This is a genomic window from Muricoccus harenae (assembly GCF_009848505.1).
Taxonomy (GTDB): domain Bacteria; phylum Pseudomonadota; class Alphaproteobacteria; order Acetobacterales; family Acetobacteraceae; genus Roseomonas; species Roseomonas harenae.
This window is the reverse complement of the sequence record NZ_WWDL01000035.1, coordinates 1-53,717: the sequence shown is the minus strand read 5'-3', so window position 1 is coordinate 53,717 and position 53,717 is coordinate 1. Positions and strand designations below refer to the sequence as shown.

Annotated in this window: 50 protein-coding genes, 1 tRNA gene and 1 pseudogene; 30 read left to right on the top strand and 22 right to left on the bottom strand. The window is 69.4% G+C overall.

What is annotated here, in order from left to right:
• Positions 1 to 112: 112 nt before the first annotated feature.
• Positions 113 to 496 (bottom strand): annotated as a pseudogene (locus GSE44_RS21110) (transcription-repair coupling factor); the annotation flags it as partial.
• Positions 497 to 802: an FAD assembly factor SdhE gene (locus GSE44_RS21105; protein WP_159350805.1), complete on the bottom strand. Its 306-nt coding sequence runs from the start codon at positions 800 to 802 to the stop codon at positions 497 to 499.
• A 58-nt stretch (positions 803 to 860) separates the two neighbouring features.
• On the opposite strand from GSE44_RS21105, the gene recG reads away from it, so the two are divergent.
• The 6 genes from recG (at position 861) to GSE44_RS21075 (ending at position 7,885) form a co-directional block, all read left to right on the top strand.
• Positions 861 to 2,936: an ATP-dependent DNA helicase RecG gene (gene recG / locus GSE44_RS21100; RefSeq protein WP_159350804.1), complete on the top strand. Its 2,076-nt coding sequence runs from the start codon at positions 861 to 863 to the stop codon at positions 2,934 to 2,936.
• Positions 2,937 to 3,047: 111 nt separating this feature from the next.
• Positions 3,048 to 3,773: an ABC transporter ATP-binding protein gene (locus GSE44_RS21095; protein WP_235925024.1), complete on the top strand. Its 726-nt coding sequence runs from the start codon at positions 3,048 to 3,050 to the stop codon at positions 3,771 to 3,773.
• On the top strand, positions 3,773 to 4,504 hold the full coding sequence (locus GSE44_RS21090) for an ABC transporter permease (protein ID WP_159350802.1): 732 nt from the start codon (positions 3,773 to 3,775) through the stop codon (positions 4,502 to 4,504). The genes GSE44_RS21095 and GSE44_RS21090 overlap by 1 nt, the downstream gene beginning before the upstream one ends.
• 3 nt (positions 4,505 to 4,507) lie before the next feature.
• Positions 4,508 to 6,442, top strand: coding sequence for a GldG family protein (locus GSE44_RS21085; protein WP_235925022.1), 1,935 nt, complete (start codon positions 4,508 to 4,510; stop codon positions 6,440 to 6,442).
• Between the two features lie 4 nt (positions 6,443 to 6,446).
• Positions 6,447 to 7,454: a DUF4340 domain-containing protein gene (locus tag GSE44_RS21080; RefSeq protein ID WP_235925020.1), complete on the top strand. Its 1,008-nt coding sequence runs from the start codon at positions 6,447 to 6,449 to the stop codon at positions 7,452 to 7,454.
• Positions 7,451 to 7,885, top strand: coding sequence for an NUDIX hydrolase (locus GSE44_RS21075; protein ID WP_235925018.1), 435 nt, complete (start codon positions 7,451 to 7,453; stop codon positions 7,883 to 7,885). The genes GSE44_RS21080 and GSE44_RS21075 overlap by 4 nt, the downstream gene beginning before the upstream one ends.
• Before the next feature lie 312 nt (positions 7,886 to 8,197).
• On the opposite strand, the gene msrP is transcribed toward GSE44_RS21075, so the two are convergent.
• The 4 genes from msrP to GSE44_RS21055 all read right to left on the bottom strand — a co-directional run bounded on the left by msrP (position 8,198) and on the right by GSE44_RS21055 (position 12,828).
• Complete coding sequence (gene msrP, locus GSE44_RS21070; RefSeq protein WP_159350800.1) at positions 8,198 to 9,133, bottom strand: protein-methionine-sulfoxide reductase catalytic subunit MsrP; 936 nt, start codon at positions 9,131 to 9,133, stop codon at positions 8,198 to 8,200.
• A gap of 62 nt (positions 9,134 to 9,195) precedes the next feature.
• Entirely contained in the window at positions 9,196 to 10,185 is a 990-nt protein-coding gene (locus tag GSE44_RS21065; protein ID WP_159350799.1) for a Bug family tripartite tricarboxylate transporter substrate binding protein, read from the bottom strand.
• A gap of 97 nt (positions 10,186 to 10,282) precedes the next feature.
• Positions 10,283 to 11,767, bottom strand: coding sequence for a glycosyltransferase family 39 protein (locus tag GSE44_RS21060; RefSeq protein WP_235925017.1), 1,485 nt, complete (start codon positions 11,765 to 11,767; stop codon positions 10,283 to 10,285).
• A complete protein-coding gene (locus GSE44_RS21055) occupies positions 11,722 to 12,828 on the bottom strand; it encodes a glycosyltransferase (protein ID WP_159350798.1) in 1,107 nt (368 codons plus the stop codon). The genes GSE44_RS21060 and GSE44_RS21055 overlap by 46 nt, the downstream gene beginning before the upstream one ends.
• Positions 12,829 to 12,999: 171 nt before the next feature.
• On the opposite strand from GSE44_RS21055, the gene GSE44_RS21050 reads away from it, so the two are divergent.
• The 5 genes from GSE44_RS21050 (at position 13,000) to GSE44_RS21030 (ending at position 18,884) form a co-directional block, all read left to right on the top strand.
• Positions 13,000 to 13,776: a sulfite exporter TauE/SafE family protein gene (locus GSE44_RS21050; RefSeq protein ID WP_159350797.1), complete on the top strand. Its 777-nt coding sequence runs from the start codon at positions 13,000 to 13,002 to the stop codon at positions 13,774 to 13,776.
• Positions 13,773 to 15,539 carry a chloride channel protein gene (locus GSE44_RS21045; protein WP_159350796.1) on the top strand — a complete coding sequence of 589 codons (1,767 nt, stop codon included), beginning with the start codon at positions 13,773 to 13,775 and terminating at the stop codon, positions 15,537 to 15,539. Before GSE44_RS21050 ends, GSE44_RS21045 begins: the two co-directional genes overlap by 4 nt.
• 113 nt (positions 15,540 to 15,652) lie before the next feature.
• Entirely contained in the window at positions 15,653 to 17,275 is a 1,623-nt protein-coding gene (locus GSE44_RS21040; protein ID WP_201306164.1) for an ABC transporter substrate-binding protein, read from the top strand.
• Positions 17,272 to 18,690 (top strand): amidase, encoded by a 1,419-nt coding sequence (locus GSE44_RS21035; protein ID WP_159350795.1) that lies wholly within the window; start codon positions 17,272 to 17,274, stop codon positions 18,688 to 18,690. Before GSE44_RS21040 ends, GSE44_RS21035 begins: the two co-directional genes overlap by 4 nt.
• Positions 18,687 to 18,884, top strand: a complete 198-nt coding sequence (locus tag GSE44_RS21030; protein ID WP_159350794.1) for a hypothetical protein — start codon at positions 18,687 to 18,689, stop codon at positions 18,882 to 18,884. The genes GSE44_RS21035 and GSE44_RS21030 overlap by 4 nt, the downstream gene beginning before the upstream one ends.
• A 53-nt stretch (positions 18,885 to 18,937) precedes the next feature.
• Here GSE44_RS21030 and GSE44_RS21025 read toward each other — a convergent pair whose 3' ends face one another.
• From GSE44_RS21025 to ssb, 7 genes are all read right to left on the bottom strand, one after another.
• Positions 18,938 to 19,162: a WGxxGxxG family protein gene (locus GSE44_RS21025; protein WP_159350793.1), complete on the bottom strand. Its 225-nt coding sequence runs from the start codon at positions 19,160 to 19,162 to the stop codon at positions 18,938 to 18,940.
• A 158-nt stretch (positions 19,163 to 19,320) separates the two neighbouring features.
• A complete protein-coding gene (locus GSE44_RS21020; protein WP_159350792.1) occupies positions 19,321 to 19,665 on the bottom strand; it encodes a hypothetical protein in 345 nt (114 codons plus the stop codon).
• Positions 19,666 to 19,957: 292 nt separating this feature from the next.
• Positions 19,958 to 20,033: transfer RNA gene (locus GSE44_RS21015), tRNA-Lys, on the bottom strand.
• A gap of 48 nt (positions 20,034 to 20,081) precedes the next feature.
• The gene (locus GSE44_RS21010) at positions 20,082 to 20,600 is read right to left on the bottom strand and encodes a peptidylprolyl isomerase (RefSeq protein WP_235925015.1); all 519 of its coding nucleotides are present in this window, start codon (positions 20,598 to 20,600) and stop codon (positions 20,082 to 20,084) included.
• Between the two features lie 148 nt (positions 20,601 to 20,748).
• Positions 20,749 to 21,255: a pantetheine-phosphate adenylyltransferase gene (gene coaD, locus GSE44_RS21005; protein ID WP_159350790.1), complete on the bottom strand. Its 507-nt coding sequence runs from the start codon at positions 21,253 to 21,255 to the stop codon at positions 20,749 to 20,751.
• Positions 21,248 to 24,004 (bottom strand): DNA gyrase subunit A, encoded by a 2,757-nt coding sequence (gene gyrA / locus GSE44_RS21000; RefSeq protein ID WP_268893678.1) that lies wholly within the window; start codon positions 24,002 to 24,004, stop codon positions 21,248 to 21,250. Before gyrA ends, coaD begins: the two co-directional genes overlap by 8 nt.
• Positions 24,005 to 24,024: 20 nt before the next feature.
• A complete protein-coding gene (ssb, locus tag GSE44_RS20995; RefSeq protein WP_159350789.1) occupies positions 24,025 to 24,561 on the bottom strand; it encodes a single-stranded DNA-binding protein in 537 nt (178 codons plus the stop codon).
• 337 nt (positions 24,562 to 24,898) lie between these two features.
• On the opposite strand from ssb, the gene uvrA reads away from it, so the two are divergent.
• Positions 24,899 to 27,775 (top strand): excinuclease ABC subunit UvrA, encoded by a 2,877-nt coding sequence (gene uvrA, locus GSE44_RS20990; protein ID WP_159350812.1) that lies wholly within the window; start codon positions 24,899 to 24,901, stop codon positions 27,773 to 27,775.
• Between the two features lie 24 nt (positions 27,776 to 27,799).
• Here the strand turns inward: uvrA and GSE44_RS20985 are convergent, their stop codons facing one another.
• Positions 27,800 to 28,585, bottom strand: coding sequence for a squalene/phytoene synthase family protein (locus GSE44_RS20985; RefSeq protein WP_159350788.1), 786 nt, complete (start codon positions 28,583 to 28,585; stop codon positions 27,800 to 27,802).
• Between the two features lie 132 nt (positions 28,586 to 28,717).
• On the opposite strand from GSE44_RS20985, the gene GSE44_RS20980 reads away from it, so the two are divergent.
• Positions 28,718 to 29,353: a superoxide dismutase gene (locus tag GSE44_RS20980; RefSeq protein WP_159350787.1), complete on the top strand. Its 636-nt coding sequence runs from the start codon at positions 28,718 to 28,720 to the stop codon at positions 29,351 to 29,353.
• A 107-nt stretch (positions 29,354 to 29,460) separates the two neighbouring features.
• Here GSE44_RS20980 and yajC read toward each other — a convergent pair whose 3' ends face one another.
• Complete coding sequence (gene yajC / locus GSE44_RS20975) at positions 29,461 to 29,805, bottom strand: preprotein translocase subunit YajC (RefSeq protein WP_159350786.1); 345 nt, start codon at positions 29,803 to 29,805, stop codon at positions 29,461 to 29,463.
• Positions 29,806 to 29,898: 93 nt separating this feature from the next.
• Here yajC and GSE44_RS20970 point away from each other — a divergent pair, with 93 nt between their 5' ends.
• Both GSE44_RS20970 and GSE44_RS20965 read left to right on the top strand, forming a co-directional pair.
• Positions 29,899 to 30,750, top strand: coding sequence for an ATP-binding protein (locus GSE44_RS20970; protein ID WP_159350785.1), 852 nt, complete (start codon positions 29,899 to 29,901; stop codon positions 30,748 to 30,750).
• Complete coding sequence (locus GSE44_RS20965; protein WP_235925013.1) at positions 30,747 to 31,730, top strand: MBL fold metallo-hydrolase; 984 nt, start codon at positions 30,747 to 30,749, stop codon at positions 31,728 to 31,730. The genes GSE44_RS20970 and GSE44_RS20965 overlap by 4 nt, the downstream gene beginning before the upstream one ends.
• Before the next feature lie 32 nt (positions 31,731 to 31,762).
• On the opposite strand, the gene GSE44_RS20960 is transcribed toward GSE44_RS20965, so the two are convergent.
• From GSE44_RS20960 to prpB, 3 genes are read right to left on the bottom strand one after another with little or no spacing between them, the layout of a single operon-like run.
• Positions 31,763 to 32,185 (bottom strand): SRPBCC family protein, encoded by a 423-nt coding sequence (locus GSE44_RS20960; RefSeq protein WP_159350784.1) that lies wholly within the window; start codon positions 32,183 to 32,185, stop codon positions 31,763 to 31,765.
• A 46-nt stretch (positions 32,186 to 32,231) separates the two neighbouring features.
• On the bottom strand, positions 32,232 to 32,711 hold the full coding sequence (locus GSE44_RS20955; protein WP_159350783.1) for a DUF192 domain-containing protein: 480 nt from the start codon (positions 32,709 to 32,711) through the stop codon (positions 32,232 to 32,234).
• Complete coding sequence (prpB, locus tag GSE44_RS20950; RefSeq protein ID WP_159350782.1) at positions 32,708 to 33,628, bottom strand: methylisocitrate lyase; 921 nt, start codon at positions 33,626 to 33,628, stop codon at positions 32,708 to 32,710. Before prpB ends, GSE44_RS20955 begins: the two co-directional genes overlap by 4 nt.
• A gap of 213 nt (positions 33,629 to 33,841) precedes the next feature.
• On the opposite strand from prpB, the gene GSE44_RS20945 reads away from it, so the two are divergent.
• From GSE44_RS20945 to GSE44_RS20920, 6 genes are read left to right on the top strand one after another with little or no spacing between them, the layout of a single operon-like run.
• Positions 33,842 to 34,507 carry a CoxG family protein gene (locus tag GSE44_RS20945; protein ID WP_159350781.1) on the top strand — a complete coding sequence of 222 codons (666 nt, stop codon included), beginning with the start codon at positions 33,842 to 33,844 and terminating at the stop codon, positions 34,505 to 34,507.
• A complete protein-coding gene (locus GSE44_RS20940) occupies positions 34,500 to 35,420 on the top strand; it encodes an AAA family ATPase (protein ID WP_201306163.1) in 921 nt (306 codons plus the stop codon). The genes GSE44_RS20945 and GSE44_RS20940 overlap by 8 nt, the downstream gene beginning before the upstream one ends.
• A gap of 13 nt (positions 35,421 to 35,433) precedes the next feature.
• A complete protein-coding gene (locus tag GSE44_RS20935; protein ID WP_235925012.1) occupies positions 35,434 to 36,603 on the top strand; it encodes a vWA domain-containing protein in 1,170 nt (389 codons plus the stop codon).
• Positions 36,600 to 36,920: an XdhC family protein gene (locus GSE44_RS20930; protein ID WP_159350779.1), complete on the top strand. Its 321-nt coding sequence runs from the start codon at positions 36,600 to 36,602 to the stop codon at positions 36,918 to 36,920. Before GSE44_RS20935 ends, GSE44_RS20930 begins: the two co-directional genes overlap by 4 nt.
• Entirely contained in the window at positions 36,917 to 37,615 is a 699-nt protein-coding gene (locus GSE44_RS20925) for an XdhC family protein (protein ID WP_201306162.1), read from the top strand. Before GSE44_RS20930 ends, GSE44_RS20925 begins: the two co-directional genes overlap by 4 nt.
• A complete protein-coding gene (locus GSE44_RS20920) occupies positions 37,612 to 39,234 on the top strand; it encodes an NTP transferase domain-containing protein (protein WP_159350778.1) in 1,623 nt (540 codons plus the stop codon). Before GSE44_RS20925 ends, GSE44_RS20920 begins: the two co-directional genes overlap by 4 nt.
• Positions 39,235 to 39,245: 11 nt before the next feature.
• Here GSE44_RS20920 and GSE44_RS20915 read toward each other — a convergent pair whose 3' ends face one another.
• Entirely contained in the window at positions 39,246 to 40,517 is a 1,272-nt protein-coding gene (locus GSE44_RS20915; protein ID WP_159350777.1) for an amidase, read from the bottom strand.
• Between GSE44_RS20915 and GSE44_RS20910 the strand changes: the two genes are divergently transcribed.
• The 6 genes from GSE44_RS20910 to GSE44_RS20885 all read left to right on the top strand — a co-directional run bounded on the left by GSE44_RS20910 (position 40,510) and on the right by GSE44_RS20885 (position 45,240).
• A complete protein-coding gene (locus GSE44_RS20910; RefSeq protein WP_235925011.1) occupies positions 40,510 to 41,064 on the top strand; it encodes a hypothetical protein in 555 nt (184 codons plus the stop codon). The genes GSE44_RS20915 and GSE44_RS20910 overlap by 8 nt on opposite strands.
• Positions 41,061 to 41,423: a hypothetical protein gene (locus GSE44_RS20905; protein WP_159350776.1), complete on the top strand. Its 363-nt coding sequence runs from the start codon at positions 41,061 to 41,063 to the stop codon at positions 41,421 to 41,423. The genes GSE44_RS20910 and GSE44_RS20905 overlap by 4 nt, the downstream gene beginning before the upstream one ends.
• Before the next feature lie 7 nt (positions 41,424 to 41,430).
• Positions 41,431 to 42,696, top strand: coding sequence for an MFS transporter (locus GSE44_RS20900; protein WP_235925010.1), 1,266 nt, complete (start codon positions 41,431 to 41,433; stop codon positions 42,694 to 42,696).
• On the top strand, positions 42,696 to 43,673 hold the full coding sequence (locus GSE44_RS20895) for a Gfo/Idh/MocA family protein (protein ID WP_235925009.1): 978 nt from the start codon (positions 42,696 to 42,698) through the stop codon (positions 43,671 to 43,673). Before GSE44_RS20900 ends, GSE44_RS20895 begins: the two co-directional genes overlap by 1 nt.
• 105 nt (positions 43,674 to 43,778) lie before the next feature.
• Positions 43,779 to 44,129 carry a RidA family protein gene (locus GSE44_RS20890; protein ID WP_159350774.1) on the top strand — a complete coding sequence of 117 codons (351 nt, stop codon included), beginning with the start codon at positions 43,779 to 43,781 and terminating at the stop codon, positions 44,127 to 44,129.
• Positions 44,130 to 44,673: 544 nt separating this feature from the next.
• Entirely contained in the window at positions 44,674 to 45,240 is a 567-nt protein-coding gene (locus GSE44_RS20885) for a CHAP domain-containing protein (RefSeq protein WP_235925008.1), read from the top strand.
• Between the two features lie 112 nt (positions 45,241 to 45,352).
• Here GSE44_RS20885 and GSE44_RS20880 read toward each other — a convergent pair whose 3' ends face one another.
• The 3 genes from GSE44_RS20880 to GSE44_RS20870 form a co-directional block, all read right to left on the bottom strand.
• Entirely contained in the window at positions 45,353 to 46,753 is a 1,401-nt protein-coding gene (locus GSE44_RS20880; RefSeq protein WP_159350773.1) for a PleD family two-component system response regulator, read from the bottom strand.
• Positions 46,754 to 46,964: 211 nt separating this feature from the next.
• Positions 46,965 to 47,663: a glutathione binding-like protein gene (locus tag GSE44_RS20875; RefSeq protein WP_159350772.1), complete on the bottom strand. Its 699-nt coding sequence runs from the start codon at positions 47,661 to 47,663 to the stop codon at positions 46,965 to 46,967.
• Positions 47,664 to 47,768: 105 nt separating this feature from the next.
• Positions 47,769 to 48,953, bottom strand: a complete 1,185-nt coding sequence (locus GSE44_RS20870; protein ID WP_159350771.1) for a pyridoxal-phosphate-dependent aminotransferase family protein — start codon at positions 48,951 to 48,953, stop codon at positions 47,769 to 47,771.
• A gap of 141 nt (positions 48,954 to 49,094) precedes the next feature.
• Here GSE44_RS20870 and GSE44_RS20865 point away from each other — a divergent pair, with 141 nt between their 5' ends.
• From GSE44_RS20865 to GSE44_RS20855, 3 genes are all read left to right on the top strand, one after another.
• Positions 49,095 to 52,019: an FAD-binding and (Fe-S)-binding domain-containing protein gene (locus GSE44_RS20865; RefSeq protein WP_159350770.1), complete on the top strand. Its 2,925-nt coding sequence runs from the start codon at positions 49,095 to 49,097 to the stop codon at positions 52,017 to 52,019.
• Positions 52,016 to 52,582: a DUF924 family protein gene (locus GSE44_RS20860; protein ID WP_159350769.1), complete on the top strand. Its 567-nt coding sequence runs from the start codon at positions 52,016 to 52,018 to the stop codon at positions 52,580 to 52,582. Before GSE44_RS20865 ends, GSE44_RS20860 begins: the two co-directional genes overlap by 4 nt.
• Positions 52,583 to 52,738: 156 nt before the next feature.
• On the top strand, positions 52,739 to 53,717 hold a 979-nt coding region (locus tag GSE44_RS20855; RefSeq protein ID WP_159350768.1), incomplete at its 3' end, for an OmpA family protein.

Here is a 53,717-nt window from a genome sequence, read left to right as displayed (position 1 = left end):
TCATCGGGTCCTCGGCCGGTCAGGGGTGGGAGCGTCGCAACTCCACCCTAGCCGCCAGGTCCGATGGCCACCCAAGCCCTAAATCCCGGCCGAAACCGGATTTTCCACCACCTCCGCGGACGTTACCCATGGTTGCCCCGGCGAAGACCGCGCGCGGCGGCACCTTCTGCACCAGCGCATTGACCGTGGTCAGCACGATGCGCGGGCGACTGGCGGTCTCCATCAGCCGGGTCAGGGTCGCCACGCGCTCGGCGATGATTTCGGGATTGGGCGAGACGCGGTCGTAGGGAAGGCAGTCCCAGGCCGGGAAGGTCAGGACCTCGGCGTCGGGGGCCAGGAAGGCCAGGGCATCAGCCATGCGCTGCATCCGGGCGTCGTCCCGGCAGACATGCAGGACGCCTTCCGATCCCTCCGCCCGCCGGCGGGCCAGCAGCAGCCCGTCATATCCCTCGGGCGCGCCGTAGACGTCCAGACCGCGACTCTTCACCAGGGCCATTCAGGATTTCCGCATGTCTTGGGGAAGCCCCGCGCCCGGGACCGCGCTGGCCTCCAGCAGGCGCAGCATCATGGGGGATTGCAGCTCCCCCGGCACGGTGCGGCGGCCGGAGAGCCAGTCCGCCAGGTCGACATCGGGCAGTTCCAGGATTTCCTCAACCTCGTCCAACTCCTGCTCGGAGAAGGTCTCAATCCTGTCCGAGACGAAGCCTCCAACCAGCAGGTCTGTCTCCTTCGTGCCGCGATGACGCGCCCGGAAGAGCAAACGCCGCCGCCGAGGGGAAAGTTCGTCCGGTTGGTTATCCATCGCGCGGGGCCCGTTCGGTATTCGTTCGTGCGGTGCCATATAACCCCCACGCCGAATCATGCCAGCCCAGCCCGACTATCTCCTCCCCCTCCTTTCGCCAATCGACAGCCTTCCGGAGGCTGCGGGCAAGGCGCGCCATCTGGCCGACGCCGCCGGGCCGCGCGTGCTCGACCTGCTGTTTCACCTGCCGGAGCGATATGTGGACCGCAGGCGCGTCACCCGGCTGGCGGATGCCGCCGATGGAGACGTCGCCACCGTGCCCCTGCTGGTGGAGGCGGTTGTCGCCCCCCGGAACCCGTCGCAGCCCTGGGTGGTGAAATGCCTGAGCGAGCGCTCGATGCTCGACCTGGTCTATTTCCTCCGCGCCCGCTGGGTCGGCCCCTGGCTGCACCGCACCTTCCCCGAAGGCGCCGCGCGCACCGTGTCCGGCCGGGTCCGCCGCTATGGTCCGCGCTGGCAGATGGACGCGCCCGAATTCGTGTCCCCGCCTGACATCATCCCCGCCATCCAACCGGTCTGGCCACTGGTGAAGGGGCTGGGGCCGAAGGACGTCCAGAAGGCCATGGGCGCCGCCCTGGCTCGCCTGGCCCCCATGCCCGAATGGCAGGACCCCACCCATCTCCGCCGCCGCCGCTGGCCAGGCTTCGCGGAGGCGCTGCGCTGCCTGCAGGTCCCGGAAGCCCTCCCGCCTCCCGAGGCAACCGACCGCCTGGCCTATGACGAATTGCTGGCCGGCCAGATCGCCATCGGCCTGGTCCGACGTGCGGTGCTGGAGCGGCCTGGGCGATCTCTCCAGGCCGACGGCGCTCTGCGGGAGCGCGCCCTGGCCGCCTTCGGCCATGAGCCCACCCCCGCCCAGCGCCAGGCCATCGCCGAAATCGATGCGGACCTCGCGGCCCCTCGGCGGATGCTCCGCCTGCTCCAGGGGGATGTCGGCAGCGGCAAGACGCTGGTGGCGCTCATGGCCATGCTTCGCGCCGTAGAGGCCGGGGCACAGGCCGCCATCATGGCGCCCACCGAAATGCTGGCCCGTCAGCACCTCCGCACCTTCCAGCGCCTGGCCGGGGCGGCCGGGGTGGAATGCGCCCTGCTCGCCGGCAGCGTGAAGGGCAAGGAACGTTCCCGGGTGCTGCGACGGTTGGCCGACGGGTCCCTCTCCCTGGCCGTCGGCACCCATGCCCTGTTCCAGGAGGGCGTCCAGTTCCGCGACCTCGCCTTGGTGGTGGTAGATGAGCAGCACCGCTTCGGCGTCGCCCAGCGCCTGATGCTCACCGAGAAGGGCACCGAGACAGATGTGCTGGTGATGACGGCCACCCCCATCCCCCGCACCCTGCTTCTCACCCAGTGGGGCGAGATGGCTGTCTCCCGGCTGGAAGGCCGGCCGGCGGGTCGCAAGCCCATTGTCACGCGAATCGTCAGCCGGGACCGCCGGGAGGAGGTGCTGGCCGCTCTTCGCCGCGCCTTCGCCAGTGGCAACCGGGCCTATTGGGTGGTGCGTGCCATCGAGGATGGCGAGGCCCACGACAATGTGGCCGCCGAGACCACCTTCGCGCAGCTGAAGGAGGTGTTCGGCGAAACCGTCCGCCTCGCCCATGGCGCGCAGAGCCTGGACGTCCGCGAGGCGGCCCTGGGCGACTTCGCCGCCGGCCGCGCGCAACTCCTGGTCGCCACCACGGTGGTGGAGGTGGGCGTGGACGTGCCTGAGGCAACCATCATGATCATCGAACAGGCCGAGCGCTTCGGCCTCTCCGCGCTCCACCAGCTTCGTGGCCGCGTGGGGCGGGGCAGCGCGCAATCCTATTGCCTGCTGCTCCCATCGGCGGAGCTGCTGGAGGGGGAAAAGCGCCGCCTGGCCGTCATCCGCGATACGGAGGATGGCTTCGTGATCGCCGATGCCGATCTTGACTTTCGCGGCGGCGGCGATGCGCTGGGAACCCGCCAGGCGGGCCAGATCGGCCGCCGAATCGCGGACCCTCAGCGCCATGGCGGCTTAGTGCGCGTAGCTCATCAGGAAGCGGAGCTGCTGCTTGAGAAGGACCCGGAGCTTGTCGCGACCGAGCGCGGCCGCGCCGCGCGCAACCTTCTGGGCCTTTTCGACCACGATCTGAGCCTGAAGCCCCTCGCGGCCGGGTAGCTTCTGTAATTTCCCCGCCCCGGGTCTTGCGCGCCCCCCATCCCCGCCGTAACCCGGCTGCGCGGGGGCGCCCGGTCCCCCGATCTGTTCACCCCGGGGGGGGATTTGACCGTGGACGCCGCTCACATCGAGATCGACCGCCTGACCAAGCGTTTCGGCGCCTTCACCGCCGTTGACGACGTGTCCTTCACCGTCCGCGCCGGCGAGGTGCTGGGCTTCCTCGGCCCCAACGGCGCGGGCAAGTCCACCACGATGAAGATGCTCGCCGGCTTCGTGACGCCGAGCGCCGGCACCGCCCGCATCATGGGCGAAGACGTGGTGGACCGCCCGGTAGCCGCCAAGCGCCATCTCGGCTTCCTGCCCGAGGGCGCCCCGACCTATCCGGAAATGACCGTGCAGGGCTTCCTCGGCTTCACCGCCCGCGCGCGCGGCTATCGCGGCAGCGAGGCCGGGGACCGCGTGCATGACGCCATGCGCATGACCTCGCTGGAGGAGGTGCGGCTCCAGCCCATCGAGACGCTGTCCAAGGGCTTCAAGCGCCGCGTGGGCCTCGCCCAGGCGCTGCTGCACGATCCGCCCGTCCTGGTTCTGGACGAGCCGACCGACGGCCTCGACCCGAACCAGAAGCACGAGGTCCGCAATCTCATCGCGCGCATGGCGCCGAGCAAGGCCATGATCATCTCGACCCATATCCTCGAAGAGGTCGGCGCGGTCTGCACCCGCGCCATCGTCATCGCGCGGGGCCGCGTGATCGCGGATGCGACGCCGGCCGAGCTCGCCGCCCGCGGACCGGACCTCGACACCGTGTTCCGCGAGCTGACCCGGGAGGCCGCTTGATGGGCGGTACCATGACTGTCGCCCGGCGCGAGCTGGCGGCCTATTTCTCCACCCCTGTGGCCTATGTGTTCATCGTCATCTTCCTGGTGATGTCGGGCGCCCTGACCTTCACACTCGGAGGCTTCTTCGCCCGCTCTACGGCGGACCTGCAGCCCTTCTTCGCCTTCGTACCCTGGCTGTTCCTACTCCTCGTGCCCGCCATCACCATGCGGCTCTGGGCCGAGGAACGGCGCCTGGGGACGATCGAGCTGCTGCTGACCCTGCCCATCGCACAATGGCAGGCGGTGCTGGGCAAGTTCCTCGCGGCCTGGGCCTTCTGCGCCATCGCCCTGGCCCTCACCTTCCCTCTGGTCCTCACCGTCAACGTGCTGGGCGACCCGGACAACGGCGTGATCGCGGCTGGCTATCTCGGCTGCCTGATGGTGGCTGGCTCCTACCTCGCTATCGGCGCCGCCATCTCGGCGCTGACGAAGAACCAGGTGATCGCCTTCGTCCTCTCCGTCGCCGTCTGCTTCCTCTTCGCTGCGGCCGGATCGCCGGTCGTCACCGAATTCCTCAGCCGCAACCTGCCGGTGATGGCTGAGGTCGCGCGCGGCATTTCCGTCACTGACCGGCTGGCCGCATTTTCGCGTGGCGTGATCTCCCTGCGCGACGTGATTTTCTTCGCCAGCTTCATCGGCGTTTGGCTTTTCGCCAATGCCATCGCCGTCGACCTGCGGAAGGCGGACTGAACCGTGAGCGACGTGACCATGCTTCCCAAGCCGCGCAGCCGCGGCACCTGGCTTTCCATCGGCGTCCTCCTCGCCGTCGTCGCCCTGGCGGTTGGCGTCAACCTGCTGGCGGACCGTTTCCTCTCCCGCGCCCGCATCGACCTGACGGAGCAGCGCCTCTACACCTTGTCCGAGGGCACGCGGCATGAGATCGCCAGCCTCCGCGACCCGATCACCCTCCGCCTCTTCTACTCCCGCCGCCTAGGCGCCGCCGTGCCGGTCTTCGGCGCCTATGCCGACCGCGTGCGGGAGATGCTGCGGGAATATGTCTCCCTCTCCAACGGCAAGATCCGGCTGGAGATCCTGGACCCCGAGCCCTTCTCCGAGACCGAGGACCGCGCCCTTGCCTATGGGCTGCAGGGCGTGCCGCTCGATAATGCGGGCGAGCAGGTCTATTTTGGCCTTGCCGGCGTGAACCTGCTGGATGACGAGCGCACGATTCCCTTCTTTCAGCCGGACCGCGAGCGCTTCCTCGAATACGACCTGACGCGCCTCGTGCACGAGCTGTCGAACCCGACGCGCCCCGTGCTCGGCGTGCTCTCCTCCCTGCCGCTGAATGGCGACCCGCGCGCGATGATGATGCGCGTGCCGGGTGCCGGGCAGCCTTTCCAGGTAATGACGCAGCTTCGGCAGTTCTTCACCGTGAAGGACGTAGCGGCGGATGCGCAGACCATCCCCACCGACGTGCAGGTGCTGCTGGTCGCCCATGCCCAGAACCTTCCTGACGCGACGCTTTACGCGATCGACCAGTTCGTCATGCGCGGCGGCAAGCTGCTGGCCCTGACGGACCCGCACAGCGAAAGCCAGGCCTCGCGCCCGGACCCCACCGGCCGCCCGCCCGCCTCCACCTCCTCGAACCTGGACCGGCTGTTCAACGCCTGGGGCATCGAAGCGCCCTCGGACAAGGTGGTGGTGGACCAGCGCGGCGCTTGGCGCGTGCGCGCCGGGCCGAACGACCGCGTGCAGGGCGTGGACTATCTCGCCTGGTTCAGCGCCCAGGGCGACAGCCTGAACCGCACCGACGTGGCCAGCGCCGAGTTGTCCCAGGTCACCTTCGCCTCGGCGGGCGAGTTGCGGAAGCGCGAAGGCGCGGCCATCGAGCTGACGCCACTCCTCACCACCTCACCGCAATCCGCGCTGATCGACGCCGCGCGCGTCCGCGAGACGCCGGATCCCGCGCGAATCCTCGCCGAGTTCAAGGCGGATGATCAGCGCCGTATGCTGCTGGCGCGGGTGCGCGGCGTGCTGAACACGGCATTCCCCGAAGGACCGCCGGCCCTGCCCGAAGGCGTGCAACGCGCAGACGGCCTCCCTGCCCATATGGCGAGCACCAATGGCCCTGCGAATCTCGTCATCGGCAATGACGCGGACATCCTGGAGGACCGCTTCTGGGTCCGCATGCAGGACTTCTTCGGCCAGCAGGTGGCGACGCCGACCAGCGACAATGGTGCGCTGGTGACCAACTTGGCGGATACGCTGGCCGGCGGCGACTCCCTCATCTCGCTGCGCTCCCGCGGTGAGAGCCTGCGGCCCTTCACCCTGGTCGATTCCATGCGCAGCGATGCCGAGGCCCGCTATCGCCAGACGGAGCGCGGGCTGACGGAGCGGCTTCAGGCCACTGAGCGCCGGTTGCGCGAGCTGCGCCAAGGCCCCGGCGGCAACAACGCCCAGACCGTCATCACTCCCGAGCAGCGCGCCGAGATCGATGCCGCCCGTACCGAGATCGTCCGCACGCGCCAGCAACTCCGCAGCGTGCAGCGCGAGTTGCGCCAGGGGATCGAGGGGCTGGAGACCTGGCTCCGCATCCTCAACATCGCGCTCGTTCCGGCGTTGATCACGGCCTTCGCCATCGGCTTGGCTGTGCTGCGCAGCCGCCGCCGCGCGGCCGCCCGGGGGTGACGGCATGCCGCTGAACCGACGCCATCTCATCATTCTCGGCGGCAGTGCCGTTATCGTGGCGGGCGCCGCCGCTCTGCTGGTGCCGCAGGACGGCGCGCCCCCGCCGCCATCCCAGGCGCCCCTCGCCTTCCCCGCCCTCGCCGGCCGGCTGCAGGCGGCGCAACGCATCGAACTACGCCAGGGCGGACAGAGTCTGGCGCTCCAGCGTGGCCCTGGCGATGTCTGGACCCTGCCCGCCAAGGGCGGCTACCCCGCGCGCGGCGAGCGTGTGCGCGAGTTGCTGGTCGGGCTGACCGAGCTGCGCCTCGCCGAGCGCCGCACCGCCGATCCCGAATCCCTCTCCCGCCTTGGGTTGGACGAACCCGGCGCGCCCGGTTCCACCGCCCTCCTCCTGCGCGTGCTGGATGGTGCCGGCGTGGCGCTGGCTGAGCTGGTCATCGGCCGCCGCCGCACGCGCACCCAGGGTGGCGTCCCGGAGAGCGCTTATGTTCGCCTTCCTGCCGAGAACCAGTCCTTTCTCGCCGAGGGCCGTATCCCCGTGGATGCCGATGCCCAACTCTGGATTGATCGCGAGATCGCCAACATCCCCAATGAGCGGGTCCTTCGCGTCATCGCCGTCCGCGACGGCAATACGGTGGAGCTGCTGCGCGAGGACGGCCCGGACGGGCGGCTGCGCATCGTCCTACCCGGCGATGCGCCACCAGCCGATGACGTTTCGTTGGATGAGGTTGGCCGCGCGCTGGAAGGGCTCACCCTTCTCGATGTCCGCACCGCAGCAGAGGCGCCTGGCGAGCCAGCGGGTGAGGGCCGCTTCATCCTCACCGACAACCTCATCGTCACCGCCCGCATGCGCAGCGCCGGCGGCGATGTCTGGATGACCCTTGAGGCCACTGGCGGCGACGAAGCAGCGCGGCTCGCTGCCCGCTGGCGCGGCTGGGCCTATCAGGTCGGCGCATGGAAGCTGCCGGCCTTCGCACCCAGCCTCGAGACGCTGCGGAAGCGGGAAGGTTGAGCAGTCGCGAATACCCCGACCGGCCCTGGATCGGAATCGGGTGTCTCGCCTTCCGCGGCGATGATGTGCTGCTGGTGCGCCGCGCTCGCCCGCCGCGGCAGGGCGAGTGGTCGATCCCCGGTGGCGCGCAGATGCTCGGCGAACCAGCCGAGGCCGCGGCGCGGCGCGAGTTGCTGGAGGAAACGGGCGTTGAGGTCGGGCCGCTCATCCTTGCCGCTTGCGTCGACGCGCTGCAACGGGACGCGACCGGAGCAATTCGCTTCCACTACACGATCATCGACTACGCGGCTCGCTGGGTTTCCGGTGAACCGACGCCTGGAGACGACGCGACCGAGGCGCGCTTCTTCGCGCCGAATGAGCTCCAACTCCTCGGGTTGTGGGACGAAGCGCTGCGCGTGATCGCCGAGGCACGGCGCCGCCTCTCGGAATAAGTGGCGTAACCGCCTTGGCGGAATGCATTTGCCCCCTCACGCCCTTGCACCGGATCCGTAACGGACCGCGACGTAAAACGCAGATGAGGGTTCATCAGGATGAACCGCTTCACCAAGCCCCTGGCTGCCTTCGCCGCGTCGTCGCCATCGCCAATCCCTCTGCCGCGCAACAGGCCAGCTATTGCGACGGCAAGCAGAAGGCCGATTCCTTGTACAGCGACTTGAAGTCCAATGGCCGCACTGGCGGCGTCGAGTATCACGTCAAGTTCCAGAGACAGGACCCGCCCACGACGCCGGGCGGGCCTTTCGGCATCAGTAGTAGATCCGTTGGTTCTCCATGCCGGCATATAGCGAGGCGACGAATTCGCCATAGCCGTTGAAGATCCGTGTCGGCACCCGCTCATTGCTGCCCAGCAGGCGCTCGCTTGCCTGGCTCCAGCGCGGATGCGCCACCTCCGGGTTCACATTCGCCCAGAAGCCGTATTCGCTCGATTGGAGCTTCTCCCAGTAGCCGACTGGCTGCTCCGCCTGGAAGGTGACGCGCACGACGGACTTCGAGGCCTTGAAGCCGTACTTCCAGGGGAAGAGCACGCGAAGCGGCGCGCCGTTCTGGGGCGGAAGCGGCTTGCCGTACATGCCAGTTGCCATGAAGGCCAGCTCGTTCCGGGCTTCCGCGATTGTGCAGCCATCCGAATAGGGCCAGGGATACCAGGACTGGCGCAACCCCGGCATGGTGTCGCGCTGCGCCGCCGTCTCGAAGACGACAAATTTCGCTTCCGGCTTCGGCGCCGCGAGCCGCACGAGCTCAGACATGGGGAAGCCGGTCCAGGGCACTGTCATTGCCCAGGCCTCGACGCAGCGGTGCCGCAGCACCCGCTCCTCCAGGCTCACCTGTTTCAGCAGGTCCTCCAGCGCCAGCTCGCGCGGCTGTTCCACCAGCCCGTCGAAGCGGACGGACCAGGGGCTGACCTTTAACCGGGCGGCGGCCGAAGCGACGCTCTTGGAACTGCCGAACTCGTAGTAGTTGTTGTAGTTCGTTGCATCTCGCTCGGGCGTCGTTTCACGCCCCGGCTGGAAGCGCGTGTTGCGCATGGCGGGCGCGGCCGCTTGCGCGAAGGCTGGCGGCGCCAGGGCGCCGGCGGCCAGGATCGCCCCGGCCCCCAGCGCAGCCCGTCGGCCCATCACGGCCGATTCCGGCGTTGCTGCGCTCTCCGGCAATTCCCAGCCGCGGCGAATACGGATCAGCATGTCGGCCTCCGAGGACGTCTCTGGCAACTCGTGCGCCTGGGGCGCGATTCAAGCCCGTCCCCTCACCGCCCCAGCCGCAATTCCGCGCGCTGCACAATGCCGCGGAACTTCGCCAGCTCTCCGTGCAGGAAAGCCCGTGTCGCCTCAGGCGTGGTGGCGGGAGACGGATCGACGCCGGCAGCCGCCAGCCGCTCTCGCACCGGCCCTTCCGCAAGCGCTGCATTAGCGGCCGCGTTCAGCGCCGCCAGCACCGGCGCCGGCAGGCCGCGGGGCGCCAGCAGCACGTTCCAGGTAGTGACGTCGAAGCCCGGCGCGACTGTTTCGTGGAGAGTCGGCATATTGGGGAAGAGCGGGTGGCGCTCCTTGGAGGTCACCGCCAGGCCGCGCGACAGCCCGTCCCGCAGATGCGGCGCGGAGGAGGCAAGCACCTCGAAGGAATAGGCCACCTCGCCCTTGGCCAGGGCCTCCATCACGGCGGAGCCGCCGCGATAGGGCACATGCTCCGCCTCCATCCGCCCCACCTCGATTTTCAGGTATTCGCCTGTCAGGTGCCCGACGCCGCCCACGCCGGAGGTGGCCCAGGACAGTGCCCCCGGCCGCGCGCGCACGGCGGCGACGAGATCTGCGATCGTCCGGTGCGGTGAGGCAGCCGGCACCACAACCACGAGCGGCCCGCCCCCGACCACCGCAATCGGTGTGAAATCCCCAACCGGGTCATAGGGCATCTGCGAGGGAAGCGCCGCCGGATTGGTTGCATGGGAGGAGGCAGTACCCAGAAGCAGGGTGTAGCCATCGGCCGGGCGCTGACGCACCCATTCGCTGCCCACCGCACCGCCCGCCCCCGCGCGGTTCTCCACGATCATGCGCGCGTTCGGGCCGAGATGCGGTGCCATCCGCTCCGCCAGCACGCGCCCAGCGATGTCGGTGGAACCGCCGGCCAGGAAGGGGACCACGAGGGAAACTGGCCGGTCCGCCACCCAGCTCCCGCCTTGGGCGAAGGCCGGAAGGGCCGGGGCAAGGGTAGCGGCAGCAAGCAGGGCGCGGCGGCGCATAGGCGAAATCCTCCATCATCGCCCTTCTGCCAGGTAGGCGGGGCGGACGGAGAAAGTGTGCCAGCGTGGCTGCCCATTTGGCCAGCCGGGCCACAGGCTATCGCGGCCGGGGCAGGACCGCGGAGGGTTGGTTCTCAGCGGGTGTCTGCACGTGGAACACCCGATAGCGCTCGGCTTCCACCCCGCCCCGCGAGCGCACGATCTCGCCAGCCGGCTCGGCTCCTGGCCAGAGCGACGGACCCTCCCCCCGCCGCAGGCTGCGCAACATCAGGCCGCGCTGGCCGAGCGCGGGTTCCGGCAGGGTAAAGAGATCCCAGCGGTCGCTGATTCCGATCACCGTGACGCCCGGCGGCAGGTGCAGGGCCAACTCGGCGGCCAGCCCGTATTCCTCGGCCGCGATGAAGCTGGCTCCTTCCCGGATGCGTGCTGCCTCGGCCTCCCGTGCCAGCGCATTCCAGCCGCCGAGCCGCGCAAGGGTGATATCGAGGGAGCGCGGCAGGGGCAGCGGCGCGAACCCCGCCTGCAGAAAGACGATGAGCGTCATGCCCGCGCCGATGGCGGCGCCGATCCTCTGCCAGCGCATCGCCGTGAAGGCCGCCGCCGCGATGCAGGCTGCCGGATAGAGCACCGCCGGCCAGTTCCCCTGCACCCGGCTTCCGGTCGCCTGCCAGACGAAAAGGAGCGCTGCCGGAAGTGTCAGCGCCGCGAGCAGCCCGGCCGCCGAGTCCGATCGCCGCGCCCAGGCCAGCGCTGCCAGTCCCGCGCCGCCTGCGCAGAGCACCAGCAGCACTGGCGAGGCAAGGGCCAACTGCCCGCCCACCAGCTCCCCCAGGAAGCGCAACTCCACATCGTCGCCCGCACCGGCGCGACCGCCCTGCTTGGCGAAGGAGGCCCAACCATGCCCGGCGTTCCAGGCGACCACCGGCAGGAAGACGAGCGCCGCCAGTGCCCCACCAGCAAAGAGTCGCCAATCACGCCACCAGCGGCGCGCGGCGGGGTCCACCAGCAGCCAGAGAACCAGCCCGGCGCCGAAAAGCGCCGCCGTATATTTCGAGAGCAGCGCGCATCCGGCCAGGACACCAACAGCTAGCCACCACCAGCCCCGTCCTGATGCATGCAGCCGCGCCACCGCCCAGAGGGCAAGGCACCAGAAGACGAAAAGCGGCGTGTCCGGCGTCATCAGCACCGCGCCCGCATTGGTCAGCGGCATGGCATTCAGCAGCAGCGCCGCCCAGCGGCCAGGCCGAAGCCGCGGCATCAGCGCATCCCCAGCCCCTGCCACAGCCAGCGAGGCGAAGGCCAAGCCGATAGGCCCGAGCAACCGGATACCAAAGGCACCATCCCCCGCCAGCGCCGTCCCCGCCGCGATCCACAGCGCCACCATTGGCGGATGGTCGAGATAGCCGGGCTGAAGGTTCCTCCCCCAGACCCAGTAATAGGCCTCGTCCGGCGTCAGCGGCAGCAAGGCCGCCGCGCCGAGGCGGAGCGCCGTCAGCAGCAGCAGGGCAAGGAGCCAGGGATTCGCGAGCCGCGGATTCACCGGCCGCGCCAGACCAAAGTGGAGGAGACGGCGTAGTTCCACACCACTGTCATCAGCGCCCCGGCTGCGCCCGCCAGGCCCCAGCCGGCCAGCCCTTCCCGCACCAGCAGCCCCGCAACGCCGACATTCGCCGCCGCCCCGATGCCGCAGACGACGTAGAACAGGATCAGCCCGCGCGCGAGCCGCCCGCCGCGCAACCGCATGTCGCGATAGGTGATGCGGTTGTTCAGCAGGAAGTTCACAGTCATCGCTGCGAAGGTGGCCGCCCATTGCGCGGTCACGAAATGCACGTCCGGCAGGCGGGAGGCGAGGCCAAGCACCGCCAGATGCACCAGGATGCCGATGCCACCCACGGCGGCAAAGGCAAGAAAGCGCAGAGGCAGCCAACCGCCGAGTGCCTTGTCCAGCAGCAACCCGAGGAATTCGAGCAGCACGGTGGTGTCGAGCTTCGACTCGCCCGCAAGTCGCGGCTGGAAGCGATAGGGCACCTCCGCCACGCGCAGCGGCCGCCCGGCCGAGAGCAGCACATCCAGCAGGATCTTGAAGCCGCGGGCGGAAAGCCGCGGCGCGACCGCCTCGAACAGGATCCGCGGCATCAGGAAGAAGCCGCTCATCGGGTCGCGCACCGGAGTCGACAGGAGAAGCGCGGCCATCCGGGTGCCCGCGTCGCTCACGGCCGCGCGGGCGGCGGAGAAGCCGTTCGTGGCGTCGCCGCCCTCGACATGTCGGCTGCCTACCGCCACCTCCGCCCCGCCGCGCACTGCCTCCAGCATCGCCGGCAGGATGGTTTCGTCGTGCTGCAGGTCGCCGTCGATCACGGCGACATAGGCGGCCGAGGAGGAGAGCGCGCCCTCCGTCACGGCCGAAGCCAGGCCCCTCCGCCCGATCCGCCGAAGCCCCCGCACCCGTGGATCCCGGGCCGCGATCTGCCGCACGCGGGCGGTGGTGCCGTCCGGGCTGTCATCGTCAACGAAGACGACCTCCCAAGCGATCCCCTGCAGCGCGGCATCGAGCCGCTTCACCATTGGGGCGACATTCGCCGCCTCGTTGTAGCAGGGCACGATCACCGTCAGCTCGGCGGGGAGTGCCGCGGGCAGCGCCATCGGTCGCCCGTCTGGCGGCATGGCGGTCGGTTCGGCGGGGGTGGGTTGGGCCGGCACGGCGGCGGCTTAACCCGCGCCGCCCCCGGCAGGAAGGGGGGCGAAAGGCGGCCCTCCCCTTCCACGGCCGGGAGGATCGGCGTAGCGCATCCGCTTTCCCCGGCGGAGCCATGGATGCCCGACAGTCTCCTCGCGCTGGACATGCCTTCCCTGGCCATGCTGGGCCCCGCCGTCGCCATCGTCGCCTTCTCCGCCGTCTTCCGGGGCTTTACCGGTTTCGGATTCGCGGTAATCGCCGTGCCCCTGCTCAGCCTCGCCCTACCCCCCTTGCTGGCGGTGGCTGTTTCGGCGGGATTGCAACTTCTCGGCGGGCTCATGGATGTGCGAAGCGTGGCGCCGCACTGCCACTGGAGCTCGGTGCGCTGGCTGGCGGCGGGTGCGCTGCTTGCCTCCCCGCTCGGCACACTCCTGCTTGCCTGGCTGCCGCCCGACATCGCGCGGCTGGTCCTGGCCGCGGCCTGCGGCGTGGCCGTGGCAGCCCTGGCCGCCGGGGTGGGCTTCCGTGGCCTGCCCGGCCGCGCGGCGACAGTGGCGACCGGCGCGCTCGCCGGCCTCTTCAACGGGCTTGCGGCCATGCCGGGCCCGCCGGCCCTCGCTTATTACCTGGCCACGCCACTTTCGACCGTGCAGGTGCGGGCCTCGCTGATGGTCTTCTTCCTCTTCGCCTCCACCCTTTCCTTCACCAGCCTCGTCCTCATCGGCGCAGTGGGCGGGCGGGAGCTGCTGCTGGTGCTCGCCGGAATGCCGCTGATGCTCGGCGGCTCCCGGATCGGCGCCGCCCTGTTCCGCCGCGCCGGCGGCGCGCATCGTGGAATATCCCTCGCCACGCTTGCCGTCGTCGCGGTGGTCACGGCGGCGCGTGGGCTGTCGGGGCTGTTCGGCGGGCCATGAACGCCGTTCCACCCCCATACCGGCACCTCATCCGCCGTCTCGGCGTGATCCGCGGGTGGGTGCGCGGAACCGAGCCGGGGCTGGTCGCCCTGGCAACGCTCATCGGGGTGTTGGCCGGCCTGCTCGCCGCGGCGATGAGCGGTGTGGCCCTGGCGATGCACATGGCGCTCTTCGGGAACGAACTGGGCTACGGGCTGAGCGCCATCCGGAATGTCGATCCCCTCCGGGTCCTCCTGCTCCCGGCCGCGGGCGGCCTCCTGCTCGGCCTCGTCAACTTCGCCCTCGCACGCTGGCACCGGCGAACCCCGGTTGACCCGATCGAGGCGAATGCCCTGCATGGCGGGCGCATGGCGCTGCAGGATGGGGCGGTGGTGGCCGGGCAGAACCTCATCTCAAACGGCTTCGGCGCTTCGGTCGGGCTGGAGGCAGGCTACACCCAGGTCGCCGGCGGGGTGGCCTCGCGGATCGGGATCCTGTTCGGCCTCCGGCGGGGTGACCTGCGGGTGCTGGTGGGTTGCGGCGCGGCCGGCGCCATCGCGGCCGCCTTCGACGCGCCGCTGACCGGCGCCTTCTATGCCTTTGAGCTGGTGATTGGCACCTATGCCATCGCCAGCCTGGCGCCGGTGGTCGCGAGCGCAGTCGCCGCCACGCTGGTCGCCCGCGCGTTGCATGGGCAGACCTATCTGGTGGAACCGGGCGGCGTCGCGCCACCGGATTTTCAGGGCTACGTGCTGGCGCTTCTGCTCAGCCTGCTCTGCGCCCTGGCGGCCATCGCCCTCATGCGGGGCGTCGGCACCATCGAGGCCGGGATCAAGCGGCTCATGCCCTGGTCCTGCCTGCGCCCGGCCCTCGGGGGACTGGCGGTCGGCCTCCTGGCGATGCAATCGGCCGGCGTGCTCTCAGCCGGACATGGCGCGCTCCATCTCGCCTTCAACACCGAGGGCGCGGCGCAGGCGGCACTGCTGCTCCTGCTGCTGAAGGCGGTGGCCTCGGCCATCTCGCTCGCAGCCGGGTTCCGCGGCGGGCTGTTCTTCGCCTCGCTGCTGCTCGGCGCCCTGTTGGGCAAGGTCTTTGCGGCCAGCCTGGGGATGCTGGGAATGGGGTTGGTGGATCCCCTCTTCCTCGCCGTGGTGGGCATGAGCGCCTTCGGCACCGCGGTCATCGGCGCGCCGCTGGCCATGACCTTCCTGGCGCTGGAGAGCACGGGCAGCTTTCAAGTGGCGAGCGCCGTGCTCGCGGCGGTCGCCATCTCCGGCATGACGGTGCGGCGCCTCTTTGGCTACTCCTTCGCCACCTGGCGCTTCCATCTGCGCGGCGAAGCCATCCGTTCGGCCCATGACGTGGGCTGGCTGCGGGAGCTCACCGTCGGCCGGCTCATGCGCCGCGACGTCCGCACGGTGCGGGCCGACACGTCGCTCAACGTCTTCCGCCGCGACTTCCCGCTCGGCTCCACGGAGCGGGTGATCGTCCTCGACGAGTCCGGGCGCTATGCGGGAATGGTGATCGTGCCCGAGGCGCATGCCGCTGGGCCGGAGGTGGAGGCGATCGCGGCACTGCTGCGCCATCCGGACGGCGCGCTGCTTCCCGCCATGAACGCCAAGGAAGCCATGGCGGCCTTCGACATGGCTGAGACGGAAGCGCTCGCCGTGATCGACAACGCAGAAGGCCGGAGGGTCATCGGAATGTTGACGGCCAGCCATGTCCTGCGGCGCTATGGCGAGGAACTGGACAAGCGGCGCCAGGAGGAGGTCGGCCTCGCCTGAGGCGGACCGCTCCTTCGGTCTCAGGGCTCCCGTTCCCGGGGCACGGCGCTTGCTCCCGGCCGTTCCTATCCGCCGCCGCACCTCGCGGCCGCGCCCGTGGAGGACGATCCGACGTGAGCACCACACGATTCCTCGTTGCCGGCCTGATGGTCATGGGACTGCTGGCCTCGAAGCCCTTGGGCGCACAGCCGGCGCCGTCCGCCGGCAAGGTGCTGCGGATCGCCATGACGGCCTCCGACGTGCCGACCACAAGCGGCATGCCGAACAACGGCTACGAAGGGCTGCGCTTCCTCGGCTATCCGGTCTTCGAGAGCCTCGCCCTCTGGGATCTTTCGCGCGCCGATGTTCTGGCGGAACTCCGCCCTGGCCTTGCCGAGCGCTGGGAGCAGGACCCGTCCGATGCGAAGAAGTGGCGCTTCCACCTCCGCCAGGGCGTCCGCTTTCATGACGGCACAACTTTCGACGCCGATGCCGTAATCTGGAACCTGGACCGCTTCTTCCGCGACGGCGCGCCGCAGGCGGAGCCGGCGGGTGCCGCCATCGTGCGCGGCCGCGTCTCGGGCGTCGCAAGCTACCGCAAGATCGACGACCGGACGGTCGAGATCGAGACGGCGCGCCCGATTTCCTACTTCCCCTATCTCACGGTCTACATCCTTTTCGCCTCGCCCAAGTCCTTTGAGGAAGGCGGGCGCGACTGGGGGCGGGTCGCCGCGAGTGGCGCGGCGGGCACCGGCCCCTTCCGCATCACACGCTTCACGCCGCGCCAAAGCGTCGAGCTTTCCCGCAACGACAACTACTGGGACACGGCACGCCGCGCCAAGGTGGACCGGGTGCTGCTGCTGCCGATCCCGGAGGCGAACACGCGCCTTGCTGCGCTGCGCTCGGGCCAGGTGGACTGGATCGAGGTGCCGCCCCCCGATGGTGTGCAGCCGCTGCGCCAGGCGGGCTTCAACATCGTGACAAACTCCTACCCGCATGTCTGGCCCTGGGTCTTCGCCGCCGGCAAGGCTGGCAGCCCAGTGGCGGATGTGCGCGTGCGGCAGGCACTGAACTACTGCATCGACCGTGACGGGCTCGTGGCCTTGCTTAATGGCACGGCGGAACCCTCGGTCGGCTTCTACAACAAGTCCAACCCGCTTTTCGGCCGTCCGCAGAACGCCTATCGGCTGGATCCCGCGCGCGGCAAGGCACTGCTCGCCGAAGCCGGCTACGGCCCGCAGCGCCCACTGCGGCTGACGGTGGGCATCTCCACCTCCGGTTCCGGCCAGATGCTGCCGCAGCCGATGAACGAGGCGCTGCAGGAATCCCTGCGCGAGCATTGCGGCGTGCAGGTGGAGTTCCGCGTTGTCGAATGGAACACTCTGCTAGGCGGGCTCCGCGCCTCGCCGGATCAGCCCGGCTGGCTCGGCGCCGATGCGCTGAACATCTCGCTCGTCTCCTCGGATCCGTCGCAGATGGCGCGCTGGTTCCTTGGCGCGAATGTCTCGCCACGCGGGTCCAATTCGGGCCACTGGGTCGACCCGGCCTTCGATGCTGCCTTCACGGAGGTGGAGACGGCCACCGATCCGCAGGCGGTGAGCGCGGCCGTCACCCGCGCGCATGAACGCCTGGTGGATGGCGCCCCCTGGCTCTACGTCGTGCATGACCTCAACCCACGCGCGATGAGCCGCCGCGTGCGCGGCTTCGTCTCGGCCCAGTCCTGGTTCCAGGACCTGACGACGGTGGACCTCCAGTGAGCGCCCTGCACGACCTCAGCCTTGCCAAGCTTTCGCGGCGCATCGCCTCGCGCGCCCTGTCGCCGGTTGATCTGTTGGAATCCTGCATCGCGCGGATCAAGGCGCTGGATGGCGGGCTGAACAGCGTGCTCCTCCTGCTGGAGGAACGCGCGATGGCCGAGGCGCGGGCGGCCGAGGCGGAGATCGCCGCCGGCAATTACCGCGGGCCGCTGCATGGCATCCCGATCGGGCTGAAGGACATCTATGAGACGGCCGGCATCCGCACCACGGCGCATTCGGCCGTGCTGCGGGACCATGTGCCGGCCGAGGACGCGACCACTGTGCGCCTCCTACGCGAGGCGGGGGCAGTGATCCCGGCGAAGCTCGCCACCTGGGAATTCGCCATTGGAGGTACCTCCTTCGACCTCCCCTGGCCTCCGGCGCGCAATCCCTGGGACCGAAGACTCGATCCCACCGGCTCCTCCTCCGGCTCCGCGGTTGCAGTGGCGGCCGGGATGCTGCCGGGCGCCATGGGCTCCGATACCGGAGGCTCCATCCGAAATCCCGCATCCTGGTGCGGCATTGCAGGGCACAAGCCGACCTATGGGCTGGTTAGCCGCAAAGGGGTGCTGCCGCTTTCCTGGTCGCTCGACCACGCGGGGCCGATGGCTTGGACCGCCGAGGACTGCGCCCTGATGATGGGTGTCCTGGCTGGTCATGACCCCGAGGATCCGGCCAGCGCCCAGGTGCCCGTCCCCGATTTCGCGGGGGCCATCGCGGAGGGCCGGCGGCACGGCCTCTCCGGCCTTCGCATCGGCGTGGTGCGGCACTTCTTCGAGCGGGACGTGCCATGCACGCCCCCGGTGCTGGCCGCCATGGAGGACTCGATCCTGGCCATGCGCGAGCTGGGTGCGGAGCTGCGCGACGTGACCCTACCCGCCTATGGAGACTATGCCGCACCGGGCAACATCATTGCCCGGGCGGAATCCTGGGCAGTCCACGACGCATGGCTCACCGAGGATGCGTCGCGCTACGGCTCTTATGGCCGCCGCCGCCTTGCTTCCGGCGCCTTCATCACGGCCAGCGACTACCTGCACGCGCAGCGCCGCCGTGCCGTGCTGATTGCACGCACGCTGGAGGCGATGGAGGGGCTGGACGCCATCGTCTTCCCCACTGCCCGAGGTACGGCCGAGCCCATGGGTGTGGACACGGTCGGCCCGAACGGGCCGCCCGCCTTCTTCGCGCGCGTTTTCAACCTGGCGGGCGGGCCTGCCCTCTCGGTCTGCAACGGCTTCTCGCCCGAGGGCTTGCCTGTCGGGCTGCAAATCGCTGGGCGGCCCTTCGCGGACCATCTGGTGCTGCGCATCGGGGATGCGGTGGAGCGGGCGCTCGGCACCCGCATGCGCCGCCCGGTGCTCGAGGAGGTGACGGCATGAGTGGGAAGCCGCCAATTGATCGCACTGCCATTGAACAACGGCTCCGCAGCCGTGGCCTGCGGATGCCCGACGAAGATCTCGAGCCCTTCGCCGAACTTGTGGCGATGCTCGATGCGGCAGCCGAGGCGGTGCGGGCGCCACTGCCGGTCGCGGCCGAGCCAGCGAATGTGCTGATGCTGCCGCGGACGAGCTAGGAGCAGTGGCAGGGCGAGTGAGGGACCACCACTCGATGGCCCCTCACGGGCGCTCAATGACGGTCGAGCGTCGTATCCCGGCCCTTGCGCATGAACAGCGGCGCGAGCCCGGCCAGGCCGAGGAGCCCGATCCAACCCCAGTTCCCGCGGCCCTCGTCGCGTGTGGCAGGCGCCGTCGTTCCGGTTGTTCCTGTTCCGGTACCCGTGCCCGTCTGGGCCATGACAGGTGTTGCCGCGACAGCTGTGAGAAGCGCTGCCGCACAAAGTGTGCTTCGCATGTTGTCCATTCCTGTTGCTTCCCGGTTTGCCCGGGCTCCGCTCCAAACGTGGCTGGGCTGCGGATGTTGCGGTGTTGCCGGTACACCTGTGACATCCAGGGCTATGGTGTTGCTGAAGTGCAGCGTCGCGAAGAGCCATCCGGGGGCCAGCAGAAGCACTACCCGCGGCGCCGGGCGCGAACGTCCTGCGAACCTGCGCCTATTTCGGCCCAGAGGCGCGTGCACTCCGCGCCCATCGCGAGCATTCGGGACGAGTAGAAGATCGGGCCCAGAAGCATCAGCCCGGCAAAGGCCGCGACCATACCCTCCCAGGAGCCGCAGGACGCGTGGCGGGGACCAGCAAGTTCGGAACTTTGCCTGAAATGCAGTCTGCCATCCGCATCACGCAGGGCCAGCACCGGCTGCTCGGACGTGGCCAGGTACTCCTGCCGAAGCCCGTCCAGCACAGCTGCCGCCGGGCTGGACTGGTGGGCACCGAAGCCGATGACGACAATCCTGCCCATCCCACCACCCCTTTTCCAGCCCGGCCGTCGCAGGCACTTGTTCCAAGGTGGAAACGTGGGCGGTCGATAGGAGGTTCCCTTTTCAGGAGGGCTCTTCGCTCCTGTGCCTTCAAGGCCACTCGGCACGATGCCGCACCCGCCGCGGGCCTCTGGAAAGACTGGGGCGGATCGCGAGGCGTGGATGACAAGGTCTGAATGCCTGCCGCCGGCAAGAATGGCCGGGCGGCAGTGCCCGGGTTACCGGTCGCCGCCATAAAGTCCGGAAATTATGGCTAGTAACTATAGGGGGTGGTGGTGCGCCCGGTGGGGCTCGAACCCACGACCCCAAGATTAAAAGTCTCGTGCTCTACCGACTGAGCTACAGGCGCGCGCCACCCGACCTATGGGAAGCGCGCGCCCCTGCTGTCAAGCCGGGTTCAGGCTTGGCTGGCCGGACGCATCTTCACGATGCGGTCCGGGTTCTGGACCACGCCGCTGCTGCCGGCGCCGCGCTTGATCTTGTCCACCAGGTCCATGCCGCCCGTCACCCGCCCCCAGATCGTGTACTGGCCGTCCAGGCTCGGATAGGGGCCGAACATGATGAAGAACTGGCTGTTCGCGCTGTTCGGGCTCTGGGTACGCGCCATGCCGCAGACGCCGCGCAGGAAGCGGGCCTTGGCCGGCGGGGAGAACTCGGCGGGCAGGTCTGGCAGCTGGCTGCCGCCCGTGCCGGTGCCGGTCGGGTCGCCACCCTGGGCCATGAAGCCCTCGATCACCCGGTGGAAGGGGGTGTTGTCGTAGAAGCCCTGGGAGGAGAGCGCCTTGATGCGCTCCACATGCTTTGGCGCAAGGTCGGGGCGCAGCTCGATGGTCACCCGCCCGTCCTTCAGGTCCAGGTAGAGGGTGTTCTCGGGATTGGCCTGGGCCTCAGCCTCGTTGGTGGTGGCGTCGCTCATCATGACTCCCGTGGCGGTCGCGATCGATGTGGAGAGAAGGGTCCGGCGCCGCATGGCGGATGACTCCCGGTTCTTGGCACACGATTCGCGTCCCGGCCCGCGTGGCCCGGGACGATCGCGTGCCGGTGGCGACTGCCCGCTGGCCGATTCAGACCTTGGGGCGGACGCGGGCGAGCGTGCGCTCGAGCGTCAATTGAGGCACGAAGCTGGAAATGTCTCCCCCCAGCTGCGCGATCTCCTTCACGAAGCGCGAAGAAATGAACTGGTTCCTCTCGCTCGCCATGAGGAAGACGGTCTCAACGCCCGAGTCCAGGCGGCGGTTCATGCCCGCCATCTGGATCTCGTAGTCGAAGTCCGACACCGCCCGCAGGCCGCGGACGATCATCCCGGCCTTGTGCTGCCGCGCCAGCGTCACCAGCAGCCCCTCGAAAGGCGCCACCTCGATCACGGCGCCGGTCTCGGCGGCAATTGCATCCGTTTCCGCACGGACCAGCTCGACCCGCTCCTCGATCGGGAAGATCGGGCCCTTTCCGGCATTGGTGGCAACGCCGATCACCAACCGATCCAGTAGGCGAGCCGCCCGCTGGATCACGTCCAGATGCCCGTTCGTCACCGGGTCGAAGGTACCCGGATAAACCCCGATCCGCTCAGGCATCGATGGCGCTTCCGTCATCAACGACGGGGAAGCAGGAGGTCACCCGCTCGTCCTGGTCCAGCCGGAACAGAGTCACGCCCGTGGCCTGGCGGCCCATGATGCGCACCTGATCGGCTGGAAGCCGTATCAGGCGACCACCATCGGTCACCAGCATCACGTCGTCGCCCGGCCGCACCGGGAAGGTGGCGACCACCGCCCGGCCCTTGCGGCCGCCGAGCCCGATGCTCGCGATCCCCTGCCCGCCCCGGCCGCTGCGGCGGTACTCGTAGGCCGAGCTACGCTTGCCGAAGCCGGCATCGGTGACGACGAGCAGGATTTCCTCGGCCCGCTCCATCTCCTCCGCACGCTCCGCGCTCAGCGCCACCTCCTCGGCGGCTTCCTCGCCGTCCTCGGCGGCTGGCGCTTCAGATGTCTCGTCGCCGTTCTCGCCCCCATTCTCGCTCTGGGTGCGGCGCTTCGCGGCAGCGAGCTTCATATAGGCTGCGCGCTCGCCCGGCGTGGCCGGGACATTGCGCAGGACAGAGAGCGCGATCACCGCATCGCCCTTGCCCACCAGCCTAATGCCGCGCACGCCAGTGGAGTCGCGGCCCGCGAAGACGCGCAGCACCCCCTCTTCTGCCGTGAAGCGGATGGCGCGGCCGAGTCGGGTCGCCAGCAGGATGTCGTCGCCCTCGCGGCAGGTCTGCACACCCACCAGGCTGTCGCCCTCGTCCAGCTTCATGGCGATGAGGCCGGCGGCGCGGACATTGCGGAAGTCGGACAGCTTGTTGCGCCGGACATTGCCGCATTCCGTCGCGAAGACGAGATGCAGGTTCTCCCACAGGCTCTCGTCCTGCGGCAGCGGCAGCACGGCCGTGACCGTCTCGCCATCCTGCAGCTGCAGCAGCTGCCGCAGCGAGCGCCCGCGCGCCGTCGGCCCGGCTTCCGGCAGGCGCCACACCTTCTCGCGGAAGGCGATGCCGCGGCTGGTGAAGAACAGCACGTGCTGATGCGTATGCGCGTTGAAGCTGCGGATGACGACATCGTCCTCCCGCGTACCCGCCGCGCTGCGGCCGCGCCCGCCGCGGTTCTGGGCGCGGAAGGTCTCCAGCGGAGTGCGCTTCACATAGCCATCGCGGGTCAGCGTCACGACCATCAGGCCCGGCTCGATCAGGCTTTCGTCGTCCTGGTCGGCCACATTGTCCAGGATGTCGGTCAGGCGCTTGGTCGCGATCTGCGCGCGCACCTCCGCCAGCTCCTGCGCCATCAGCTCCAACCGGCGCGGGCGGGAGGACAGGATCTCAAGCAGCTCGCGGATGCTGGCCGCGATCTCGTCCAGCTCCTGCTGGATCTTCTCGCGTTCAAGCCCGGTCAGGCGGCGAAGCGTCAGCTCCAGGATGCCGCGGGCCTGCGCTTCGGTCAGGCGCACCTTGTCGTCGGCCACGATGTTGCCGGCGTCATCCACCAGCGCCAGCAGGGTGCCAATGTCGCCCGCGGGCCATTCCGTCGCCATCAGCGCCTCGCGCGCTGTGGCGGCGTCGGGGCTGGCGCGGATGATGCGGATCACCTCATCGATATTCGCAACTGCCAGGGCCAAACCGATCAGGATGTGCCCGCGGTCGCGCGCCTTGTTCAACCGGAAGCGGCTGCGGCGGCTGATCACCTCCTCGCGGAAGCGGATGAAGACCTGCAGGGCGTCGCGCAGCCCCATCTGGCGGGGCGTACCGTCATCCAGCGCGAGGAAGTTCACCGGGAAGGATGTCTGCAGGTTCGTGAAGCGGTAGAGCTGGTTCAGCACCACCTCCGCCGTCGCGTCCTTCTTGATCTCGATGACGATCCGCATGCCGTCGCGGTCGCTCTCGTCCCGCAGGTCGGAGATGCCCTCCACCTGCTTGGCGCGCGCCAGCTCGGCGATGCGCTCAATCAGCGTCGCCTTGTTCACCTGATAGGGCACTTCGGAGACGATAATGGCCGAGCGGCCACCACGGATATCCTCGATCTCGCAGCGCGCACGCACCGGGATGGAGCCACGCCCGGTCTCGAAGGCCGAGCGGATGCCGGCGCGTCCAAGGATCAGCCCGCCCGTCGGGAAGTCAGGCCCCGGCATGATCTCCATCAGCCGTTCCAGCGACACCTCGGGATCGGCGATCATCGCCAGCGTCGCGTCGATCACCTCACCCGGGTTGTGCGGGGGGATGTTCGTGGCCATGCCGACGGCGATGCCGTTCGAGCCGTTGACGAGCAGGTTCGGATAAGCCGCCGGCAGGACGCGCGGCTCTTCCGCGCTCTCGTCGTAATTCGGCTGGAAATCGACCGTGTCCTCGTCGATCCCGGCAAGCAGCGCCGTGGCCGACTTCGCCAGCCGCGCCTCGGTGTAGCGCATCGCCGCGGCGGGATCGCCGTCCATGCTGCCGAAGTTGCCCTGGCCGTCGATCAGCGGCACGCGCATGGAGAAGGGCTGCGCCATGCGAACCATGGCGTCGTAGATCGCGCTGTCGCCGTGGGGGTGATACTTACCCATCACGTCGCCGACCACGCGGGCCGACTTCTTGTAGGGCTTGTCGGCCGTGAACCCGTTCTCGTTCATCGCGAAGAGGATGCGGCGATGCACGGGCTTCAGCCCGTCCCGCGCATCCGGCAGCGCGCGCGCCACGATCACGCTCATCGCGTAATCGAGGTAGGAGCGCTGCATCTCCGCTTCGATGGTGACCGGCCTGGTCTCGTCCGGCGACCGCTCGTCGGGAGGGCCGCCGCTTTCCGTCTCGCTCACTTAATTCTTATCCAGATAAATCAGAACGGAATGTCGTCATCGAGGTCGGCCTTGGGCGCATCCCAGCCACCCCCGCCACCAGCGCCGCCGCGCGGCTTGCTGGCACCGCCACCGGCGGAGGGCCGGTTGCCGCCGCCATAGCCGCCGCCGGAGGATCCGCCGCGCTCGCCGCCATAGCCACCGCCGGCCTCGTCGCCGCCACCACCCTGGCTGCGGCCGCCGATCAGCGCGATCTCACCGCGGAACTGCCGCAGCACGATTTCGGTGGTGTATTTCTCCACCCCCTGCTGGTCGGTCCACTTCCGGGTCTCAAGCTGGCCTTCCAGATAGACCTGGTTGCCCTTCTTCAGGTAGCGCTCGGCGATCTCGCCCAGCTTCTCGTTGAAGATGGCCACCGAGTGCCACTCGGTGCGCTCCTGCTGGTTGCCTTCGCGGTCCTTGTAGCGCTCGCTGGTGGCGACCCGCAGGTTCACCACCTTTCCGCCGTTCTGGAAGTTCCGCACTTCCGGGTCGCGCCCCAGCGTGCCGAGGATGATCACCTTGTTGACGCCGGCCATGCCACCCACATCCTTGTCCGGACCGGGGCTCTCCCCGGCCGAAACCTATCCATAACATATTTGGCGGCGCCGCGTGCCGGGGCCGCGAATCGCCGTGCCCCGCGAGGGAAACCATCGCGGGCCGGGGAAGCTACCCCCCGGGGAGCGGCGAGGCCACCCCCCGGGGGGAAGGGTCAGGGCGCCCCCCGGCGACCCCTTCCCGACATCACCATATGGTGGCACAACCTCGTGAACACAATGCGAACAAAGGTCGGATTGCCCCGTGCCTGACAGCCTGACCGATACCAGTGCCAAGCCCCTCCCCGGCAAGCGGCTCGCCAATCGGGGCAGCCTCGAGATCGGCACGGGCGGCCATATCCGCATCCGGGGCGCCCGGCAGCACAATCTGAAGAATGTCGATCTCGACATTCCGAAGGGCACGCTGACCGTCATCACCGGCCTGTCCGGCTCCGGCAAGTCGTCCCTCGCCTTCGACACCATCTATGCCGAGGGCCAGCGCCGCTATGTCGAGAGCCTGTCGGCCTATGCCCGGCAGTTCTTGGAGCTGCAGCAGAAGCCGGATGTGGACAGCATCGAAGGCCTCTCCCCGGCCATTTCGATCGAGCAGAAGACCACCTCCCACAACCCCCGCTCCACCGTCGGCACGGTCACCGAGATTGCCGACTACATGCGCCTCCTCTGGGCGCGGGTGGGCGTGCCCTATTCGCCGGCCACCGGCCTGCCGATCGAGGCCCAGACCGTCTCCCAGATGGTTGACCGGGTCATGGCCCTGCCCGAAGGCAGCCGCCTCCTGATTCTGGCCCCCATCGCCCGCGGCAAGAAGGGCGAGTGGAAGAAGGAAATCGCGGAGCTCCAGCGCCGGGGCTTCGAGCGGGTGAAGGTAAACGGTACCCTCTATCGGATTGAGGAGGTGCCCGCCCTCGACAAGAAGAAGAAGCACGACATCGAGGCGGTGGTGGACCGCGTGGTGGTCCGTGAGGGCGCCGCCCAGCGCCTGGCCGATAGCTTTGAGACGGCCCTCGGCCTCTCGGACGGCGTCGTCTACCTGGAAGGTGCCGACAACGGGGAGCGGACGGTCTTCTCCTCCCGCTTCGCCTGCCCCGTCTCCGGCTTCACCATCGAGGAGATCGAGCCCCGGCTCTTCTCCTTCAACTCGCCCCAGGGCGCCTGCCCTGAATGCGACGGGCTCGGCACCGAAACCTTCTTCGACGCCGCTCTCGTGGTGCCGGATGACGAGAAGCCCCTCGGCGATGGCGCCATTGCCCCCTGGACCGGCGCGTCCTCCCCCTATTACGACCAGACCCTCGAGAGCCTGGCCCGCCACTACAAGGTCTCGATCAAGACCCGCTGGGCAGATCTGTCCAAACCCGTCCGAGAGGCCATCCTCCACGGCTCCGGGGAGGTCGTGACGCTCCGCTACAAGGACGGGCTGCGCGCCTATGAGGTGAAGAAGCCCTTCGAGGGGGTGATCCCAAACCTCCAGCGCCGGCTGCGCGAGACGGACAATCCCTGGGTCCGCGAGGACCTGATGCGCTACCAGTCCGATCGTCCCTGCCATGTCTGCGCCGGCGCCCGCCTCAAGCCCGAGGCCTTGGCCGTGAAGGTGGCCGGCCTCAACATCGCCGAATCCTCCAGCCTCTCCATCCGCAAGGCCATGGAGTGGTTCTCGGGCGTCTTCGATCAGCTTACTCCGCAGCGGCAGGAAATTGCCCGCCGCATCCTGCGGGAGATCAACGACCGCCTGCGCTTCCTCGTGGATGTGGGGCTGGACTACCTCTCCCTCGCCCGTGGCAGCGCCAGCCTTTCCGGCGGCGAGAGCCAGCGCATCCGTCTCGCCTCCCAGATCGGCAGCGGCCTGACGGGCGTGCTCTATGTGCTGGACGAACCCTCGATTGGCCTGCACCAGCGCGACAACGAGCGCCTGCTGGGCACGCTTCGCCGCCTGCGGGACATCGGCAATACCGTCATCGTCGTCGAGCATGACGAAGATGCCATCCGCGCCGCTGATTATCTCGTGGATATCGGCCCCGCCGCCGGCGCCGGGGGCGGCCGCATCATCGCCCATGGCACGCCGGAGGAGGTCGCCGCCCATCCGGACAGCATCACCGGCGCCTATATGTCCGGCCGCCGCTCCATCCCGGTGCCGGAGAAGCGGCGCGAGCCGGATCCGAAGCGCATGCTCCGGGTGGTGGGTGCCACCGGCAACAACCTGAAATCGGTCACGGCCTCCCTGCCGCTTGGCACCTTCACCTGCGTGACGGGTGTCTCCGGCGGCGGCAAGTCCACCTTGGTGATCGAGACCCTCTACAAGGCCGCCGCCCGCCGCCTGATGGGCGCCGGCACGGTGCCCGGCCCGCATGAGCGGCTCGAAGGGCTGGAGCATCTCGACAAGATCATCGACATCGACCAGTCGCCGATCGGCCGCACCCCGCGCTCCAACCCCGCGACCTATACGGGGCTGTTCGCCCCGATCCGCGATTGGTTCGCCGAGCTGCCGGACAGCCGGGCGCGTGGCTACAAGGCTGGCCGCTTCTCCTTCAACGTAAAGGGCGGCCGCTGCGAGGCCTGTCAGGGCGACGGCCTCATCAAGATCGAGATGCACTTCCTGCCGGACGTCTACGTCACCTGCGACACCTGCAAGGGCAAGCGCTACAACCGCGAGACGCTGGAGGTGAAGTTCCGGGGCAAGTCCATCTCCGACGTGCTGGAGATGACGGTCGACGAAGGGCTGGAGTTCTTCTCCGCCGTGCCCTCCATCCGCGAGAAGCTGAAGGTCCTGACCGAGGTTGGCCTCGGCTACATCCATCTCGGCCAGCAGGCCACCACCCTCTCGGGCGGCGAGGCGCAGCGCATCAAGCTCTCCAAGGAGCTGGCCCGCCGCGCCACCGGCCGCACCCTCTATATCCTCGACGAGCCGACCACCGGCCTGCATTTCGAAGATGTGCGCAAGCTGCTGGAGGTGCTGCATGCCCTGGTCGCCCAGGGCAATACGGTGGTGGTGATCGAGCACAACCTCGAGGTCATCAAGACCGCCGACTGGCTGCTCGACATGGGCCCTGAGGGCGGCGACGGTGGCGGGCGCATCGTCGCGGAGGGCACGCCGGAACAGGTGGCCGCCAGCGCGGAGAGCCATACCGGGCGCTTCCTGGCACCGCTCCTGGCCGGTCGCCCTGTTGCGGCGCCGGCTCCGGCGAAGCGCCGCAAGCGGGCCTGAGGAGGGCGGGCCCGGGGCGGGTGGTCAGACCTGCCCGCGCCAGCCGGCCCAGGCCACCGCCGCCCGGTCCCCAACCCCGCGCTGCCACTGGGGGGCACCTGGCTGCCAGTCGTTTCGCAGGACGCGCTGCAGGTCCCTCCTGGCGAGGACCGCAGGCAGGGCCGCGGCCACAGCGGGCTTCGGCAGCGCCGCCAGCTTCCGTCTCCCGGCTTCCAGGAGGGACAGGCCCTGGCGCGCCAGTTCGCGCCCGGCCTCTGCCGCATTGCCTCCCTGCGGCAGCGGGTCCCGCCCTTGCGCTGCCAGGACGGTAAGGCTCCGGAGGGTTCCCGCCACGCCATAGGCGGTCCCGATCTGCCGCAACCCTTCCATCGCCCCCTCGGGCGCGCCCAGCACCCGGCCCGTCTCCGCCGCCATCGTACCGGCGGTGCCGCGCAGCCGAGCCAGCAGGGCCGGGGTATCCTCCCCTGTCTCCTCGGCTTCCCGGGCCTCGATCATCGCGAGCAAAGCAGCCGGATCGAGACGCCCCGCCTGGATCTCGGCGGCCAGCGGCTCCGCCACCTCATGCCGCCGGGCCTGTGCGCCCGTGCTGGCCTCCTCCACGGCATCCCGCCACCATTGCAGCCGGATCAGCACCATCATCGGCTCCCGACGCGCCGCCTCCCGCGCGCGCGCCAGCTCATTGTTGAAGGCAATGAGGGTGAACACCGTCTCGCGGGCACCGGGTGGCGCGAACAAGGCACAGAGGAAGCGGTCCGGGTCGTGCCGCCGGGCCAGTTCGGCCACGGGGGAAAGGGCGGGCTTGGCGTCCATGTCCGCCCCTTGGACCGCCCCGCCCGGGCTGGCAAGCACCCACTCTCGCGCCGGAGTGACGCCCGCTGCCCTTGGCCCGGGCCGCTACAAGCGCGACATTGCGGCCCGAATCACCTGCCAAGGAGACGCCTCATGGCCTTCAGCCTTCCCCCCCTGCCCTATGATGCCGGAGCCCTCGCCGCCCGCGGCATGCAGCAGGAGACGCTGGAGCTGCACCACGGCAAGCACCACCAGGCCTATGTCACGGCGCTGAACGGCCTGATCGAGAGCAAGGGGCTCCAGGGCAAGACGCTGGAGCAGATCGTCACCGAGGCCGGCAAGGCCGGGGCCGATGGCCTGCCCGTGCTGAACCAAGCCGGCCAGCACTGGAACCACCTGCTCTTTTGGCAGGTGATGTCGCCGAATGGCGGCGGCGAGAAGATCCCGGGCGCGCTCGCCTCCAAGATCGACAGCGATCTCGGTGGGCTCCAGAAGTTCAAGGACGACTTCAAGGCCGCAGGCGTCGGCCAGTTCGGCTCCGGATGGGCCTGGCTGGTCCAGGATTCCTCCGGGAAGCTGAAGATCACCAAGACCCCGAATGGCTCCAACCCGCTCGCCACCGGAGAGGGCACGCCCATCCTCGGCGTCGACGTGTGGGAGCACTCCTACTACCTGGACTTCCGCAACCGCCGCCCGGACTACCTGACCAACTTCCTGGAGAAGCTGGTGAACTGGGAGTTCGTGGCCTCCCTGCTCGACAAGGGCATGACCTCCGGCCAGTCCGCCTGAATCAGCCGGCCTGAACGAGAAAGGGCCGCCCTCGCGGCGGCCCCTTCAAGCATGAAGGGCGCCGCGGGTTCTCCCACGGCGCCCTTCGCATGTTCGGCAGCTGGCGATCAGCTCTTGGCGGCCGCGTCGTTCGCGGCGGTCGGGCGGATCACGCTGGCAATCGTTCCGCGCACGACAGTCACGCGCACATTCGGGGCGATCTCAGCCTCGATCTCGTCGGAACCTTCCTTCACCTTGGTGATGCTGGCCACCAGACCCCCGGCGGTGACCACGCGGTCGCCGCGCTTCAGCTGCATGAGCATCTCGCGATGCTCCTTCGCCTTCCGCTGCTGCGGGCGGATCAGGATGAAATAGAACACGACGAAAATGAGGATGAGCGGGGCGAACTGCATAATCATGCCGGTCGCGCCGCCGGCGGCTGCGTCCTGGGCGTAGGCCGGGGAGATGAACATGGGGCTGGGCTTCCGTCCGGGCGTTGTGGGTGCGAAGAGGGGCGGAAACTAGCTGTCCACCCCCTCGCGTCAAGCCGAGCCGGAACGTCACCCATGAACGAAGCCCTGCTGACCCGTATCGCCGAGGCGCTGGAGCGCATCGCGCCGGCCCCGCATGCCCTGCCCCGGCTGGACGGTGCCGACGCCTTTATCTGGCACCCGACGCCCCTGCCCCGCCTCGTGCCCGTTCGCCGCGTCTCCGCTGTCGAGATCGGGTTGCTCCAGGGTGTCGAGCAGCAGAAGGGCCTTCTGCTGGAGAATACACTCCGTTTCGCCCGCGGCCTGCCTGCCAACAACGCCATGCTCTGGGGCGCGCGCGGGATGGGCAAGTCTTCTCTGGTCAAGGCCGCGCATGCCCGGGCCAATGCCGAGATCCCCGGCAGCCTCGCCCTGATCGAGATCGCGCGGGAAGACATCACCACGCTTCCCGAGCTGCTGGAGATCCTTCGCGAGCAGCCCCGCCGTGTGCTGGTCTTCTGCGACGACCTTTCCTTCGAGCGCGAGGATGCCGATTACAAGGCGCTGAAGTCGGTGCTGGACGGCGGCATCGCCGGGCGCCCGCCGAATGTCGTGTTCTACGCCACCTCTAACCGCCGCCACCTGATGCCGCGGGACATGATCGAGAACGAGCAGCAGCGCGCCATCCATGCCAGCGAGTCCGTCGAGGAGAAGGTCTCGCTCTCCGACCGTTTTGGCCTGTGGATCGGCTTCCACAACTGCGACCAGCCTACCTATTTCGCCATGGTCGAGGGCTATGCGAAGGCGCTCGGCCTTCCAGTGGAGCGGGATGTCCTCCTCGCGCGCGCCAAGGAATGGACCATCACCCGCGGCTCCCGCTCCGGCCGCGTGGCCTGGCAGTTCGCGCTGGACATGGCCGGTGAGCTGGGCGTGAAGGTCGCGGCTTGAGCTTCAGCCTGCCAAGGAGACTGGGTGCGCGCCGCGGTGCCGACGGACGCTTCCTGAATCCGGATGGCAGCGTCGCCGGGCATCCGCTCGGGCAGGTGTGGCAGATGATCCGGGAGGGCCAGGGCACCCCCTGGCCCCGCCGGCTCAAGAATCCGTACCAGACGCCGCCTGCCGAACCTCCGCCGGGTCATGCCGCCGTCACCTTCATCGGCCATGCGACCTTCCTGATCCGCATCGCGGGCGGGCCAACCCTGCTGACCGATCCCATCTGGAGTGAGCGCTGCAGCCCACTCCCCTTCCTCGGACCCCGCCGCGCCCGGGCGCCGGGGCTCGCGCTGGAAGCCCTGCCGCCTCTCGATGCCGTTCTGCTCACCCATAATCACTACGACCACATGGACATCTCGACGCTGCGCCGCCTGAAATCGCCGCGTATCGTCACCGGCTTGGGCAACGCCGCTATCCTGGCCCGCAATGGGCTGCGCGGCGCCGAGGAACTGGACTGGTGGGGCGAAACCACCGTCGGCGGCGCCACCATCACCTATCTTCCCGCCCGCCACTTCTCGGCCCGCGGTGTCGGGGACCGCGGACGCTCCCTCTGGGGCGGCTTCGCCATCGGCACGCCGGCGGGCGCCATCCTCTTTGCGGGCGATACGGCCCATGGCGGGCACCTGGCGGAGATTGGCCGTGAACTCGGCCCCTTCGCCATCGGCCTGATCCCGATCGGCGCCTATGAGCCGCGATGGTTTATGCGCAGCGTCCACATGGGGCCGGAAGAGGCGGTGCAGGCGCGGTCCGAGGCGCGCGTGCAAACGGCCATCGCCATGCATTTCGGCACCTTCAAGCTCACTCAGGAAGGAATCGACGAGCCGGCCCGCGCATTGGCTGTTGCCCGCGCCGAGGCCGGGCTGGCGGAAGACTGCTTCATTGTCCCGCGTTTCGGGCAGACCTTGATCCTGCCCCTGCAGGGGGAATCGCCATAGGGCGGAACGCATGCCGGTGATCGGAAGACCAGCTATCGAATCGCCGCCTTGAGCAGATCGAACATCCGGTTCCAATCTTGCTGAAGCTCCTGGCCGATCTCGGTCGGCATCCCCTCCTTGGTGAGGGAGAGTTCCGAGCCCGTTCCGCTCGGCGCGATCTCAACGACCAGCCTTTCACTGGACGGTCCCTGGACCGGCACGCCGAAGGTCATGACGAGGCGCCGCGGCCGATCCAGCTCCAGGAACTCCCCGAAGGCTTCGAGCCGGTCACCGGTGAGGCGGTACACACCACCAACCCCCGCATCCATCTCAAGCGCCGAAATTTTGCCGATGAGCACGGTCAGCAGCCACTGCCGCGCCAGCGCCGGATCCGTCCAGGCATCGAAGACACGCTCGGGCGGTGCCGCGAAGCGCCGCTGCATGTAGGCGCCGTCGGTGCTCGGATCGACGGACATGCGAGGGCCCCTCTGGGCTGGAGCGAGCCGACCCCCGCCCCCTGGCCTAGCGCGCGGTCCCGAAGATCCGCTGCTCCACCTTGTCGCCGACGCGAATGTTGAGCCGCTCCGCCGTTCCGGCCGCCAACTCCAGCGTGGCTCGCACGGGCCCGTTGGAACTGATGGCGGCGAGGCTGCGCGGCACCGTCCGCTCCGCGATCCGCAGCACCACGCCGGACTGCGTGATGAACAGCATGTCCAGCGAAGTGATGGTGTTGCGCATCCACATGCTGCTCTCGCGGGGCTGGCCCCAGTCGAACAGCATCCCCTCATTCGGCCCGACCGAGGGGCGGAACATCAGCCCCACCATCTGCTGCTGCGGATCGATCGCCATCTCCACCTGGAACTCGTGCCGCTTGCCGTCGCGGGTCACGATGGTCAGCGGCTCCGTCGGCAGCTTCGGCTGGGGACCATCCTGGGCCTGGGCAGGGGAGATCCCGGCAGCCGGCGCGAGCGCCAGCAGGCCGAGAAGGAGGCGTCGCCTCATCGTTGTGGCATTCCCTCGGGGATGATGGTTTTGACGAGGGAGGCGTCGAGGGCCTCGTAGTCGTGGTAGCCGATGGTTTCGTAGAGCTGGGCGCGGGTTTGCATGCGCTCGACCATGCCCTGGGTGCCGCCGTCCCGCTGGATGGCGGCGTAGAGCTCCTCCATGGCGCGGTTGGCCACCCGGAGCGCCGAGACCGGCCAGATCACCATGGCATAGCCCATCGCCTCGAACTCCTGGTCCGTGAAGAAGGGCGTGCGGCCGAACTCGGTCATGTTGGCCAGCAGCTTCACGCCGGGCATGCGCCGGGCGAATTCGCGGAACATCTCGGCCGTGGTCAGGGCTTCCGGGAAGATCGCGTCCGCCCCGGCCTCGAGATAGAGCCTCGCCCGCGCCACTGCCCCGTCCATGCCCTCGCTCGCCGCCGCATCGGTGCGGGCGATGAGGGTGAGGTGGCGCCGCGCCTTGCGGGCGGCGGCCACCTTGGCGGCCATGTCATGTGGGTCGGCCAGCTTCTTGTCGTTCAGATGCCCGCATTTCTTGGGCAGCAACTGGTCCTCCAGATGCACCGCCCCCGCGCCGGCCTCCTCGAAGGCGCGGACCATGTGCATGACATTCAGCGCCTCGCCATAGCCGGTGTCGCCATCCACCAGCACCGGCAGGCCAGAGGCGCGCGCCACCTGGCGAATGTGCCAGCACACATCATCGACCGTGATCATGCCGAGATCGGGCAGGCCCATGCCGGCCGACATGGCCGCGCCTGACATGTAGAGCGCCTCGAACCCCGCCCGCCTGGCCAGCAGCGCCGCCATGCCCGTCTGCGCCCCCGGCAGCCGCAGAATGCCCGGCCGCTCCAGCAGCGCGCGAAGCCGCACCCCAGCCGGCGCCTCCGGCAGGTCCTCTCCAATCACATAGGGCATGCATACCTCCCGGAATGTCCTCGCGGGGCGCGCGGGGCGGCCATGGCCGCGCCGACAGGCGGCGCCGTCACCCGAGGCAAAACGCTACCACCCGCGCCCACCAGCGGCCAGACGCGCCCGGCCGACGACGGCTGCGGGCGTGGGTGCCCTTCCCCCGGGCGCGCCCTGCGCCTAGTTTGCGGCGCAAGCGAACACCGCCAAGGAGCAGAACGGATGGACATGACGGGGAGCCGCCGCATCGAGGCGCCGCGCGAGCGGGTCTGGGAGGCGTTGAATGACCCCGCCGTGCTCCAGGCCTCGATCCCCGGCTGCGAGTCCGTGGAGCGCACCGGTCCGGACAGCTTCGCCGCCAAGGTCAGCGTCCGCATCGGCCCCATGTCCGCCAAGTTCGGCGGCAAGGTCACGCTGTCCAACATCAACCCGCCGGCCGGCTACACCATCACGGGCGAAGGCCAGGGTGGCGCCATGGGCTTCGCCCGCGGCGGCGCCGATGTCGCCCTGGTGGAGGAAGGCCCTTCCACCACCACCCTCAACTACAATGTGAAGGCGCAGGTGGGCGGGAAGATGGCCCAGCTCGGCGCAAGGCTGGTCGACAGCACCGCCCGCCAGATGGCGGACCAGTTCTTCGACCGCTTCGCCGCCCAACTCGCCCCGGCACCCGGAACCGACACAATGGCCGCCACTGACACCATGACCGTCCCGCCCACCCCGACGAAGCAGTCGGCGATGCAGGGCCGCACCGCCCCTCCCGCGGCAAGCGGTGGACTGGGCGCCATGCTGGCCGCCATCCCGCGCGAGCCCTATGGCCTGCCCATCAACCTGTGGATCGGCGGCGTCCTGATGCTCGGCGTCCTGGGACTCCTCTTCGTCATTGGCTGATCTCCGCCCACATTCGGCCGCCCTGCCGCCGGACGTTGCCGCCACCCAGGCACTGCTCGAGGCAGGCGGCTATGTCGCGGACAGGGCGCTCGCCACCACGGTGCACCTGGCGCTCGCCATGGGCCGCCCGATCCTGCTGGAGGGCGAACCCGGCACCGGCAAGACCGAGATCGCGAAAGTGCTGGCCGCCCAGCTGCCGCGCCGGCTGGTGCGGCTGCAGTGCCATGACGGCATGGACCTTTCCTCCGCCGCCTATGAGTGGAACCATGCCCGCCAGCTCATGGCGATCCGGCTGGCCGAGACCGCCGGCCAAGCGGACCGCGGCGCGCTGGAACGTGGGCTCTACGACCGCCGCTTCCTGGAGGCCCGTCCCCTCCTCCAGGCCATCGAGGGCAGCCCCGCCCTCCTGCTGATCGACGAGCTCGACCGCGCGGATGAGCCCTTTGAGGCCTTCCTGCTGGAGATCCTGGCCGACTTCCAGATCACCGTGCCGGAGCTGGGCACCATCCGTGCGGAAACGCCCCCGGTGGTCATCATCACCTCCAACCGGACGCGGGAGGTGCATGACGCCATCCGCCGCCGCTGCCTTTACCACTGGGTCGATTACCCGAATGCGGCGCGGGAACGCGCCATCCTGGCCCGGCGGGCACCGGAGGTTTCGGCGGCCCTCTCGGCCCAGGTGGTGGCCTTCACCCAGGGGCTGCGCGGCGGCGACGCCTTCTTCAAGCCGCCTGGCGTGGCCGAGACGATCGACTGGGCCCGCGCGCTGACTGCGCTCGACCGGCGCGAACTCGAGCCCGCCTCGGCCGAGGCCACGCTGGGCGTGCTGCTGAAATACCAGGATGACATCGCGAAGCTGCGCGGCGCGGAGTTGGCTCGCCGCGTGGAGGAGGCGCGCGAGGCGGCGCCGTGAGGCGCTTTCGCCCGTGAGCGCCCTTGCGCCCAATCTCCTCGCCTTCGGGCGGATGCTGCGACGCGCCGGCCTGCCGGTTGGCCCCACCGAGAGCCTGGCCGCCGCCGAGGCGCTGGGGCATGTGCCGGTCGGAGACCGGGAGGCCTTCCGGGCTGCCCTCCGCGCAACGATGATCCGCCGCCGCGAGCACTTCGAGGTCTTCGACGCGGCTTTCGACCTCTTCTGGCGTAACCCCGACGCGCCGGTCCGCGCGCCCGGCGCGGATGACCCGCCGCCCGAGCGCGTGCCGCCGGCCGCCCGCCGCGCATCCGAGGCCATGCCCGGCGGCGGCCCGCCCAGGCCCCCGGCCGGCGAGCCGGAACGCCGCGAGGATTCGGCGCTGACCGTCAGCGACGCCGAACGGCTGAACCGCTTGGATTTCGAGTCCATGACGGCAGAGGAGATGGAGGAGGCCAAGCGCGCCATCCGCCGCCTGACCCTGCCCTTGGCCGAACACCCGATCCGCCGCTTCCGCCCGGATCCCAGCGGGCCGCGCGTCGATCTCCGCGCAACCATCCGGGCCTCGATGCGGCTGGGGGGCGAGATCGCCACCATCTCCCGCCGCCGTCGCGTCACACGGCCGCCGCCGCTGGTGCTTCTCTGCGACGTTTCGGGAAGCATGGCGCGCTACGCGCAGATCCTGCTGCATTTCCTTCATGCGGTGGAGAACAACCGGGACCGGGTGCACAGCTTCGTCTTCGGCACGCGCCTGACCAACGTCACCCGCGCACTGCGCCATCGCGACCCGGAGGTCGCCTTCCAGGCTGTCGGCCATATCCTGCCGGACTGGTCCGGCGGCACCCGCATCGGCGAATCGCTGGACCGGTTCAACCGCCTCTGGGCGCGGCGGGTGCTGGGTCAGGGCGCGGTCGTGCTGCTCATCACGGACGGGCTGGACCGGGGCGGCGCCGAGGGGCTTTCCGAGGCCGCCGAGCGCCTTTCCCATTCCTGCCGGCGGTTGATCTGGCTCAACCCGTTGCTCCGCTTCGCCGGCTTCCAGCCCCGCGCTGCGGGTATACGTGCCCTGCTACCGCATGTTCATGAGCACCGGCAGGTCCATAATCTGGATAGCCTGCGTGCGCTGGTCGCGACGCTTTCGGCGGATGCGTCCGCGGTCGGGCGAAATCAGGGGAGGCCTGCATGAGCGGCACCGAGGACATCCTGGGGACCGCCCGCGCCTGGCGCGCGGCGGGAGAGCGCGTGGCCCTGGCCACAGTGGTTGAGACCTGGGGCTCCTCGCCCCGCCCCGCCGGTTCACGGCTTGCCGTCACCGCCACCGGGCGGCTGGCTGGCTCGGTTTCCGGCGGCTGCATCGAAGGCGCGGTGGCCGACGTGGCGAAGCAGGTGATGGAGAGCGGCACGCCGCAGTTGCTGGACTTCGGCATCACTGACGAGCGCGCCTGGGAGGTCGGGCTGGCCTGCGGTGGCAAGCTGAAGGTCTTCGTGGAACCCTTGGCGTGACCCCGGAACTACTCGAGACGCTCCAGGCCGCCCGGGCGGCACGGCGTCCGGTGGCGCTGCTGACCCGCATGCCGGATGGCGCCCAGCGCCTCCATCCCGACGAGACCCTGTCCCCCGCCCTGGCCCAAGCGGCCGAGGCCGCCCTGCGTGACGACCGCGCGGGGCCGGTGACGCTGGAGGGCGAGAGCTGGTTCATCCACCCGCAGACCCCGCCGCCGCGGCTGATCGTGGTCGGCGCCGTGCATGTGGCCCAGGCCCTGGTTCCCATGGCGGCCTCGGTGGGCCTTGCGGTGACCATCGTGGACCCGCGCCGCGCCTTCGCCACCGAGGAGCGTTTCGCCGCCGACGCCACCCTCGTCACGGAATGGCCGGACGACGCGCTGGCGGCATTGAAGCCCGACTCGCGCACCGCCATCGTCACCCTCACCCATGACCCGAAGCTGGACGATCCGGCACTCGACGCCGCGCTGCGGTCGGACGCCTTCTATATCGGCGCCCTCGGCAGCCGCCGGACCCATGCCAAGCGCGTGGACCGGCTCACCGAGGCAGGGCACGGGCCGGATGCCATCGCCCGCATCCAGGCGCCGGTCGGGCTCGATATCGGGGCCGTCACGGCGCCGGAGATCGCGCTTTCGATCATCGCGCAGGTGGTCGCCGCCCGGCGGGGCAAGCTGCACGGGGGACGGCCCGCATGATCTTCGGCCCTACCCCCATCAACGAGGCGCGCGGCGCCATCCTTGCCCATACGCTGCGCCTGCCGGATCGCGTGCTGAAGAAGGGCACCGTGCTGGATGCCGCAGCCCTCGATGCGCTGCGCGCGGCGCGGCATACGGAGGTGATCGCCGCCCGGCTGGAATCCGGCGACGTGCCGGAGGACGAGGCCGCCGACCGCATGGCCAATGCCATGCTCCGCCCGCTCATCGCCCGCAGCCGCGCCGCGACCGGCCGCGTCAACCTGACAGCCGAGACCCAGGGCCTGCTGCGGGTGGACGCGGCGCTCATCGATCGGCTGAACGCGCTGGACGAAAGCCTCACCCTCGCGACGCTGGCGGATTTCAGCGTGGTGCAGCCGAAGGACATGCTCGCGACGCTGAAGGTCATCCCCTTCGCCGTGCCCGCCAGCGCCCTGCAGGTGGCCGAGGCCATGCTGCGCGGGGCCCCTGCCCTCACCCTGCATCCCTTCCGCCCGCTGCGCGTCGGCTTGGTGGCGAGCGAGCTGCCGGGCCAGAAGGACAAGGTGATCGAGAGCGGCGCCGAGGCCACCCGCACCCGGATCGAGGCGCTGGGCGGCACCATGCTGCCCGCCGAGCGGTGCACGCATGAGACCGCCGCCATCGCCGACGCCCTCTCCCGTCTGCGTAAGGCCGGGGCCGAGATGCTCCTGGTGATGGGCGCTTCCGCAGTGGTGGACCGGCGTGACGTGGCCCCGGCCGCCATCATCCGCGCAGGCGGGGTGATCGAGCATTTCGGCATGCCGGTGGATCCGGGGAACCTGCTTTGCCTCGGCCGCATCGGGGAAATTCCGGCCATGGTCCTGCCCGGCTGCGCCCGCAGTCCGAAGGTGAACGGCTTCGACTGGGTGCTGGAACGTGCCTTCGCCGGTGTTCCCGTGACGCCGAAATCCGTCATGCGGATGGGAGTTGGCGGGCTGCTGAAGGAGATCGAGACCCGCCCGCTGCCCCGCGGCGATGCCCCCCGCACCGCCCCTTCAGTCGCGCCGCGCCGCCCTCGCAAGGTGGCCGCGCTGGTGATGGCCGCCGGCCGGTCCCGCCGCATGGCGCCGCTGAACAAGCTGATGGTCGCCGACAAGGCCGGCCAGGCCATGATCACCCGCGTGGTGGACAATGCCCTGGCCAGCCGCGCCCGGCCGGTACTGGTGGTCACCGGTCATGAGCGGGACCGGGTGGAGGAGGCGCTGGCCGGCCGGCCCGTGCTGACGACCCATGCGGATACTTATGCCGAAGGCCTCTCCGCCTCCCTCAAGGCGGGAATTGCCGCCCTGCCCCCGGATGTGGAGGGCGTGCTGGTGCTGCTCGGCGACATGCCGCTGGTCAGCCCGGCCATGCTGGACCGCATCCTGGCCGCCTTCGACCCGGAGGAGGGTCGCGCGATCATCCAGCCCACCTTCCGGGGCAAGCAGGGCAATCCCGTGCTTTGGGGCCGCGAGTTCTTCGAGGAGATCCTCGCCATAACCGGCGATGTCGGCGCCCGATATCTCACCGGTCGCCACGGCGACCGGCTGTTCAACGTGGAAATGGCCGATGACGGCGTGCTGCGGGACTTCGACACGGCTGAGACGCTGAAGGGACTGTAGGGCCCCTTCGCTCAGCCGAGCAGGGCCTCCACCCAGGCGGCATGGGCAAGCAATGCTGCGTCGCCGCCCACCCGGCCGACGAGTTGGACGCCGAGCGGCATCCCGTTCGGCCCGATCCCGGCCGGGATGGTGATGCAGGGCGCGTGAAGCGCGGTCCAGAGGAGGTTGGCAACGGGATTCCCCGTCGAATCCAGCCCGAGCGGCGCCTCGCCTGGGGCACTGGCGGTCAGGATCAGGTCGTACTCCCCCATGAGGTCCGCGAAGGCATGGCGGCCGGTGGCCAGCGTCTCGCGCGCGGCAGGAAGGGCCTCGGGCGCAAGGGCTCCGGCCCAGTCCATCGCCTCCCGCAACACCGCGGAGAGCTGGTCCGGTGCCGCCGCCAATTCCCAGGCGAGCGCGTGGCGGGTCTCGCCCTGCATCACCACCGGATGCGCCGCGGCCGCGGCAGCGAGCGCCTCCGGTAGGCTAGGCGAGGAGACCCGCGCCCCCGCCTGTGACAGGACCGCCGCCACCCGCTCCAGCAGCGCCCGGGTTTCGTGCGCCAGCGCTGCCTCGTCATGGCCGGGAATCAGCGCGACGCTCGGCGCCGAGGGGCGGACGCCCGCCACCGGCGTCCAGTCAAGCCCGGCGCAGGCGCCGGCCAGCAGGGCACAGCCGGCCACGTCGCGCGCCATGGTGCCGATCGTGTCCAGCGTCTCGCTCATCAGCTTCATGCCGCCCCGATGAATCATTCCGTAGCTCGGCTTGAAGCCGGTGACCCCGCAGAAGGCGGCGGGCCGGATCACCGAGCCGCCCGTCTGGGTGCCCAGTGCGAGCGGGAAGAAGCCCGCCGCGACACCGGCCGCCGAGCCCTGCGAGGATCCGCCCGGTGTCCGCGCCGGATTATGCGGGTTGACCGTCGGCCCAGGCCTGCGCGTGGCGAATTCCGTCGTCACCGTCTTGCCGGCGACGATGCCGCCCGCCGCCCGCAGCAGTGCCACGCAGGCGGCGTCCGCCCTGGGGCGGTGCCCATCCCAGATCGGCGAGCCGTAGCCACTGGGCAGGTCCGCCGTGTCCAGCACGTCCTTCACCCCCACCGGCAGGCCGGCCAGAGGCGAGTCGGGCCGCGCCATCCGCGCGGCGCCGCGCCAGGCGTCCTGGTCCAGCGCGAAAAAGGCTTGGATCGCCCCCTCCCGCTCGGCCACGCGCTCCAGCAGCGCCTCGGTCAGCGCGAGGGGGGTGAGCCGCCCGGCCCGGAGGCGTTGCAGCAGGGTGGCGGCCGGGAGGTCGGAGGGCGTGCTCATCAGCGAAGCCGACGCGCCTGAGCGGCGCGGGTCAACCCCTGACCTTTCCGGCCGGCCGCACCACCTCTCGCGCACCATGCCCACCGCCTATGCAATCCCCTTCCCGCCGGAAGCCACGCCCGCTGTCGCGCCACGCGACCTCCTCTCGGCCTGGGACGCGGCGCGGGACGCTGCCACGGCCGCGTTGGAAGGTCCGCCGCGCGCCTTCCGCTTCGCCGGCGACCCGTCGCTCGACCTGGTTCTGGAGGACCGCGACGCCTGCTGCTGGGCGGAAGCGCTGGACCGCCGCATCGGCCTCGACCATGCCGAGGGCATGGCGACCCTCCTCCGCCTCCTCGCTCTGCTGGAGGTGATGGGGCGGGCGCCCTGGATGCGTGGCCTTTTCGACATCGGGCGCGAGGGGACGCTGCTCCACCCCGATCTTCTGCGCGCCGCCGCCACGCAGCCCCTGGACGCCGCGGCCCGGTTCGATGAAGAGGGCTTGCGGCACCGCCTCGCGCGGCCGAGCCTGACGCCCAGCAAGACCCCCGGAGCAACGCCCGCATGAAGTTCCAGCCCCTCGCGCTGCTCCCCGCGCTCGTGACGGTCGCCACCCTCGCCGCCTGCGCAGCCCCCCCGCCGGCCACTGGCGCGGATCGCGAGCGCGCAGCGGCCAGCGCCGCCTGCCGGACCGAGGCCGAGCGCGTGGTCCGCTACCGCGATCGCGGCCAGCTGATGCGGCAGGACGACTACAATGCCCGTGTCGGCACCACCTCCAATCTCGGGCCGCAAGTGATCACGGACCAGATCGCTCAGGTCTATGACCGCGACCGGATGGCGGCCGAATGCATGCGGGGAGCCTCGGGGCCCGAAACGCCGCGTGCCCCGGCCGCGCGCGCGCCGGCCGGAGGGCCGCCCGGGCGCTGAGGCGCCCTTGCCCAACCCCTTCGCCCGGATCGTCGCCGGCCCGCTCAGCCGGGCCATGGCCAGCCGCAACGCGCGGATATTCTTCGGTGCCAGCCTCGGCGCCTGGACCGGGCTCTGGATGCATCGCATCGGGGTCGCTTGGTTGGCCTGGGAGCTGACGCGCAGCGCCGCCTGGGTCGGGCTAATCGCCTTCGCCGATCTTGCACCGGCCGTTCTGGTCAGTCCGGTCGCGGGCGCAATCGCGGACCGTGTGGACCGCGTGCGGCTCACCATGGCCTCGCAGGGGGTCATCGCGATCGAGGCCATGACGGTCGCCGCCCTTGCCGCCACGGGCCATGTCTCCATCGGCCTGCTCTTCGCGCTCGAACTGGTGAGCGGCACCGCCGCCTGCTTCGCCCAGCCGGCGCGGCAGACCCTGATCCCCGCGCTGGTCGGGCGGGAGGACCTGCCGGCGGCCATTGCCGCCAACAGCCTGCTCTTCAACGTGGCGCGCTTCATTGGCCCGGGGCTGGCGGGCTTCGTCATCGCAGGATGGGGCGTGGCGCCGGCAATCTTCTGCAACGCCATCGGGCATGGCTTCGCAACCCTCTCCCTGCCCTGGCTGCGGCTGGACCCGGCCCAGCGGCGAGGCCACCCTGCCACCAACTCCCTTCTTGCCGAGACGCTGGAAGGCTTCGGCTATGCGATCCGCCATCCGGGCCTCGGGCCACTCTTCGCCTTCGCGGCGGTATCCTCCGTCCTGCTGCGCGGCGTGCAGGAGATCCTGCCGCCCTATGTCGAGCGCCTCTTCGGGCGCGGCGCGGAGTCCCTGGCCTTACTGACTGCGAGCTTCGCCGTGGGAGCGCTCATCGCCGGCGTGGCCGTCGCCTCGCGCGGGCGGCTGGCGGGCACCACACGGATCGTGGTGCTGGCGATTTCCTGTCAGGTCCTTGCCACCATGGGTTTCGTGGCCACCGGGCATTTCGGCTTCGCCCTGCTCTGCGGTGCCGCCATCGGCGCCAGCGCGTCGGCCCATGGCATTTCGGTGCAGATCCTGGCCCAGACCGCGGCGGCGCCGGCCATGCGCGGGCGGGTCATGTCGCTATGGGCCCTCGTCTCGCGCGCCTGTCCGGCGCTGGGCGCGCTGATGCTGGGCATGGCGGGGGAAGCCCTGGGGCTCCGTCTCCCGACCCTTGTGGCGACGATCCTCGCCCTTGGCGTCTTCGTCTGGGGCCTGACCCGGATGCGCCGGATCGCCCACGCCCTCGAAGGGTCTAAGGAGGAAAAGGCTTGATGCTCGACGCAGCACTGGTGGGGATGGGACGCTGGGGGCAGACCCTGGTGGACAGCGTTCAGGGCCGCAACGGCACCGGCATCCGCTTCGTGGCCGGGGCCACGCGCACGCCGGGCAGGGCGCGCGCCTGGGCCACGGAGAAAGGGCTGGACCTGCTGCCGGACCTGGATGCGGTCCTGGCCGACCCTCGGGTGAAGGCTGTGGTGCTGGCGACCCCGCACAAGCAGCATGCGGAGCAGGTGATCGCCGCCGCACGAGCGGGCAAGCATGTCTTCGTCGAGAAGCCTTTCACCCTCTCCAAGGCAAGCGCCGAGGCGGCGGTCGCGGCCTGCCGCGAGGCCGGGGTGGTGATGGCACTGGGCCATAACCGCCGCTTCCTGCCCGCCGTGCTCGAGATGAAGCGGCTCCTGGCCGAAGGAGTGCTGGGCACGCTGCTGCATGTCGAGGGCCAGATCAGCGGCGCCAATGCCGATAACTGGAAAGCCGGCATGTGGCGGGCCGACCCGCATGAGAGCCCGCTCGGCGGCATGGGCGCCATGGGCATCCACATGATTGACGCCATGATCAATCTTGCGGGCCCGATCGAGCGCGTGTCGGTCATCAGCCAGGCCCAGGTGTTGACCAATGGTCTGGACGACACCACTGCCATGCTCTGTCGCTTCCACGGCGGCCCGACAGGCCTGTTCGCCACCCTTGCTTCCGCGCCGCGCGTGTGGCGCCTGGCGTTGTTCGGCAGCCAGGGGCGGGTGGAGCAGCGCGATCTTGAGACGTTGGTCTTCCACCCGCGCCAGGGCGAGGGCTGGGAGCGCCGATTCGATTCGGCCGATATCGAGCGCGCCGAGCTGGAGGCCTTCGCCGCTGCGGTGGCCGGTGGCCCCGCCTATCCGCTGCCGCTGGAGGACGCCATCCATGGCGTCAGCGTCTTCGAGACCATGATCCACGCCAATGCCAGCGGCGGCCCCGCCTTGGTTCCCTGACGCCGGTTCGCTGGCCCGCGGCCGGCGCCGCGGGGCGGCGACTTGCCGCCCCCCCTCCCGGGGCCCTAGAAGCCCCGCGCCATTCCGGCCACGGAGCATCCATCCATGAGCGCGATCCTTCGCAAGGGCAGCAACCCCGTTCTGTCCAATTCCGTCGAGTATCACGGCTTCGTCTACCTGGCGGGTATCACCGCCGACGACCTTTCCCAGGACGTGTCCGGCCAGACCCAGCAGATCCTCGCCAAGATCGATGCCGCGCTCGAGGAGCACGGCACAGACAAGACGCGCCTGCTGCAGGCCCAGGTCTGGCTGAAGGACATCCGCGACCGCGACGCGCTGAACAAGCTGTGGGTGAGCTGGCTTCCGGCTGGCGGCGCGCCGGTGCGCGCCTGCGTGGAGGCCAATATGGCCGATCCGCGGCACCTGGTGGAAATCATGGTCACCGCCTGCCGCTGAGAGCCATGGAACGGCGCGGGGAATCCTGCGCCGTTCCTACTTTCAAGAAGTCCAACTTCCTCAGACTACTGTGGTTTACCTGCCGCAACACTGTGGCAACTCCTGCCGAAGCTCAGTTCGGTAGGAATTCGGTCCCGATCGCGACTTCGAGAGTAATCTACCTCAGGCGAATCACGTCCCATTGCCCACTGAAACACGGCGCCCGGTTGCCGAGGTTTCATGCTCCCCGGTAACACCGCCGTGACATCGCCAGCCAAGGCGAGACCGGCGAAGCCGGCGGGGGCTAACGGAATTTCGCTTGGGGGACTTCATGCGGGCAAAAAGCACTGCCGTTGCGATTTTCGTGGCTTGCGGGTTCGTCCTCACGCCGCAACTCAGCTCTACGGCGGATGCTTCCTCCCCTAACCGGGGTGGCGCCAAGCATGTTTCCGCGTCCCACTCCGCTCCGGCGGCACAGCAGCGACAGCCCCAGGCGCGCTCAGTTCGTGCCACCACCGGGGCGAAGGCTGCGATCCGTCGCGGGGTTTCCCGCGCACAGACGGCCGTGGACGTCTCCATCCCGCGCGGCAGCATTTCCTGCGTGCCCTATGCTCGCATGGTCACCGGTCTCCAGGTCACCGGCAATGGCGGCACCTGGTGGAACAACGCCGCAGGCATCTACCAGCGCGGCCATCGTCCCGAACCCGGCTCGGTCCTCGTCTTCCGCTCCTCCGGCGGCATGCGCATGGGGCACGTTGCCGTGGTGGAGCGCCAGGTGAGCGCCCGTGAGATCACCGTGCACCACGCGAACTGGGAAGGCCCGGGGATCCGCAAGGGCACAGTGACCCGCAACATCTCCGTGGTGGACGTGTCCGACGCCAACGACTGGACCGCGGTCCGCGTCCAGGTCGGCCATGACGCCGACACCTATGGCCGCACTTATCCGACCTACGGCTTCATCTTCAACCGCCCCGACGGCTTCCCGGCACAGCGCGGCCCCATCATGGTCCGCCATGGCGGCACGATGCAGGAAGTGGCCGAGGCCCCGGAGCAGGGCGGCCAGGCCCAGAGCCCGCACCAGCGCTTCATCAATACCTCGATCGGTGGCCTGGGCATCGAAGGCGGTCGCTGAGCCGCCGTCCTCCACCAGGGCAATGGTAAGAAGGGGCGGCGGACTATGGTCCGCCGCCCCTTCGCCGTTTCAGGGCCGGAAGCGGCCGTCCTTGGCTGGCATCGATTCGTCCCTAGGACGCGCTGCTTCCAACCGGCTCGTCCTTAGCCGTTTCCGGGAGCCAGTCGGCGGCCGTGGCGATCTCCACGCGGTTACGCCCATTCGCCTTGGCCCGGTAAAGCGCGATGTCGGCGGTCGCCGCCAACTGCTCCATGGTGCAATCCGGAACCGCCACCGCAACGCCGATGCTGATGCTCACCTCGAGCGCTCGGTCGCCCACGCGCATCGGTTCCTCGCAGACGGAAAGGCGCAGCCGCTCCGCCACCATCCCGGCATCGTCAGCCGGCTGCGGCGCCATGGCGACGACGAACTCCTCGCCCCCGAAGCGGGCCACCACATCCACCGCGCGCAAATGCAGGCGCAGCCGCTCGGCCACCTCCCGCAGCACGGCGTCGCCAAAGGCATGGCCGTAGGTGTCGTTGACCAACTTGAAGCGGTCCACATCGATCAGCAGCAGCGTTGCGCCCCCGGAGCGGAGCAGGCCTTCCAGGTGGCGCATGACATAGCGGCGGTTCCGCAGCCCGGTTAGGCTGTCCGTGACCGCCATCTCCAAGCTGCGCTGCAGGTCGGCGCGGAGCCGTTCCTGGTAGCGCTTGCGGCGGATCTGGTTTCGCGCACGCGCACGAAGCTCATTCGCGTCTACCGGGCGCAGAACATGGTCGTTCGCGCCGATGTCGAAGCCGCGCAGCACCTGGTTCCGCTGGTCCGCATCTGCCACGAGCAGGACCGGCACCTCCCGCATTGAGGATTGCGCGCGCATGCGGGAGGCCAGCCGCAGCCCCTCCCCGTCATCCAGCCAGAGGCTGAGCACGGCAAGGTCGAAATCCTCGTTCAGCAACTTGTCCCAGGCCATGTTCACATCCGTCGCCCGCGTCACCAGGATGCCGTCCTGGGCGAGGATATCGGACAGCGCCTGGGCCTCGGAATCATCCTCCGTCGCCAGCAGGGCACGGGCGCCCTCCACGCTCCTGGACGGATCGGGCATCGGCTCGAAGCCCAGGTCCCTCGCGGTTTCGGCGCGCAACCGGAAGGCGTCGAGCACCTGCTTCGTCCGTAGCAGGGCACGCAGCCGCGCGAAGAGGGTGGTGTGGTCCACGGGCTTGGAAAGGAAGTCGTCGGCCCCCGCCTCGAGCCCGCGCACCCGCTCCGTCTGGTCGACGAGGGCCGTGATCATCACCACCGGGATATGGGTGGTCTGCGGCGCCGCCTTCAGCAGGCGGCACACCTCGTAGCCATCCATACCCGGCATCATCACGTCCAACAGGATGACGTCGGGGGCCCAGGACTGTGCCAGCCGCAGCGCCTCGGCGCCGGAGCTTGCGAGGGCGACCTCGTAATACTCGGCGTTAAGACGGGCCTCGAGGAGCTTGAGGTTGGCGGCAATGTCGTCAACCACCAGGACACGCGCGGTCATGGATGGGTGGGACCTCTCCGGACGCGGATCGAAGCCCCTCCGTGAACGCGGAAGGTCGCCCGATAACTCCTTGAGCCCTCACGCATTGGCGGGATCGGCTGTGATCAAGGCTTTACGAATCCCGCCTTCCTGAATGGCCACGCTGCATAACGTGTTCCCGTGATGAGAGATACACAAGACATCTCCGTCCGGGACCGCAAGGGCATGAACTTCAGCGCCGGGTGAATTGCGTGGTGCCGAACAGGTTTTCCTTTTCCTTGTCGGACATCGGCCCCTGGCGCTGCCGCTCCGACAGGACGGCAAGGCCCCGCATTACCGCCGGCCGCGCCTCGATCACCTCGGTCCAGCGCCGGACCGAGGGGAATTCCGCGGGATCGATGCCGCGCCGCTCGGGGTTCCGCACCCAGGGGAAGGTTGCGATATCAGCGATGGAATAGTCGTCCCCTGCCAGCCAGGTCGCGCCGGAGAGGCGCTTTTCCAGCACGCCATAGAGCCGCCGGACCTCCTTGGTGTAGCGCTCGATGGCGTAGGGGATCTTCTCCGGCGCATAGTTGGCGAAGTGGTTCCACTGGCCGAACATCGGGCCGACGCCCCCCATCTGGAACATCAGCCACTGCAGGCAGATGGCGCGCGCAGCCGGGTTGGCCGGGATGAGGCGGCCGGTCTTCTCCGCCAGATGAATAAGGATGGCGCCGGACTCGAAGAGCGGCAACGGCGCCCCCCCAGGTCCGTCCGGATCGACGATGGCAGGGATGCGGTGGTTTGGCGTGATGGCCAGGAATTCGGGCCGGAACTGGTCCCCGGCGCCTATGTCCACCGGCACAACGCGATAGGGAAGCTCAAGCTCCTCCAGGGCAATATGGACCTTGTGCCCGTTTGGAGTGGGCCAGCTCCAGAGCTCGATCGTCATGTCCGGGGACTCCGCTCGTTCCGGGCGGAACTTCCGGCGTCGCCGGGGCGGCGGCAAGCCCGCCCCTGCGTCACGATTCCTGGCGTCGCGATTCCCGCCCTGGATTTAGGCATTGCCCGAGAGGTAGTCCATGGCGGCCGCCACCCCGCCCCCCTCATGCGGGACGCCTGCAACGCGGAGCCCCATCTCCACCCCGCCGAGCGTGCCGAGCAGCGACAGGTCGTTGAAGGCGCCGAGATGGCCGATGCGGAAGACGCGGTCGTTCAGCCGGCCCAGCCCGTTGCCCAGGGACATGTCGAAGCGCTCGAGGATGGTCGCGCGGAGGGCATTGGCGGAATGGCCTTCCGGCAGGCGCACCGCGGTCAGCGCCGAGGAGAAGTGCCGCGGCTCGGCGCATTGCACCTCCAGCCCCCAGCTGCGCACGGCTCGGCGGGTTGCCTCCGCGTGGCGGTCGTGCCGCGCGAAGACATTGGGGAGGCCTTCCTCGGCCAGCATGTCGAGCGCGGTGTCCAACGCGTAGAGCATGTTGGTGGCCGGGGTATAGGGGAAGTATCCAGTGGCGTTGGAGGCCAGCATCGGCTTCCAATCCCAGAAGCTCCGCGGCAGCCTAGCCGTCTCGCTAGCCTTCAGAGCCTTTTCCGACACCGCATTGAAGGAGAGGCCGGGGGGAAGCATCAGCCCCTTCTGGCTGCCCGAGATGGTGACATCCACGCCCCAATCGTCGTGCCGGTACTCGATGGAGCCGAGCGAGGAGATGGTGTCCACCAGCAGCAGCGCCGGGTGTCCAGCGGCGTCCATGGCCTTCCGCACTTCGTCGATACGCGACGTGCAGCCCGTGCTCGTCTCGTTATGGACGACGCAGACGGCCTTGATCTCATGCCCCTTGTCGGCGCGCAGCGCCGCTTCAATCGCGGGCACGTCGGCGGCTTGGCGCCAGTCGGTCTCCAGCAGGCGGGGCTTCAGGCTCAGCCGCTCCGCCATCTCCCGCCAGAGATGCGCGAACCAGCCCGTCTCGCACATCAGCACCGTGTCGCCGGGCGACAGCGTGTTCACCAGCGCCGCCTCCCATGCGCCGGTGCCCGAGGCTGGAAAGATGATCACCGGGCCGCTGGTGCCGAAGACCGGCTTCAGCTTCTCCAGAACCCGCTTCCCAAGCACGCCGAAATCCGGGCCCCGATGATCCATGGTGGGGTTGTCGAGGGCGCGAAGGACGCGGTCCGGCACATTGGTCGGCCCGGGGATCTGCAGGAAATGCCGGCCGTTCTCGGGCCGAGAGGTGAAATAGGCCATGGGCGTCCTCCGCTCTGGCCAGCGGGTCTAGCGCCCTCCCCCATGCTGCGCCAATGAGTTCGGCGCGTTCGATTGATGAGGATTATGGATGCGACGGCCCGGGCCCCCTCGGCTAGCTTGCGCATCCCAGGAGACGCCCGAATGAATGCCATCACCCGGTCGCGCATCACCCCCGGCGACAGCCGCCTCTCTGCCCGCCTGAAGCGGGAAACCCAGGGCGATGTCCTGTTCGGCGCCGGGGACCGTGGCCGCTACGCCACGGATGCCAGCATCTACCAGGTGGAACCGGTCGGCGTGCTCGTCCCCCGCACGGTGGAGGATGTAGCCGCCGCGATGGCCATATGCCGGGAAGAAGGCATTCCCGTCCTGCCGCGCGGCGCCGGCACCAGCCAGTGCGGCCAGACGGTAAACCGCGCGCTGGTGATGGATTGCAGCCGGTACCTGCGGAACGTCGTCTCGGTGGACAAGGCCGCCATGCGCGCCACGGTGCAGCCCGGAATTGCTTTGGGCGCGCTTAACGATGCGCTGAAGAAGGACGGGCTGTTCTTTCCGGTCGACCCTTCAACCTGGGCCCGTTGCACCATCGGCGGCATGGCGGCGAACAACTCCTGTGGTTCGAAGTCCATCCGCTACGGGTTGATGGCCGACAACGTGCTCTCGATCGACGCCCTTCTGCCGGGTGGCGAGCGCTTCACCTTCAGCGACCTGCCGGAGAACCTCGGCGAAGGCGTGCCGGCGACGGTGGCGGAGTTGGTCAACCGCCTGCGCGCACTCGGCGCCGCCGAGGCGGCCGAGATTGCCGCGCGCTTCCCCAAGGTGCTGCGCCGGGTGGGCGGCTACGACTTGGAATCCCTCACACCGGAAGGCCGCGCCGCCGGCCGCGGCAACCTCGCGCGCATCCTGGTGGGCAGTGAGGGAACCCTCGCCTTCTCGGCAGGGCTGGACCTGAAGCTCTGGCCCATCAAGCCGCGCAAGGTGCTCGGCATCTGCCAGTTCCCGAGCTTCCGCCGGGCGATGGAGGCATCGAAGCACCTCGTCACCCTCGACCCGGAGGCGGTGGAGTTGGTCGACCGCACGATGATCGACCTCGGCCGCTCCATCGCCATCTATCGCGACACGATCGATAGGATCGTCATCGGCGAGCCCGACTCCCTACTCATCGTCGAGTTCCACGGGCATGACGATGCGGCCCTTCTGCGCGACCTGGCGCGGCTGGAGGAGATGATGGGCGACCTCGGCCTGCCCGGGCAGGTCGTGCGCTGCGTCGATGCAGGCTTCCAGGCCGCCGTCGCCGAGGTGCGCGAGGCCGGGCTGAACATCATGATGTCCATGAAAGGCGACGGGAAACCCGTCTCCTTCATCGAGGACACGGCGGTCCCGCTGGACGATCTGGCCGACTACACCGAACGGCTGAACGAGGTTTTCGAGCGTCATGGCACCAAGGGCACCTGGTACGCCCATGCCAGCGTCGGCTGCCTGCATGTCCGCCCCGTGCTGAACATGAAGGACGGCAGCGACGTGCGCCGGATGCGCGAGATCGCCGAGGAATGCTTCGCCCTGGTGCGCGAATACAAGGGCAGCCACTCCGGCGAGCATGGCGACGGCATCGTCCGCTCCGAATTTCATGAAAGCATGTACGGCCCGCGCATCGTCCGAGCCTTCGAGACGGTGAAGGACGCCTTCGATCCCAACGCCATGATGAATCCGGGCCGGGTGGTGCGGCCGCCGCGCATGGATGACCGCAGCCTGTTCCGCTACCCGCCGGATTATGCGGCGGATCCTGCCGTGACGCCGGTGCTCGACTGGTCTGCCTGGCCCGGCCCGCAGGGCGGCCTGCTTGGCGCCGTGGAGATGTGCAACAACAACGGCACCTGCCGGAAATTCGACGCCAATGTCATGTGCCCGAGCTTCCGCGCCACGCGCAACGAGCGGGACGTCACCCGCGGCCGGGCCAACACGCTGCGCCTGGCGCTCACGGGACAGCTGGGTCCCGATGCCCTGGCCTCGGACGAGGTGGCGGAGGCCCTATCCCTTTGCGTCTCCTGCAAGGCCTGCCGCCGTGAATGCCCGACGGGTGTGGACATGGCGCGGATGAAGATCGAGGCGCAGCACGCGCGGGCGAAGAAGCATGGCGTTTCGGCGAAGGACCGGCTCATCGCCACCATGCCGCGCTGGGCGCCGCTGGCCTCGCGGGCGCCCTTCCTGGCCAATGCGCGCGAATGGGTGCCGGGCGCGCGGGCGCTGGGCGAGCGCATGCTCGGCTTCACGAAGGAACGCGCCCTGCCCCGCTTCGCCGCCGCGCCCTTCCGCGACCTGGGTGAGGAGGCGCCGGCGACGCGCGGCGATGTCATCCTGCTTGCCGACACCTTCAACCGGTATTTCGAACCGGAGAACCTGCACGCCGCCATCCGCGTGCTTCGGGCCGCCGGCTATCGCGCGCTTTCGGTGAAGGCCGCCGACGGCAACCGCCCGCTCTGCTGCGGCCGCACCTATCTCGCGGCGGGGATGGTGGATGAGGCACGCGCCGAGGCGCGCCGCACCATGGATGCGCTCTCGGGCTCGGACCTGCCGGTGCTGGGGCTTGAACCCTCCTGCCTGCTCACTCTGCGCGACGAGTTCCGCGGCCTGCTGCCTGGAGAGGAGGCGGACCGGCTGGCCGGCCGCGCCATGCTCCTTTCGGAGTTCCTCATGCGGGAGAAGGTGGAGCTGCCGCTGAAGCCGGTGGCCGCCGCCGCCGCCCATATCCATGGCCACTGCCACCAGAAGTCCTTCGGCGCCTTCCCAGATGCGGTGAAGGCATTGCGGACCGTGCCGGGGCTGGAGGTGAAGCCCATCACCTCCTCCTGCTGCGGCATGGCGGGTGCATTCGGCTACGACGCGCGGCGGGTGGAAGCCTCCAGGGCCATGGGCGAGTTGTCACTGGCCCCCGCGGTGAGGGCGGCGCCCGAGGGGGACGTCATCGTGGCCGATGGCACATCCTGCCGGCACCAGATCGCCGACCTGACGGGGCGGCCGGCACTGCACAGTGTCCGTGTGCTCGACATGGCGCTGGAGGAAGGCCGGTGAGGGACGCGATCCTCGACCTCTGGTTCGGCCGCGAGCCGGACCTGTACCGCGATGCCTGGTTCCGCGCGGATCCAGCCTTCGATTCAGCGCTCCGGAACGCTTTCGGCCCCACGGCCGAGCAGGCGGCGCGGGGCGAGCTTTCGGACTGGGTATCGGAGCCGCTTGGCGCGCTCGCCCTTTGCCTGTTGCTCGACCAGGTTCCGCGCAACATCCATCGCGGCACCGCGCGTGCCTTCGCCGCCGATCCGCTGGCACGGGACGTGGCGCAGGAGGCGGTGCTGGTACGGCGCCATGATCTACGGCTGACACCGATGCAGCGCATCTTCCTCTATCTTCCTTTCGAGCATTCCGAGGCGATGACGGACCAGGATCTTTCGGTCGCCCTGTTCGAAGGCTTGCGCGACGACCCGCGCGCCGCCGCGCCGGGTGGCGCGATCGACTACGCCTGGAGGCACCGGAGGGTAGTGGCCCGATTCGGCCGCTTTCCACACAGGAATGCCGCTCTGTTGCGCGTGAACAGCGAGGCTGAGGCGGCGTTCCTCGCCCGATTCGGTGGGTTTTAAAGGGTTTCTGCAACCGGCGGTTGTGGCGGAACGGCAACATCCCAGGCGTGTTGCCTGGGGGGTGATGCAAGAGCTGGTTGTGCATTGCATTGTGGCCCAAGCGAATTTTTAACCTGCCGCAATCCGCCGGCGACGAATCGAAGGATCAGAGACTTGATGTCCCGCCTCCGCGCAGCCCTGCTGACCACAACTGTCGTGGCGCTTCCCCTCGCCGCCCAGGCTCAGCCGATCACCGGCCTCTACATTGCCGGTGGTGCGGGGTTCAACCATCTGCAGGAGACGAAGGACTCGCTGTCCGGCAACGCCCTGGCCGCCGCGCGGGCAGCCGGCATTCCGACCACGGCGACGGTGGAATGGGAGAATGGCTTCGCCGGCGTTGTGTCGCTGGGCTGGGGCTTCGGCAACGGCCTGCGCACCGAGCTCGAAGGCTTCTACCGCCAGAACGACTTCGACAGCACTACCGCGGCGGGCGTGACCAGCCGTACCAATGGCGGGCACCTCTGGCAGGCGGGCGCCATGGTGAACGTCCTGTATGATCTCGACCTTCGCCGCTTCGGCTGGGCCGAGCCGATTTTCACGCCCTATTTCGGCGGCGGCATCGGCTGGTCCTTCGTGGCGCAGGACAATGTGCGCGCCGAGTTCCGCCCGACGCGTTCGCAGACTCTCGTCACGGATGACGACGACAACGTCTTCGCTTTCCAGGGCGTCGTCGGCGCCGCCTTTCCCCTGGGCGTGCCCGGGCTGAGCCTGACCGCCGAGTATCGCTTCTTCGGCACGACCGGGCCGAACTTCCAGGTCACCCAGACGCAGACGATCGCGAACCGGACGACCCGGAGCAACGCGGGCATGGAGAACTTCAACCACTCCGCCCTGATCGGCCTGCGTTATGCCTTCAACGCGCCGCGCCCGGCGCCGGCTCCTGTCGTGGCCCCGGCTTCGGCCGCTGCCCCGGCTCCGGCCCGCACCTACCTGGTGTTCTTCGACTTCGACCGTGCTGACCTGACGGACCGTGCCCGCCAGATCATTGCCGAAGCCGCCCAGGCGGTGACCAGCACCGGCACGACGCGCATCGAAGTGGCCGGCCATGCCGACCGCTCGGGCACGCCGCAGTACAACCAGCGCCTGTCCATGCGCC

Coding starts and splice junctions, on each gene's coding strand:
- GSE44_RS21105 (WP_159350805.1), bottom strand. CDS start 802: ATGGATAACCAACCGGACGAACTTTCCCCTCGGCGGCGGCGTTTGCTC.
- recG (WP_159350804.1), top strand. CDS start 861: ATGCCAGCCCAGCCCGACTATCTCCTCCCCCTCCTTTCGCCAATCGAC.
- GSE44_RS21090 (WP_159350802.1), top strand. CDS start 3,773: ATGGGCGGTACCATGACTGTCGCCCGGCGCGAGCTGGCGGCCTATTTC.
- GSE44_RS21080 (WP_235925020.1), top strand. CDS start 6,447: ATGCCGCTGAACCGACGCCATCTCATCATTCTCGGCGGCAGTGCCGTT.
- msrP (WP_159350800.1), bottom strand. CDS start 9,133: ATGCTGATCCGTATTCGCCGCGGCTGGGAATTGCCGGAGAGCGCAGCA.
- GSE44_RS21065 (WP_159350799.1), bottom strand. CDS start 10,185: ATGCGCCGCCGCGCCCTGCTTGCTGCCGCTACCCTTGCCCCGGCCCTT.
- GSE44_RS21055 (WP_159350798.1), bottom strand. CDS start 12,828: ATGGCGCTGCCCGCGGCACTCCCCGCCGAGCTGACGGTGATCGTGCCC.
- GSE44_RS21050 (WP_159350797.1), top strand. CDS start 13,000: ATGCCCGACAGTCTCCTCGCGCTGGACATGCCTTCCCTGGCCATGCTG.
- GSE44_RS21045 (WP_159350796.1), top strand. CDS start 13,773: ATGAACGCCGTTCCACCCCCATACCGGCACCTCATCCGCCGTCTCGGC.
- GSE44_RS21030 (WP_159350794.1), top strand. CDS start 18,687: ATGAGTGGGAAGCCGCCAATTGATCGCACTGCCATTGAACAACGGCTC.
- GSE44_RS21025 (WP_159350793.1), bottom strand. CDS start 19,162: ATGCGAAGCACACTTTGTGCGGCAGCGCTTCTCACAGCTGTCGCGGCA.
- GSE44_RS21020 (WP_159350792.1), bottom strand. CDS start 19,665: ATGGGCAGGATTGTCGTCATCGGCTTCGGTGCCCACCAGTCCAGCCCG.
- GSE44_RS21010 (WP_235925015.1), bottom strand. CDS start 20,600: ATGAGCGACGCCACCACCAACGAGGCTGAGGCCCAGGCCAATCCCGAG.
- coaD (WP_159350790.1), bottom strand. CDS start 21,255: ATGCCTGAGCGGATCGGGGTTTATCCGGGTACCTTCGACCCGGTGACG.
- ssb (WP_159350789.1), bottom strand. CDS start 24,561: ATGGCCGGCGTCAACAAGGTGATCATCCTCGGCACGCTGGGGCGCGAC.
- GSE44_RS20985 (WP_159350788.1), bottom strand. CDS start 28,585: ATGGACGCCAAGCCCGCCCTTTCCCCCGTGGCCGAACTGGCCCGGCGG.
- GSE44_RS20980 (WP_159350787.1), top strand. CDS start 28,718: ATGGCCTTCAGCCTTCCCCCCCTGCCCTATGATGCCGGAGCCCTCGCC.
- yajC (WP_159350786.1), bottom strand. CDS start 29,805: ATGTTCATCTCCCCGGCCTACGCCCAGGACGCAGCCGCCGGCGGCGCG.
- GSE44_RS20970 (WP_159350785.1), top strand. CDS start 29,899: ATGAACGAAGCCCTGCTGACCCGTATCGCCGAGGCGCTGGAGCGCATC.
- GSE44_RS20960 (WP_159350784.1), bottom strand. CDS start 32,185: ATGTCCGTCGATCCGAGCACCGACGGCGCCTACATGCAGCGGCGCTTC.
- GSE44_RS20955 (WP_159350783.1), bottom strand. CDS start 32,711: ATGAGGCGACGCCTCCTTCTCGGCCTGCTGGCGCTCGCGCCGGCTGCC.
- prpB (WP_159350782.1), bottom strand. CDS start 33,628: ATGCCCTATGTGATTGGAGAGGACCTGCCGGAGGCGCCGGCTGGGGTG.
- GSE44_RS20945 (WP_159350781.1), top strand. CDS start 33,842: ATGGACATGACGGGGAGCCGCCGCATCGAGGCGCCGCGCGAGCGGGTC.
- GSE44_RS20930 (WP_159350779.1), top strand. CDS start 36,600: ATGAGCGGCACCGAGGACATCCTGGGGACCGCCCGCGCCTGGCGCGCG.
- GSE44_RS20920 (WP_159350778.1), top strand. CDS start 37,612: ATGATCTTCGGCCCTACCCCCATCAACGAGGCGCGCGGCGCCATCCTT.
- GSE44_RS20915 (WP_159350777.1), bottom strand. CDS start 40,517: ATGAGCACGCCCTCCGACCTCCCGGCCGCCACCCTGCTGCAACGCCTC.
- GSE44_RS20905 (WP_159350776.1), top strand. CDS start 41,061: ATGAAGTTCCAGCCCCTCGCGCTGCTCCCCGCGCTCGTGACGGTCGCC.
- GSE44_RS20895 (WP_235925009.1), top strand. CDS start 42,696: ATGCTCGACGCAGCACTGGTGGGGATGGGACGCTGGGGGCAGACCCTG.
- GSE44_RS20890 (WP_159350774.1), top strand. CDS start 43,779: ATGAGCGCGATCCTTCGCAAGGGCAGCAACCCCGTTCTGTCCAATTCC.
- GSE44_RS20880 (WP_159350773.1), bottom strand. CDS start 46,753: ATGACCGCGCGTGTCCTGGTGGTTGACGACATTGCCGCCAACCTCAAG.
- GSE44_RS20875 (WP_159350772.1), bottom strand. CDS start 47,663: ATGACGATCGAGCTCTGGAGCTGGCCCACTCCAAACGGGCACAAGGTC.
- GSE44_RS20870 (WP_159350771.1), bottom strand. CDS start 48,953: ATGGCCTATTTCACCTCTCGGCCCGAGAACGGCCGGCATTTCCTGCAG.
- GSE44_RS20865 (WP_159350770.1), top strand. CDS start 49,095: ATGAATGCCATCACCCGGTCGCGCATCACCCCCGGCGACAGCCGCCTC.